Annotated in this window: 49 protein-coding genes (1 of these 49 only partly in view); 23 read left to right on the forward strand and 26 right to left on the reverse strand. The window is 60.1% G+C overall.

Annotated elements, in window-relative coordinates:
• Positions 1–182 precede the first annotated feature (182 nt).
• Positions 183–1196, forward strand: coding sequence for an ABC transporter substrate-binding protein (locus UB23_RS21395; RefSeq protein WP_045061279.1), 1014 nt, complete (start codon positions 183–185; stop codon positions 1194–1196).
• A 115-nt stretch (positions 1197–1311) separates the two neighbouring features.
• Here the strand turns inward: UB23_RS21395 and UB23_RS21400 are convergent, their stop codons facing one another.
• Entirely contained in the window at positions 1312–2232 is a 921-nt protein-coding gene (locus UB23_RS21400) for a LysR family transcriptional regulator (RefSeq protein ID WP_045061280.1), read from the reverse strand.
• A gap of 182 nt (positions 2233–2414) precedes the next feature.
• Here UB23_RS21400 and UB23_RS21405 point away from each other — a divergent pair, with 182 nt between their 5' ends.
• Positions 2415–3335, forward strand: coding sequence for a TauD/TfdA dioxygenase family protein (locus tag UB23_RS21405; protein ID WP_045061281.1), 921 nt, complete (start codon positions 2415–2417; stop codon positions 3333–3335).
• Between the two features lie 88 nt (positions 3336–3423).
• On the opposite strand, the gene UB23_RS21410 is transcribed toward UB23_RS21405, so the two are convergent.
• Positions 3424–5040 carry an alkaline phosphatase family protein gene (locus tag UB23_RS21410; RefSeq protein ID WP_045061282.1) on the reverse strand — a complete coding sequence of 539 codons (1617 nt, stop codon included), beginning with the start codon at positions 5038–5040 and terminating at the stop codon, positions 3424–3426.
• 118 nt (positions 5041–5158) lie between these two features.
• On the reverse strand, positions 5159–6103 hold the full coding sequence (locus tag UB23_RS21415; protein WP_045061283.1) for a LysR family transcriptional regulator: 945 nt from the start codon (positions 6101–6103) through the stop codon (positions 5159–5161).
• Positions 6104–6269: 166 nt separating this feature from the next.
• On the opposite strand from UB23_RS21415, the gene UB23_RS21420 reads away from it, so the two are divergent.
• The 10 genes from UB23_RS21420 to UB23_RS21465 all read left to right on the forward strand — a co-directional run bounded on the left by UB23_RS21420 (position 6270) and on the right by UB23_RS21465 (position 19256).
• The gene (locus UB23_RS21420) at positions 6270–8630 is read left to right on the forward strand and encodes a TonB-dependent receptor (protein WP_045061284.1); all 2361 of its coding nucleotides are present in this window, start codon (positions 6270–6272) and stop codon (positions 8628–8630) included.
• Between the two features lie 304 nt (positions 8631–8934).
• On the forward strand, positions 8935–9747 hold the full coding sequence (locus UB23_RS21425; protein WP_045061285.1) for an energy transducer TonB: 813 nt from the start codon (positions 8935–8937) through the stop codon (positions 9745–9747).
• 44 nt (positions 9748–9791) lie between these two features.
• Positions 9792–10517: a MotA/TolQ/ExbB proton channel family protein gene (locus UB23_RS21430; protein WP_045061286.1), complete on the forward strand. Its 726-nt coding sequence runs from the start codon at positions 9792–9794 to the stop codon at positions 10515–10517.
• A gap of 1 nt (position 10518) precedes the next feature.
• Positions 10519–10920, forward strand: coding sequence for an ExbD/TolR family protein (locus UB23_RS21435; protein WP_045061287.1), 402 nt, complete (start codon positions 10519–10521; stop codon positions 10918–10920).
• Between the two features lie 255 nt (positions 10921–11175).
• Positions 11176–11757, forward strand: coding sequence for an alpha/beta hydrolase (locus UB23_RS21440; protein ID WP_045061288.1), 582 nt, complete (start codon positions 11176–11178; stop codon positions 11755–11757).
• 54 nt (positions 11758–11811) lie between these two features.
• On the forward strand, positions 11812–12741 hold the full coding sequence (locus UB23_RS21445; protein WP_045061289.1) for a sigma 54-interacting transcriptional regulator: 930 nt from the start codon (positions 11812–11814) through the stop codon (positions 12739–12741).
• Positions 12742–12975: 234 nt separating this feature from the next.
• On the forward strand, positions 12976–13758 hold the full coding sequence (locus UB23_RS21450) for a MetQ/NlpA family ABC transporter substrate-binding protein (protein WP_045061290.1): 783 nt from the start codon (positions 12976–12978) through the stop codon (positions 13756–13758).
• 280 nt (positions 13759–14038) lie between these two features.
• On the forward strand, positions 14039–15142 hold the full coding sequence (locus UB23_RS21455) for an efflux RND transporter periplasmic adaptor subunit (RefSeq protein ID WP_045061291.1): 1104 nt from the start codon (positions 14039–14041) through the stop codon (positions 15140–15142).
• Complete coding sequence (locus UB23_RS21460) at positions 15139–16206, forward strand: efflux RND transporter periplasmic adaptor subunit (protein ID WP_045061292.1); 1068 nt, start codon at positions 15139–15141, stop codon at positions 16204–16206. Before UB23_RS21455 ends, UB23_RS21460 begins: the two co-directional genes overlap by 4 nt.
• Positions 16203–19256, forward strand: coding sequence for an efflux RND transporter permease subunit (locus UB23_RS21465; protein ID WP_045061293.1), 3054 nt, complete (start codon positions 16203–16205; stop codon positions 19254–19256). Before UB23_RS21460 ends, UB23_RS21465 begins: the two co-directional genes overlap by 4 nt.
• Positions 19257–19378: 122 nt before the next feature.
• Here the strand turns inward: UB23_RS21465 and UB23_RS21470 are convergent, their stop codons facing one another.
• From UB23_RS21470 to UB23_RS21525, 12 genes are all read right to left on the reverse strand, one after another.
• Positions 19379–20008 carry a class I SAM-dependent methyltransferase gene (locus UB23_RS21470; RefSeq protein ID WP_045061353.1) on the reverse strand — a complete coding sequence of 210 codons (630 nt, stop codon included), beginning with the start codon at positions 20006–20008 and terminating at the stop codon, positions 19379–19381.
• A 265-nt stretch (positions 20009–20273) separates the two neighbouring features.
• Positions 20274–20624 carry a DUF6124 family protein gene (locus UB23_RS21475; protein ID WP_045061294.1) on the reverse strand — a complete coding sequence of 117 codons (351 nt, stop codon included), beginning with the start codon at positions 20622–20624 and terminating at the stop codon, positions 20274–20276.
• A 495-nt stretch (positions 20625–21119) separates the two neighbouring features.
• On the reverse strand, positions 21120–21764 hold the full coding sequence (locus UB23_RS21480) for a methionine ABC transporter permease (protein WP_045061295.1): 645 nt from the start codon (positions 21762–21764) through the stop codon (positions 21120–21122).
• A complete protein-coding gene (locus tag UB23_RS21485) occupies positions 21754–22875 on the reverse strand; it encodes a methionine ABC transporter ATP-binding protein (protein WP_045061296.1) in 1122 nt (373 codons plus the stop codon). The genes UB23_RS21480 and UB23_RS21485 overlap by 11 nt, the downstream gene beginning before the upstream one ends.
• A 2-nt stretch (positions 22876–22877) precedes the next feature.
• Positions 22878–23687, reverse strand: coding sequence for a MetQ/NlpA family ABC transporter substrate-binding protein (locus UB23_RS21490; RefSeq protein ID WP_045061297.1), 810 nt, complete (start codon positions 23685–23687; stop codon positions 22878–22880).
• Positions 23688–23815: 128 nt separating this feature from the next.
• On the reverse strand, positions 23816–25174 hold the full coding sequence (locus UB23_RS21495) for an LLM class flavin-dependent oxidoreductase (protein WP_045061298.1): 1359 nt from the start codon (positions 25172–25174) through the stop codon (positions 23816–23818).
• Positions 25174–26367: an SfnB family sulfur acquisition oxidoreductase gene (locus UB23_RS21500; protein ID WP_045061299.1), complete on the reverse strand. Its 1194-nt coding sequence runs from the start codon at positions 26365–26367 to the stop codon at positions 25174–25176. The genes UB23_RS21495 and UB23_RS21500 overlap by 1 nt, the downstream gene beginning before the upstream one ends.
• A gap of 38 nt (positions 26368–26405) precedes the next feature.
• Positions 26406–27647, reverse strand: coding sequence for an SfnB family sulfur acquisition oxidoreductase (locus UB23_RS21505; protein WP_045061300.1), 1242 nt, complete (start codon positions 27645–27647; stop codon positions 26406–26408).
• 316 nt (positions 27648–27963) lie between these two features.
• Positions 27964–28719, reverse strand: a complete 756-nt coding sequence (gene tcyN, locus UB23_RS21510) for an L-cystine ABC transporter ATP-binding protein TcyN (RefSeq protein ID WP_045061301.1) — start codon at positions 28717–28719, stop codon at positions 27964–27966.
• Positions 28720–28723: 4 nt separating this feature from the next.
• Positions 28724–29389 carry a cystine ABC transporter permease gene (gene tcyL / locus UB23_RS21515; protein WP_045061302.1) on the reverse strand — a complete coding sequence of 222 codons (666 nt, stop codon included), beginning with the start codon at positions 29387–29389 and terminating at the stop codon, positions 28724–28726.
• Positions 29389–30183 (reverse strand): cystine ABC transporter substrate-binding protein, encoded by a 795-nt coding sequence (gene tcyJ / locus UB23_RS21520; protein ID WP_045061303.1) that lies wholly within the window; start codon positions 30181–30183, stop codon positions 29389–29391. Before tcyJ ends, tcyL begins: the two co-directional genes overlap by 1 nt.
• 249 nt (positions 30184–30432) lie before the next feature.
• Positions 30433–31425 carry a D-cysteine desulfhydrase gene (locus UB23_RS21525; RefSeq protein ID WP_045061304.1) on the reverse strand — a complete coding sequence of 331 codons (993 nt, stop codon included), beginning with the start codon at positions 31423–31425 and terminating at the stop codon, positions 30433–30435.
• Between the two features lie 190 nt (positions 31426–31615).
• Here UB23_RS21525 and epsC point away from each other — a divergent pair, with 190 nt between their 5' ends.
• From epsC to mgrA, 3 genes are all read left to right on the forward strand, one after another.
• On the forward strand, positions 31616–32542 hold the full coding sequence (gene epsC, locus UB23_RS21530) for a serine O-acetyltransferase EpsC (protein WP_045061305.1): 927 nt from the start codon (positions 31616–31618) through the stop codon (positions 32540–32542).
• Between the two features lie 427 nt (positions 32543–32969).
• Positions 32970–34925, forward strand: coding sequence for a choline transporter BetT (betT, locus tag UB23_RS21540; RefSeq protein ID WP_177328583.1), 1956 nt, complete (start codon positions 32970–32972; stop codon positions 34923–34925).
• A gap of 67 nt (positions 34926–34992) precedes the next feature.
• Positions 34993–36030 (forward strand): L-glyceraldehyde 3-phosphate reductase, encoded by a 1038-nt coding sequence (mgrA, locus tag UB23_RS21545; RefSeq protein ID WP_045061308.1) that lies wholly within the window; start codon positions 34993–34995, stop codon positions 36028–36030.
• A gap of 147 nt (positions 36031–36177) precedes the next feature.
• Here mgrA and tauD read toward each other — a convergent pair whose 3' ends face one another.
• The 7 genes from tauD to UB23_RS21580 form a co-directional block, all read right to left on the reverse strand.
• Positions 36178–37020: a taurine dioxygenase gene (gene tauD / locus UB23_RS21550; protein ID WP_045061309.1), complete on the reverse strand. Its 843-nt coding sequence runs from the start codon at positions 37018–37020 to the stop codon at positions 36178–36180.
• A gap of 179 nt (positions 37021–37199) precedes the next feature.
• Positions 37200–38033: a taurine ABC transporter permease TauC gene (gene tauC / locus UB23_RS21555; RefSeq protein ID WP_045061310.1), complete on the reverse strand. Its 834-nt coding sequence runs from the start codon at positions 38031–38033 to the stop codon at positions 37200–37202.
• Entirely contained in the window at positions 38030–38824 is a 795-nt protein-coding gene (gene tauB / locus UB23_RS21560; protein ID WP_045061311.1) for a taurine ABC transporter ATP-binding subunit, read from the reverse strand. Before tauB ends, tauC begins: the two co-directional genes overlap by 4 nt.
• A gap of 16 nt (positions 38825–38840) precedes the next feature.
• A complete protein-coding gene (gene tauA, locus UB23_RS21565; protein ID WP_045061312.1) occupies positions 38841–39818 on the reverse strand; it encodes a taurine ABC transporter substrate-binding protein in 978 nt (325 codons plus the stop codon).
• A 256-nt stretch (positions 39819–40074) separates the two neighbouring features.
• The gene (gene gshA / locus UB23_RS21570; RefSeq protein ID WP_045061313.1) at positions 40075–41658 is read right to left on the reverse strand and encodes a glutamate--cysteine ligase; all 1584 of its coding nucleotides are present in this window, start codon (positions 41656–41658) and stop codon (positions 40075–40077) included.
• A 292-nt stretch (positions 41659–41950) separates the two neighbouring features.
• Positions 41951–42334: a PaaI family thioesterase gene (locus UB23_RS21575; RefSeq protein WP_045061314.1), complete on the reverse strand. Its 384-nt coding sequence runs from the start codon at positions 42332–42334 to the stop codon at positions 41951–41953.
• On the reverse strand, positions 42334–44658 hold the full coding sequence (locus UB23_RS21580; protein ID WP_045061315.1) for a Tex family protein: 2325 nt from the start codon (positions 44656–44658) through the stop codon (positions 42334–42336). Before UB23_RS21580 ends, UB23_RS21575 begins: the two co-directional genes overlap by 1 nt.
• 358 nt (positions 44659–45016) lie before the next feature.
• Between UB23_RS21580 and ompR the strand changes: the two genes are divergently transcribed.
• Both ompR and UB23_RS21590 read left to right on the forward strand, forming a co-directional pair.
• A complete protein-coding gene (gene ompR, locus UB23_RS21585; protein WP_045061316.1) occupies positions 45017–45757 on the forward strand; it encodes an osmolarity response regulator transcription factor OmpR in 741 nt (246 codons plus the stop codon).
• Between the two features lie 103 nt (positions 45758–45860).
• A complete protein-coding gene (locus UB23_RS21590; protein WP_045061317.1) occupies positions 45861–47174 on the forward strand; it encodes an ATP-binding protein in 1314 nt (437 codons plus the stop codon).
• A gap of 64 nt (positions 47175–47238) precedes the next feature.
• Here the strand turns inward: UB23_RS21590 and rimK are convergent, their stop codons facing one another.
• From rimK to rimA, 3 genes are read right to left on the reverse strand one after another with little or no spacing between them, the layout of a single operon-like run.
• Positions 47239–48144, reverse strand: a complete 906-nt coding sequence (gene rimK / locus UB23_RS21595) for a 30S ribosomal protein S6--L-glutamate ligase (protein WP_045061318.1) — start codon at positions 48142–48144, stop codon at positions 47239–47241.
• Positions 48141–48620, reverse strand: coding sequence for a retropepsin-like aspartic endopeptidase RimB (rimB, locus tag UB23_RS21600; protein ID WP_045061319.1), 480 nt, complete (start codon positions 48618–48620; stop codon positions 48141–48143). The genes rimK and rimB overlap by 4 nt, the downstream gene beginning before the upstream one ends.
• Positions 48621–48636: 16 nt before the next feature.
• On the reverse strand, positions 48637–49416 hold the full coding sequence (rimA, locus tag UB23_RS21605) for a S6 modification regulatory phosphodiesterase RimA (protein ID WP_045061320.1): 780 nt from the start codon (positions 49414–49416) through the stop codon (positions 48637–48639).
• 116 nt (positions 49417–49532) lie between these two features.
• Between rimA and UB23_RS21610 the strand changes: the two genes are divergently transcribed.
• From UB23_RS21610 to UB23_RS21635, 6 genes are all read left to right on the forward strand, one after another.
• Positions 49533–49940, forward strand: a complete 408-nt coding sequence (locus UB23_RS21610) for an RNA-binding S4 domain-containing protein (RefSeq protein ID WP_045061321.1) — start codon at positions 49533–49535, stop codon at positions 49938–49940.
• A 146-nt stretch (positions 49941–50086) separates the two neighbouring features.
• Positions 50087–50989, forward strand: a complete 903-nt coding sequence (gene hslO, locus UB23_RS21615; protein ID WP_045061322.1) for an Hsp33 family molecular chaperone HslO — start codon at positions 50087–50089, stop codon at positions 50987–50989.
• Between the two features lie 182 nt (positions 50990–51171).
• Positions 51172–52713, forward strand: a complete 1542-nt coding sequence (locus UB23_RS21620; protein ID WP_045061323.1) for a phosphoenolpyruvate carboxykinase — start codon at positions 51172–51174, stop codon at positions 52711–52713.
• 225 nt (positions 52714–52938) lie between these two features.
• Positions 52939–54873 (forward strand): RecQ family ATP-dependent DNA helicase, encoded by a 1935-nt coding sequence (locus tag UB23_RS21625; RefSeq protein ID WP_045061324.1) that lies wholly within the window; start codon positions 52939–52941, stop codon positions 54871–54873.
• Between the two features lie 240 nt (positions 54874–55113).
• A complete protein-coding gene (locus UB23_RS21630) occupies positions 55114–56340 on the forward strand; it encodes a 3-hydroxyacyl-CoA dehydrogenase (RefSeq protein ID WP_045061325.1) in 1227 nt (408 codons plus the stop codon).
• A gap of 175 nt (positions 56341–56515) precedes the next feature.
• Entirely contained in the window at positions 56516–56935 is a 420-nt protein-coding gene (locus tag UB23_RS21635) for an acyl-CoA thioesterase (RefSeq protein ID WP_045061326.1), read from the forward strand.
• 69 nt (positions 56936–57004) lie between these two features.
• On the opposite strand, the gene UB23_RS21640 is transcribed toward UB23_RS21635, so the two are convergent.
• Positions 57005–57384, reverse strand: partial view of a glycine zipper domain-containing protein gene (locus UB23_RS21640; protein ID WP_045061327.1) — the 3' portion only. The gene runs 106 nt beyond the window's last position; only the last 380 of its 486 coding nucleotides appear in the window; its start codon lies beyond the right edge, outside the window — the gene reads right to left on this strand; it ends in the stop codon at positions 57005–57007.

Below are 57384 nucleotides of genomic sequence, written 5' to 3' on the forward strand. Positions count from 1 at the left end.
AGATGTGTATAAGAGACAGGAAGAATATTTTTGATGCTCTCTATGCATATCGATCCAGGGCGCCCGTAATTGCTCGCTTAGGTCTAAATGATCTAAAAATGTGAATTTATAGTATTTAAGTGCTGGTCTGGATTCAGCCTACTTTCAGCGCCTCAATGCTGTCGTCATCAGGAGCCGCACCCATGACCATTCCTTTCAAACGAGTCATCAGCCTGTTCGCCGCACCGGCTTTGGCGGGGCTGATGGCCTTCACCGTCAACGCCGCCGAGCTCAAGGAAATCCGCATTGCAGTGCCGGACCTTAGTGCGGGTACGCAACACAGTGCTGGCGGGGTGGTGGACGTGCTGCGCGACCAGCAGATCTTCGAAAAAGCCTTCGCCGACCAGGGCATCAGGATTCAGTGGAATTTCTTCAAGGGCGCTGGGCCCGTGATCAACGAAGCGGTTGCAAATGGTCAGGTGGACCTTGCTTACCTCGGGGACTTGGCGGCAATCATCGGCAAGTCAAATGGCCTGGACACACGCCTGCTCAGCGCTTCTGCTCGCGGCGTGAAACAGTACCTGGGCGTAGTCCCCGGCTCGGGGATCAAGTCGCTGCAAGACCTCAAGGGCAAGCGCGTGGCGATCTTCCGCGGCACCGCCACCCAATTGTCTTTCGACGCGGCGCTGGCCAGCCAGGGTTTGAGCGAGAAGGACCTGAAAGTCATCAACCTGGATTTCAACGGCGCCGTGGCAGCGTTGGCGGCCAAACAGATCGATGCCTCTTGGGGCAGTTCCGGATTGACCTCGTTGCAAGCGAAAGGCTTGGCCGAGTTGCCGCTCAATACCAAGGACCTGGGTGGCGCAGGCAGCATTCAGAGTGTCTTGGTTGGCACTGGTAAATTTGTCGACGAGAACCCCGAGGTGGTCGCCAAACTGTTGAAAGCCCAGCAGCAAGCGGTGGAGTGGCTGACTCAGGACAGCAACAAGGATGCGTACATTCAGTTGGTGTCTGGGCTGGCGAGTTACCCCTCGATTATTCTCACGCAGGATTTGCAAGATCAGAAGTTGAGCGAGGTGTTCCCCTCGACGCTGGACCCGGTGTTCCTGGGCAAACTGCAGGACTCAGTGGATCTGGCTTCGCAGCAGAGGTTGATTCGTAAGCCGTTCAAGGTGAGTGACTGGGTGGCGCCGCAACTGGCCGCTGCCCAGCTCTAAATCCACGGTGTTCATGCTGGCCTAATCGCGGGCAAGCCCGGCTCCCACAGTTGACCGTATTCATTATGATGGAACTCGGACAACTGTGGGAGCCGGGCCCGCCCGCGATGAGGCCCTAAACCGCGACACTCATCTCTTGCTTGTCCACCGCCACCAACGTCTCGATCATTGCCCGCGCCGCTGGCGACAACCGAAACCCCGTACGACTCACAATCCCGCACCTTGCATTGAGGGTCTCGATGTTCTGCGGCAGATTTCGCCAATGCAGTAGCACCAGAGAACCCTTGGCAACGTCCTCGATAAAAGCCTCCTGCGTACCCACTCCAATGGCGTTCGATTGCAGCACGATCTTTACCAGTGCCGGGAAATGCTCGGTTTCGATGCTTGGGGAAAAATCCGTCCTTCCACTGAGGTTTGCCAGCAGTTTACGAATGCCCGGCGGTATCAGCGTGGTCGCCAGCGGGTAGTCGAACATGTCGTTGGTCGACAGGCTTTCCTTGGCCAGTAATGGATGCCCCGGACGGCAGAAAAACACCCCGCGCTTGGGCGTCAGCGCCTGGGTCTGGAAGTTCGGATCGGCCTCGAAATGGCGAATATCGGCGATGAAGAATTCGATTTCTTCGCGGCTCAGGGCGCGGCTGAGTTTTTCCCAGTTATCCACCTGAAAACAGGTGCGCACTTTCGGGTGGGCATTGATGAATTGCGCCACTGCGTCCGGCACCAGTTTCACCGCCGGGGCCGGGCCGCAGCCGAAGCGCAGTTCGCCGGCGTCGAGCTTGGTCATCTGCGTCACTTCAGCGCTCAATAGCGCGGCGCCCTGCACCAGTGTCAGCGCGTGTTGCAGCACCACCTGGCCCTCGGGCGTCGGGCGCAAGTCCTTGTTGCCGCGGTCTACCAGGACACAACCGAATTCCTGCTCCAACCCTTGAATACTGCGGCTGAACGCCGGTTGAGTGATGCCCATGGCGTCGGCCGCGCGGACGAAACTGCGGTGTTCGTTGAGGGCGATGAAGTAGCGTAGCTGGCGTAGATCCATATGCTTTTGCGGCATCCTAAAAATAGCTCGAAGGCATTTGCGACGAGGGTTGGTTGAGGTTTTAAATGCAAGCTCTTATTCCGTCAACGAAGCATTTGCATATCTATTAGATCTAAATTGAATATAGATAGAGCGTTGCTTCGCTGCCGCTCAACCGTAAGCAGTCCGATGAGGGTCTACCCATGAGCAATGCCGCTTTAGCTGTGAAACCCGATGTTCACGCGCTTGAAATTCATCCGGTGGCCGGCCGGATCGGTGCCGAGATCCGTGGCGTGCAACTCTCCGGCGCACTTGACGCCAGCACCGTCGACGCCATCCAACAGGCGTTGGTGCAATACAAGGTGATCTTCTTTCGCGAGCAGTCGCATCTGGACGACCAGACTCAGGAAGCCTTTGCACACCTGCTCGGCGAGCCGGTGGCGCACCCGACCGTTCCAGTGCGCGACGGCACCCGTTTCTTGCTGGAACTGGACGGCGCGCAAGGCCAGCGCGCCAACTCGTGGCACACCGACGTGACCTTTGTCGAGGCCTACCCGAAAGCGTCGATCCTGCGTTCTGTGGTTGCCCCGGCATTCGGTGGCGATACGGTGTGGGCCAACACAGCAACGGCCTACAACGAACTCACGCCGCAGCTGCAAGAACTGGCCGACAAGCTTGTGGCTGTGCACAGCAACGAATATGACTACGCCGGCGCCAAGCCCGACGTGTCGGAGGAGAAGCTGGAGCGCTACCGCAAGATCTTCACCTCGACCGTCTATGAGACCGAACACCCGGTGGTTCGTGTGCACCCGATCAGCGGCGAGAAGAGCCTGCTGTTGGGGCATTTCGTCAAGCGCATCAAAGGCTATTCGCAAGCGGACTCGGCGCACCTATTCGGGTTGTTGCAAAGCCACGTGATCCGACAGGAAAACACTGTGCGCTGGCGCTGGACGGCCGGTGACGTGGCCATTTGGGACAACCGCTCCACCCAGCATTACGCGTTGGATGACTACGGCACACAGGAGCGTGTGGTACGTCGCGTGACATTGAAAGGAGAGGTGCCGGTTGGCGTGCAGGGCCAGCGCAGCCAAACGACCAAGGGGCCGGAGATCGGCGGGGGCTGATCTGACGCCATCGTGGGCAAGCCCACTCCCACAGGGGATCTCTAGCGTCCGCAAGACCCTGTGGTAGTGAGCCTGCCCGCGATGCTTTTTACCAAACCCCGATCTGCACCATTTTCTCGGTCTCCGGCTCGCCGTAGCGAAACCGCTGCCCGCGCAGATCAATCTCCTGATGACTGATGGTTGTCCTGCGTTTCAACCCTCGCACCCATTCGAACAAATACCCCGCATGCTCCTCGCGAACCGAGGCAAGCGCCGGGTCTGCGCCCAGGTCCCGCAACTCCTGCGGGTCATTGAGCAGGTCAAACAACTGCGGCCGAAAGCCGTCATACGCCAGGTATTTCCAGCGCTCGCTGCGGACCATGGTCATGCGGCAACGGTCGATCGGTTGCTCAAGTCGTTCTCGCGCCGGGGCCTGGAATGCATAGTCGTATTCGCTGATCGCAAAGCGGCGCCATTCAATCTCAATGCCCTGCAACAAGGGAATCAAAGAGCGGCCTTCAAGCCGATGCTCTGCGCTCGGCAAGCCCAGTGCATCGAGAAACGTCGGCAACGCATCAATGGTTTCCACCAAGCGATCATCGACCGAACCTCGCGTTGCATCGGCCGCGGCTCGTGGGTCGCGAACGATCAGTGGAATGCCCACGGCAGGCTCCAGTAAAAACTCTTTTTCGCCCAGGTAATGGTCACCGAGAAAGTCACCATGGTCACTGGTGAATACAATCAACGTGTCATCCCAGCGCCCGTTGCTTTGTAGAAAATCGAACAGTCTGCCGAGCTGGTCATCGACCTGCTTAATCAGCCCCATGTACGTCGGAATGACATTCAGGCGCACCTCGTCACGAGAGAAATTCTGGCTCTCTTCGTGCTGGCGAAACGCGTTGTAAACCGGATGATCGCTCGCCTCCCCAGTGGCTGCGCGCACGGGCTCGATCACCTCGTCAGCGCCATACAGCGCGTGGTACGGCGCCGGTGCGATGTACGGCCAGTGCGGTTTGATATACGACAGGTGCAGGCACCACGGCTGCGCGCCCTGCTCGGCGATGAAGTCGATGGCGCGGTCGGTGGTGTAGACGGTTTCCGAATGCAGTTCGGGGACACGTGCTGGCAGGTGGGCGTTGCGCATTTTCCAGCCACTGAGGATTTCGCCGTGTGCACCTTCGCCAGCGTTGGCCCAGTCGTGCCAGGGGTTACGGCCTTCGTAGCCAAGGCCGCGCAAGTAATGGGTGTAAGGCGCCGAGTCGCGCTTGTCGTCAAATAACGGATCATCAGGGAAGATCCCGTCGTGACGAAAGTACGGCTCGAAGCCGACTTCATTCAGCGTTGCAGCTTGCTCGCCGGACTGGTCGATGGCCAGCCGTTGCAAGGCGTCGACGTTAGGCGTGGCGTGGGTTTTGCCGACCAGCGCGGTGCGAATGCCGTGGGGGCGCAGGTAGTCGCCGATAGTCAGCTCTTCCAGCGGTAGTGGCACGGCGTTCCAGGCCACTTGATGGCTGCTGACGTAACGCCCGGTGTAGGCCGACATTCGCGATGGCCCGCAGATCGTCCCTTGGGTGTAAGCCCGGCTGAACCGCACGCCCGCAGCAGCCAGGCGGTCGATGTTGGGGGTGTGCAAATGCGGATGGCCGTAGCATGAGAGGTAATCACGGCGCAGTTGGTCGCACATGATGTACAGCACGTTGTTTACGGTAGTTTGGGGGTTGGACATGGGTTCACCGATCAGAAGACAGGTGGGGTTTTTCGCTGCTCGAGTGGGGTCGAGGCAAGTGCATTTGGGGAATGGGGTGTATGCAGTGGGTGCATCGCTGGCCGTGCCGTTCGATGTTTCAAACGGCAAGATTCTCCAGCGAATAAACATCTTCATCCTGCTCATCAACCTCTTTGATCTGCGCAATCATCGCCTCTGCCAGCGGCGATAACCGATACCCTGCGCGGCTGACAATCCCATAGCGCGTGTACATCTCCTCCAGGTCATCAGCAAGCCCTTCGACCTTCAAACACACCAGCTCACGCTTGGCGTGATGCAGCGCATCGGCGTAGGCGCCGACAATGCCGATGGCGTCCGAACGCATCACCACACTCAGGAGGCTGTAGCTGTTTTCGCACTCCACATTCGGCGTGAAATCAGGGCGGCCGCTGAGGCCGACGATCACCTTGCGCAGGTTCGGCGGGCGGATAGTCACTGCCATCGGATAACTCATCAACTCGGTTGCACTGACGCTGTCGCGGCCCGCCAGTGGATGTCCAACGCGGCAGCAGAAATGCCATTTACGCGGGCGCAGGCGATGGGTCAGGTAAACCGGGTCGGCCTCGAATTGCCGGGTGTCAGCCACAAAAAATTCGAATTCCTCGCTCAACAGAAGTTTGCTCAGGCTCTGCCAGTCATCCACCTGAAACTGCACGCGCGCTTTCGGATAGCGGCCAATAAAGCTGCCGATCGCCCTCGGTATCAGCCCCGCCGCCGGCGCCGGGCCGCAACCGAAACGCAGTTCGCCCGCTTCCAGCCCATTGAACTGGTTGATCTCGTTAGCCATCTGCTGCGCCCCGCTGACTAGGCGCCGTGCGTGCTCAAGCAGCACCTGCCCCTGCTTGGTCGGCGCCAGGTCCTTGCGTCCGCGATCTACCAGCTGACACCCGACGCTGTGTTCCAGGGCCTGGATGCTGCGGCTGAACGCAGATTGCGAGAGGTTCACGGCCAGCGCGCCGGCGACAAAACTGCGCTGATCCGCCAAGGCGATGAAGTGACGTAGTTGACGCAAATCGATATGCATTTTTCACATAAAAAATATCGGGTAAATGCATTGGATATGCATTAGGTCGACTCCTTATAAAGGCTATCTCTTATGCAGTAAAAGTTTGTAAAAACATAAATAAATAACTTTAAAGAATATGCGTCGTTGAAATGTCATTGCGCATTTTTTGACCAGGAGCCGCTTCATGAGTCCGTTGAACCTCGCTTTACCCCTTGCCCCCCGACGGCTCAAACGCCTGCCCCTGGCCTTGTTGCTGGCCGGGAGCGCCAGTTGGACCCAGGGTTACGCCGCCGAAACAGCGGAACCTGCATCGGCACCTGCCAGCAAAGTCGCGGCTGACGGTTCACAGCTGGAAACCGTGACCGTCACTACCCGGCGTCGCGAGGAAAGTTCGCAGGACGTGCCGACTCCAATGAGTGTGGTCAGCGGCCAGGCGCTGGAGACGCAAAGGGTTTACCGGATCCAGGATTTGCAGCAATTGGTACCCAGCGTCAACGTCGCCTACATGCATGCGCGCCAGTCCAGCGTGTCGATTCGTGGCCTGGGCAACAACCCGGCCAGCGATGGCCTGGAAGGCAGCGTCGGCCTGTACATCGACAACGTTTACCTGGGGCGGCCGGGCATGGCGGTCTTCGACCTGATGGACATCGAGCAGCTCGAAGTGCTGCGCGGTCCCCAGGGCACGCTGTTCGGCAAGAACACCACGGCCGGCGTCATCAACATCAGCACCCGCGCACCGACGTTCACGCCGGAGCGCAGCATCGAAACGTCGGTGGGCGAGGACGGATATTTCCAGACCAAGGGCACGTTTTCCGGCCCATTGAACGACCAGCTCGCCGGGCGCTTTTCCGCTTATCGCACCCGCAGCGATGGCGACATCAAAAACGAATTCGATGGTCATGACCTGAATGGCGGTTCGCGCGAAGGCTTCCGTGGCCAGCTACTGTTCAAGCCCAACGAATCGTTCAACCTGCGCTGGATCGGTGACTACAACGAAGAAGATTCCAGCGCCGGCACGCGCGTGCTCTACAACACCGGCCCGACCATCAACGGCGTCAACGTCTACCAGGCGCGGGCCAACGCGGCCGGTGCCACACTGGTCAACGGCTCCCACCGCAAGGTCAGCCTCGACAACGATCAGCACGTCACAGTGCATCAGGGCGGCACGTCAGTGGAGGCCAACTGGACCCTGCCGAGTGACTTCACGTTGACGTCCATCAGCTCCTACCGTTGGTGGAATTTCACCCCGCGCAACGACGACGGCCTGAACGTCGCGGCGACTTATAACGCCGGGGTTTCCGTGGAAGACAAACAGTACTCCCAGGAATTTCGCCTGGCCTCGCCCAAAGGCGAATTCTTCGATTACGTACTCGGTGCGTATTACTTCGGCAACGACCTGGACAATAAATCCTTCGCCAATTACGGACCGCAAGCTGACATCTGGAACGGCACGCCAGCCGGTGCACTGGCCAACGTCAACAGCGTCGGTAATGGCCACATCAAGACCGACAGTTTCGCGCTGTTCGCCCAAGGTACCTGGCACCTGAGCGAACGCCTGGACTTCACCGCCGGCGTGCGTGGTACCTATGAGCAGAAAAATGCCTGGGTGACCCGCGATGCGCCAGAGGGCGGTGCGGCAGTGACGGGAGCCGCGGCAACGGCAAGGCGCGGCCGCACCGGGGCCTATGACTCGGGCGATTTGAATCAGTACAGCTCCAGCCCCTCGGGATTGTTGAACCTCAGCTATCGCTTCAACGACGACCTGCTGGGTTACGCCACGTTGTCCCACGGCGAGAAATCCGGGGGTGTGAACCTGGCAGTAGGCTCCGCGCCAACGGCGGGTGCCGACTCGTTGCTGATCGGTACCGAGCGCGCCAACAACGCCGAACTCGGTTTCAAAAGCACGCTGTGGGACCGACGCCTGCAACTCAATGCCAACGTGTTCTGGACCCAGGTCAACGCCTATCAGACCAACGCCTACGACGCTGATAACCGCGTTCAGTACCTGACCAACGCCGGTTCCGTGCGCTCGCGCGGCGTGGAAGTCGAAAGCACGCTGATCCCCTTGCGCGGCCTGACCCTGAACATCAACGGCTCGTACAACGATGTCAGTTACCTCTCCTACAAAGATGCGCCGTGCCCGCCTGAAGTCAGCCTGGCACCCGGCGCCCCTGCGTCTTGCGACCTCACGGGACACCAGGTTGTCGGCGCTTCGAAATGGATCGGCAACGCCAACGGCGAATACAAATGGAACCTGAGTAACGGCTTTGAAGAGTATGTCACCGCCAGCTATGCCTTCCGCTCCAAAGCGGTGGGCACGGTGGAAGACTCTGACTACGGCCAGATCCCAAGCTACGCGGTGGTCAACCTGTCTACCGGCCTGCGCGGCGACTTCAAGCAAGGCCAGTGGGATGTCTCGCTGTGGCTGAAAAACGCCTTTGATAAAACCTATTACTCGACCCTCTGGACCGGCGGCAACGGCGGTTATGAAGGCCTGCTCGGCACGCCTCGAACCTTGGGTGTGACCGGCCGTTATGACTTCTGATAACCCGGCAGACCAGCGCCAGTCGCTGATCAATGCTGGGAAAAGGCGCCAAAAACCATGCTTGCAGGGAATGTTTTTAATGCCTGAAAAGCATGGCGAGCCTGCCTGTCGACGGGAATCCTTGCAGAACAAGGCCTGCAGGCCATCGAAGATTTCGCATATTCATTTTCGGTCTATCCATAACTTTAAAGATTACTTTCAGAGATAAGCGTCTAACTGAATGATCTGTCCGTCGATACGTCGTACGGGGGATGTCAGGTCCGGCCTATCGGGTTATTCGCAAAGAGACCGCAGGAGTAAAGCAATGGGTAATGTCCAGACCGCCGCCAGTGCACAAGAGGTGCTGTGGCGCCAGGGGCCAGGTGGCGAGTTGGTCGACCTCGGCCGGGTACATCGCGTGCCTTTGGGGCAGCAGCGTTTGCAGCGCGCCCCAAGGGGCATCCTCAGCCGCCGGGAAACGATTTTGCTGGGTGTGCTGGCGCTGCTCGTGCACGGTGCGGTGATCTATTGGGTCAACCAGCAGCCGACCGCCGTGTTGCCGGTAGTGCCGCCGGAAATTCCACCGATGACCATCGAGTTTTCGCAACCGGCACCGCCCGTGGTCGAGCCGCCACCACCGCCGCCGCCTGTTCAAGAGGTGGTCGAGCCACCACCGCCGGTTGAAGACGAACTGGCAGTGAAACCGCCGCCACCGAAACCGATTCCCAAGCCGAAACCGATCGCCAAACCGATTCCGAAACCGGTGCCCAAAGCGGTTCAACAACCACCAGCGCCGCCACAGCCGGCCGCGCCTGTGGCGGCCCCGGCGCCACCCGCTCCCCCTGCGCCAGCACCCGTGACGCCGGCATCGGCCAACGCCGGGTACCTGAAAAACCCGGCGCCGGAATACCCCTCGCTGGCTCAGCGGCGCGGTTGGGAAGGCACGGTGTTGTTACGGGTCCATGTGCTCGCCAGCGGCAAGCCGGGTGAGATCCAGATCCAGAAAAGCAGCGGTCGCGAGGCCCTCGATGAGGCGGCCCTGAGCGCCGTGAAACGCTGGAGTTTCGTGCCCGCCAAGCAGGGTGATGTCGCCCAGGATGGCTGGGTCAGCGTGCCCATCGATTTCAAGATTCATTAAACAGAAACCTATTTCACGCGAAACGTTTACACGAGGAATTCATCATGACGTTATTGGCATCTCCACTTGAGTCCATCGAAAGCGCGGTGATCTGGCTGCTGGTGGTTTTTTCCGTGGCCACCTGGGGTCTGGCCTTGCTCAAGGGCGTGCAGTTCGGCCGCCTGAAAGCTCAGGATCGCAAGTTTCACAAGCAGTTCTGGGCCGCGTCGAGCCTTGATTCAGCGGCGGAGTTGGCCGAGACCCAGCCAGGCGCTGCGGCGCGGGTGGCTCAGGCCGGCTACGCGGCGATCCAGGTCGGTGAAGCGCCATACGCGGCGGATCTGAGCCAGGCGATCAACCATCAGGATCGCCTCGAGCGGGCCCTCCGTCAGCAGATCGTGCGTGAGCGCCGCTCGCTGGAAACCGGGCTGGCAGTGGTGGCAAGTATTGGCAGTACGTCGCCGTTCATTGGTTTGTTCGGCACGGTGTGGGGGATCATGGAAGCGTTGAAAGGCATCAGCGCGGCAGGCTCGGCCAGCCTCGAAACCGTGGCTGGGCCGATTGGCGCGGCACTGGTTGCGACCGGTGTGGGGATCGCCGTCGCGGTGCCGGCAGTACTGGTTTACAACTACTTTTTGCGGCGCCTGAAACTGACGGCGGCGGACCTGGACGACTTCGCCCATGACTTCTACAGCCTGGCACAGAAGAGTTCGTTCCGTGTGCTGGTCCACCCGACGGCGCACAAGGCTGCTGCGCCGGGCAACGCGCAAAAAGTGAAGGAGGCGTCCTGATATGGCCTTCTCTACGCAAGACAGCGATGAGGTGCTGAGCGAGATCAACGTCACACCGCTGGTAGACGTCATGCTGGTGTTGCTGGTGGTGTTTATTGTCACCGCCCCGCTGCTCACCAACGCCATTCCGATCAACCTGACAAAGACCGAAGCCGTGGCGCCGGTAGAGCAGAAGGACCCGCTGGTGGTGAGCATTGACGGTGCCGGGAAACTGTTTATCAACAAGGATGAAATCCAGCCGGACCTGCTGGAATTCAACCTCAAGTCGGCCAAGGCCAAGGACCCCGAGGTGCGCGTGCAATTGCAGGCGGATGACGGCGTGAACTACGGCGAAGTGGCACGCGCCATGGCGTCGATTGAACGGGCAGGTATTACCAAGCTGTCGGTGATCACCGCTCGCTAACAGTTTCAAGTTTTCCGGGGCCGTCTCCTTGGCAGGGTGCGGCCCCTTTTTTTGCCTGAAAAAACACCTCGTAGGAGCTGCCGCAGGCTGCGATCTTTTGATCTTGCTTTTAAAAGATCAAAAGATCGCAGCCTGCGGCAGCTCCTACGGGGTTATTCGATAGTGATCTTAATAAATAGCTTCTTATTCCTTAACGGATATAACTCCACTCCCTATACTCGCTCAGGAACAGACACGCAGCAGGAGAGTTCCCCCATGCGCAACGAATCAATTCGCTACCTGATTGTGCCGGGCTGGCAAGGATCGCCAGATGATCATTGGCAGAGCCACTGGCAGAACAGTTTGCCGAACAGCGCACGGGTGGAGCAGGCCGACTGGCTGACGCCCCGCCGTGAAGATTGGGTCGCGGCGCTGGCCGAGGCGATTGCTGCGGACAGTACGCCGGTGATCCTGATTGCTCACAGCCTGGGCTGCATCACGGTCGCCCACTGGGCGGCTGCCGCGCCCGTGCAGTTTTTGCGACAGGTGCGCGGCGCGTTGCTCGTCGCTCCGGCAGACGTGGAGCGCCCGGCCTGCGTGCCCGCCCTGCGCAACTTCGCACCGATTCCGACCGACCTGCTGCCGTTTCCGAGTCAGGTCGTCAGCTCCGACAATGATAGTGCCGTCAGTGCCCCGCGAGCGCTGGAACTGGCGCGCACCTGGGGCGCCGAGGCGGGGATCCTGGCGGGGGCAGGGCACATCAATGTGAAGTCCGGCCACCAGCGCTGGGAGCAGGGTTTTGCCTACCTGTATCGCCTGCAAAACCGTATGGAACATCACGCCCTGCGTCGCGCCTGATTTTTCCTTTTTTAAACGCCCCCGCCCTCCGGCGGTTTTGGGCGGGAGCCTGCCATGAGTTTTGAAGCCTTTGGTCAGCCGCTGCTGACCTTCCCCGACGCAGAAAAAAGCCCGCTAAGTATCCGCGCCAAGGCGCTGGTGTTTGTTGATCCACGCTCGCGGCAGTTGCGCCAAGAGCTCGAGCAATTGGCGCCGCGTGCGATTTGCGTGCTGATTCGTGGCGAGACCGGTAGCGGCAAGGAGCTGCTGGCGCGGCACATCCATCGCGCCAGCGATCGCAGCGGGCTTTTCGTGTCGGTCAATTGCGGTGCAATCAGCCCGACCTATGCGGATGCCGAATTGTTCGGTTACGCAGCCGGCAGCTACACCGGGGCAGCGAGCAGCCGCGCGGGCTGGTTTGGGTCGGCCAACGGCGGCACCTTGTACCTGGATGAGATCGGCGACCTGCCGCTGCCGATTCAGATCAAACTGCTGGCGGCCCTGGAAAATCACGAAGTCACCCGCGTGGGCGCTCAACAGCCAAGCCCGGTGGACGTGCGATTGGTGGCCGCCACCAGCATTGACCTGGCGCAAGCCGTAGCTGCCGGGAAATTCCACGAACGTTTGTATCACTACCTCAGCGAAGGCCAGTTGGAGCTACCGGCGCTGCGCGAGCGGGTGGGCGATATTCTGTCGTTGTCCGAATACTTCCTCGGCATCTATAGCCAGCGCCTGGACTTGCCGGTGCCGTTGATCAGCGAGGCGGCGCAGCAAGTGCTGGAGCAGCACAGTTGGCCGGGTAATACCCGGGAGCTGGAGAACGTCATTCATTTTGCGTTGCTGGTCAGTACGGGCGACGAGATTCTGCCGGAGCATTTGAATTTGCCAACAGTGCCGAGTGCGCTTGAGCAAATCGAACGGCAGCTCAGGCATGTTCTCGCGAAGGGTTCCAATGCCGACAAGGCTGCCTTGAAACTGCTGCTCCATAACCACTCCGTCCTGTAGGAGTAAAGCTTGCTCGCGATTGGCCTCATTGGTGCAGACCGAGCCGCCCGGATCGCGAGCAAGCTTTGCTCACACATGTGTATGAACAAAATGGAATATCAAAGTAAATAAAAGATATTGTTAAGGAATAAAAAATCCCGGTATTGTCCGCGTCACGCCAGCGATAGCACTTCACTGGCACTCGTACTCTTAGCCGTCGTCGATGACGATCGCGATTTTCGATAAGGACACTGCATGAAAAAGGTTCTGTTGTTCACCGCATTGGCGGCTGCCCTGACCGCGGGCCTGGCCCAGGCCGGCGAAAAACTGGTAGTGGCGGCGACTCCGGTTCCACACGCCGAGATTCTGGAACTGATCAAGCCAACCCTCGCCAAAGAAGGCGTGGACCTGGAAATCAAGGTCTTCACCGACTACGTCCAACCCAACGTACAGGTCGATCAGAAGCGTCTGGACGCCAACTACTTCCAGACCCTGCCGTACCTGAACAGCTTCAACGAAGGCAAAGGCACTAACCTGGTGACCGTGATCGGCGTGCACGTCGAACCGTTCGGTGGCTACTCCAAGAAGGTCAAAAGCCTGGCTGAACTGAAAGACGGCGCGACCATCGCTATCCCGAACGAAGGCAGCAACAGCGGCCGTGCCCTGATCCTGCTGCAGAAGGCTGGCCTGATCGAGTTGAAAGACCCGAAAAACGCTCTGGCCACTCCGAAGGACATTGCCAAGAACCCGCATAACTTCAAGTTCAAGGAACTCGAATCGGCCATGCTGCCGCGGGTTCTGGATCAGGTCGATCTGGACATGATCAACACCAACTACGCGCTGGAAGCCGGCCTGAACCCGGCTAAAGACGCCCTGGTCATCGAAGGTGCCGATTCGCCTTACGTGAACTTCCTGGTGGCCCGTCCGGACAACAAGGACAGCGTTGCCATTCAGAAGCTGGCCAAGGCGTTGACCAGTCCTGAAGTGAAGGCTTTCATCGCGAAGAAATACAGCGGCGCGGTACTGCCTGCGTTCTGATTTGTTCGCTAACCGCATCACGGTTGCAAACGCCGACGGCTGATAGAGCGTCGGCGTTTTTTTATGCCCCCGAAAAGCATCTCTGACAGGTGTCAGCCACTGGATTTGAGTGCGGGCAATGGTCATCGGACCTCCAACCCGGTAATGATACGGTTCAAAAGCCCGGGGGGTAGTAGCGTAAGGGGTTTATTTGACGCCCATCAGAGGCACCCTTGGAACCCTGTTCTAAGCTCACAGTCGTATCGACAATCGCACGCCCGTACTACGCAAAGGAGTCTGCATGGCTGGTCCTAGAATAAAACTGGTGGTTGGGCTGGGCCTGTTGGCTTTGTTGACCGCCTGCGGTGACGAAAAACCGGTCGAGAAGGACCGCCCGCGGGTGTTCGTGCAGGAGGTCAAACCGGCGGATTACGCGGCCTCGGTGACCCTGACGGGGGATGTCCAGGCACGGGTCCAGACCGAACTTTCGTTTCGGGTCGGCGGCAAGATCATCCAGCGCATGGTCGATGTCGGGGACCGCGTGACGGCCAGGCAAGTGTTGGCCAAGCTGGACCCCAAGGACCTGCAGACCAATGTCGACTCGGCGCAGGCCCAGGTCACCGCCGAACAGGCGCGGGTCAAACAGACTGCTGCGGCGTTCGTGCGCCAGCAAAAACTCCTGCCCAAGGGTTACACCAGCCAAAGCGAATACGATTCCGCCCAGGCCGCCTTACGCAGCAGCCAGAGCGCGTTGACGGCGGCCCAGGCCCAGTTGGCCAATGCCCGTGAACAACTGAGCTACACCTCGTTGATCGCTGACGCACCGGGCGTGATTACTGCGCGCCAGGCCGAAGTCGGCCAGGTGGTGCAGGCCACGGTGCCGATTTTCAGCCTGGCCCGGGATGGCGAGCGCGATGCGGTGTTCAACGTCTATGAGTCGCTGCTGACCGAAGCCCCGGAAGACAAGACGGTGGTCGTCAGCCTGCTGGACAACCCGGCAATCAAGACCACCGGCACCGTTCGCGAAGTCACGCCTGCGGTCTCTGCACAAACCGGCACCGTACAGGTCAAGGTCACCCTTCATGGTTTGCCTGATGGCATGCAACTGGGTTCTGTGGTGAGCGCCACGGCCAAGACCCCGGGCAAGTCTGCCGTGGTGCTGCCGTGGTCGGCGCTGACCAAAAACATCAGCGAGCCTGCGGTGTGGCGAGTGGACGGTGAAGGCAAGGCGCAACTGCACACGGTCACTGTCGGCCGATACCTGACCGGTAAAGTCATCATCAGCGACGGCTTGAATGCGGGCGACAAAGTCATCATCGCCGGCGGGCAATTGCTGCACCCTGGGGTAAAAGTGGAAATCGCCGAGAACACCTACAAGGATCTGGAAGTGGGGAACCAGCCATGAAGCGCCTGTTGCTGGTATTGGCCGGGGTCATGTTGGCAGCCTGCTCGAAGAAAGAACCACCGCCGGAGCCGGTGCGCCCGGTGCTGTCGATCAAGGTCCAGGTGCTCAACGAGGAAACCCTTGGTCGCTTCGCCGGCAGTATCCAGGCGCGCTACGAGAGTAACGTCGGGTTCCGCGTGCCCGGGCGCATCGCCAGCCGTAATGTCGATGTGGGCGCCGAAGTCGAGAAAGGCGCTTTGCTCGCCACGCTCGACCCCACGGATCAGCAGAACCAGTTGCGCGCTGCCCAGGGTGATCTGGCGAAGATCCAGGCCCAGCTCATCAACGCCCAGGCCAATGCCCGGCGCCAGCAGGAGCTGTTCAATCGCGGAGTCGGCGCGCAGGCTCAGCTGGACATTGCCCTGACCGACCTGAAAACCACTCAGGCGTCCCTTGATCAAGCCAAGGCCGCCGTCAATCAGGCCAAGGACCAACTCGGCTACGTCGAGCTGCGCACCGACCACAAGGCCATCGTCACCGCGTGGAATGCCGAAGCCGGCCAGGTCGTCACCGCAGGTCAGCAAGTGGTCACACTGGCCCAACCGGATATCAAGGAGGCGGTGATTGACCTGCCGGACACCTTGGTCGACCAGTTGCCCCCGGACGTGGTATTCCAGGTGGCCGCGCAGCTGGACCCGAGCATCACCAGCACCGCCATCGTTCGCGAAATCGAACCGCAGGCGCAGAGCGCAACCCGCACCCGGCGCGCGCGCCTGACCCTGGCCGATTCACCCCCTGGCTTTCGCCTGGGTACGGCCATCAGCGTGACGCTCAGTTCGGCGATCAAGCCGCGTATCGAATTGCCGGTCACCGCCTTGCAGGAAGTCGATGGCAAGACGCGAATCTGGGTGATCGATGCACAAAGCCAAACCGTTTCCCCGCGAGACGTCAATGTGATCAGCCGTACGGACGACTCGGTGGTGCTGGCCGATGGCGTGAAATCTGGTGAGCGCGTGGTCAGTGCCGGCGTGAACAGCCTGAAGCCCGGGCAAAAAGTGAAAATCGACGAGGAAAGCCCACAATGAAAGGGAGTTTCAATTTATCCGAATGGGCCCTCAAGCATCAGTCGTTTGTCTGGTATCTGATGTTCGTCGCGCTGCTGATGGGCGTGTTCTCCTACATGAACCTGGGTCGCGAGGAAGACCCCTCGTTCACCATCAAGACCATGGTCATCCAGACCAACTGGCCGGGGGCGACCCAGGAGGAAACCCTCAAGCAGGTCACTGACCGCATCGAGAAAAAACTCGAAGAGCTTGATTCCCTCGACTACGTCAAAAGCTACACCCGGCCCGGCGAATCCACGGTGTTCGTCTACCTGCGCGACACCACCAGTGCCAAAGACATCCCGGAAATCTGGTACCAGGTGCGCAAGAAGATCAACGACATCCGCGGTGATTTTCCGCAGGGTATTCAAGGGCCGGGATTCAACGACGAGTTCGGTGATGTGTACGGTTCGGTGTACGCCTTCACCTCTGATGGTTTGTCGCTGCGCCAGCTGCGCGATTACGTCGAGCAGGTTCGCGCGCAGATCCGCGACGTGCCAGGGTTGGGCAAGGTCGAAATGGTTGGCGAGCAGGACGAAGTGATTTACCTGAACTTCTCCACGCGCAAACTCGCGGCCCTGGGCATCGATCAGAGCCAGGTGGTGCGGAGCCTGCAATCGCAGAACGCGGTGACCCCTGCCGGTGTGATCGAGGCAGGCCCTGAGCGGATTTCGGTGCGCACGTCCGGCCAGTTCGATTCGGAAAAAGACCTGGCGGACGTCAATCTCAAGCTCAATGATCGTTTCTATCGCCTGGCTGACATCGCTGACATAAGCCGCGGTTACGTCGACCCGGCGACGCCCGAATTCCGTTTCAACGGCCAGACCGCCATCGGCCTGGCCATCGCCATGAAGAAGGGTGGCAACATCCAGGAGTTCGGCAAGGCCCTGCATCAACGCATGGAAGAACTGACCGCTGACCTGCCGGTCGGTGTGGGCGTGCACAGCGTCTCCGACCAGGCTGAAGTGGTGGAAAAAGCCGTCGGCGGCTTCACCAGCGCATTGTTCGAAGCGGTGGTGATCGTACTGATCGTCAGCTTCATCAGCCTCGGCGTGCGTGCCGGGCTGGTGGTGGCGTGTTCGATTCCGCTGGTGCTGGCGATGGTCTTCGTCTTCATGGAGTACAGCGGCATCACCATGCAGCGGATCTCTCTCGGCGCCTTGATCATCGCCCTTGGCCTGCTGGTGGACGACGCCATGATCACGGTGGAGATGATGGTCACGCGCCTGGAGATGGGCGAAACCAAGGAGCAGGCGGCGACCTTCGCCTATACCTCCACGGCCTTCCCGATGCTCACCGGTACGCTGGTAACCGTAGCCGGCTTCGTGCCGATCGGCCTCAACGCCAGCTCGGCGGGCGAGTACACCTTCACGCTGTTCGCGGTGATCGCGGTGGCGATGCTGGTGTCATGGGTGGTGGCGGTGCTGTTTGCCCCGGTGATCGGCGTGCATATTCTCAGTGCCAATGTGAAGCCGCACAACGCCGAACCCGGCCGTATCGGGTGGGCGTTCAATGGCGGGATGTTGTGGGCCATGCGCAATCGCTGGTGGGCGATCGGCATCACCATTGCGCTGTTCGCGGCGTCGGTGTTCTGCATGCAATTCGTGCAGAACCAGTTCTTCCCGTCCTCGGACCGTCCGGAAATTCTCGTCGACCTGAACCTGCCGCAAAACGCTTCCATCGCCGAAACCCGCAAGGCGGTGAACAAGCTCGAAGAAACGCTCAAGGGCGACCCGGATATCGTGCGCTGGAGCACCTATATCGGCGAAGGTGCGATCCGTTTCTACCTGCCCCTCGACCAGCAATTGCAGAACCCGTACTACGCGCAACTGGTCATCGTCAGCAAGGGCCTGGAGTCGCGCGAGGCCCTGAGCCAGCGCTTGCGTGAACGCCTGCGCAAGGATTTCGTCGGCATCGGCAGCTACGCCCAGGCCCTGAAAAGGGGCCCGCCGGTCGGGCGGCCCATCCAGTACCGGGTCAGCGGCAAGGACATCGATCAAGTGCGCAAGCATGCGATCGAGCTGGCCACCGAGCTGGACAAGAATTCGCACATTGGCGAGATCATTTACGACTGGAACGAGCCGGGTAAAGTCCTGCGCATCGACATCGCCCAGGACAAGGCACGGCAGCTGGGGCTGTCCTCGGAAGACGTGGCCAACCTGATGAACAGCATCGTAGTGGGCGCCCCCGTCACCCAGGTGGATGACGATATCTATCTGATCAACGTGGTGGGACGCGCAGTGGACGCCGAACGCGGCACGCCGGAGACCCTGCAGAACCTGCAGATCGTGACTTCCAGTGGTACGTCGATTCCGCTGCTGTCGTTCGCCACCGTGCGCTACGAACTTGAGCAGCCGCTGGTGTGGCGTCGCGATCGCAAGCCGACCATCACCATCAAGGCGGCGGTGCGGGACGAGATTCAGCCCACCGACCTGGTCAAGCAACTCAAGCCGGCCATCGAGCAGTTCGCCTCGACATTGCCGGTCGGCTACAAGGTGGCCACCGGTGGTACGGTCGAGGAAAGCGGCAAGGCCCAGGGCCCGATCGCCAAGGTCGTGCCGCTGATGCTGTTCCTGATGGCGACATTCCTGATGATCCAGTTGCACAGCGTGCAGAAGCTGTTCCTGGTGGCCAGCGTCGCGCCGCTCGGATTGATCGGCGTGGTACTGGCGCTGATCCCCACCGGCACGCCGATGGGTTTCGTGGCGATCCTGGGGATTCTTGCGCTGATCGGTATCATCATCCGTAACTCGGTGATCCTGGTGACGCAGATCGAGGCTTTTGAGAAAGACGGCTACTCGCCGTGGGACTCGGTAGTGCAAGCCACGGAGCATCGGCGCCGGCCGATTCTGCTCACGGCAGCGGCAGCGAGCCTTGGGATGATCCCGATTGCCCGGGAAGTATTCTGGGGGCCCATGGCCTACGCGATGATCGGCGGGATCATCATTGCGACCTTGCTGACGCTGCTGTTTTTGCCGGCACTGTATGTGGCCTGGTACAAGATTCGCGAGCCGGAACCAGAAGCGCAGTAAAGCGAGCGCTCCGCGCTCATCGCGGGCAAGCCCGCTCCCACAGGTATCAGGGAGGATCACATTTTGTGATCCGACCTTAATCACTGTGGGAGCGGGCTTGCCCGCGATGGCGTCCTGCCAGATTACCCGGGCTTACGCCACACACTCGCCAACCACGGCTGCTGCTCCTGCGGCAGCCCTGCCGGGCGATAGTAATGCTCCAACTCCACAAACCCCGCCTCGGCCAGCAATTGCTGCCACGTCTTCCAGTCATGATAGGCCCCATACCGCGGCCCGTTCCAACCTTCCTCGTTCTGCCCGCGAGGATTTGAGCTGAACAACACGCCTCCTGGCTTCAACGCCCCGCGCAACGCCTTCAGCACCCTCGGCAGCTCTTGGCGCGGGATGTGAAACAGCACGGCATTGGCAAAAATCCCGTCAAAGCGTTCACCGGGCAAATCCAGCTTCAGAAAGTCCTGCTGCCAGACCTCACAGCCACTGTCTGCACGCGCCATCTGCGCGAACTGCTCCGAGCCGTCCAGGCCCACAGCCGTGTGGCCCATGCGGGAAAACGTCTGCAGATCGCGCCCCGGGCCACAGCCGAAATCGAGAATGTCGAAAGGCGCGCTACCCTGGATATGCCGCAGCAGAGCGTCGATATTCTGGCTGACATCATGATCGCGAGTACCTTCGCGAAACTCCTCGGCCACCGAGTTGTAATGGCCCAGTGTGGTGGAGGTGATTTTTTCCAGGTCGTCTGGGGTCTGCTTCATGGTGGGCTGCGCGGCAATGGGGATGCGCCGAATATACGCCATCAGGCTGGTGGCTGCCGCGCAGCCATTCGCGAGCAAGCCGCATTCCCTGTAGGAGCGAGCCTGCTCGCGAAAAATTCAAGAACGACGCGTGCATTCTGTAAGCCCGCGTAATCGTTGACGTCCATCGCGAGCAAGCTCGCTCCTACAGTGATTCTGTGTGCGCCGCAGAACCCTGTGGGAGCGAGCTTGCTCGCGAAGGCGGCCTCAAGGAACACCCGTCAAGTCAGTCCTGTGCCTGCTTCATCCCCAGGCAATCAATCGACCGGTCAACCATGGCCTTGGCGATCTCCAGCAAATGCCAAATCGAATACACCATGGCTCGGTCGGCCCCCTTGAGGTGGTCGCCACACTGATAGGCCGTGACCGATGCACAGCGCAACAAATCGGCGATGTAGAGTTGGGTGTCTTCGAAGCTTACATCGTTGCTGACGTTGTAGAACCTGAGCTCATCGGGAGCCGACGGTTGTTCGCCGGTCAGGTAGAAATCGATGGCACGGTAGAGTGCGGAGCGGTCTCTTTGGAGGTCATCGTTCCTGGTTGCATTGGAGGGTGGATCGGGGACAGGCTTTTTCATCCGTGTTGCTCCTATTGATACGTGGGAGCCGACACTTCTCGCCTACTAAAACGAGGGTGGCAGCTGTGCGCAGGTTAGTAGACCGGTCAATAGGAAACCCGGCGCACCCGGAGGTGCCCCACGCACAGCCGCCATATTCATTACCCGGCAAAAACTGCCGGGCATGAGTATGGGACGCTATGCACCTATTGTTCGGGCTACTAAACCCGGTCACTGATGAGCAGTGACGGGCCGAGATTAGACGCGGAAATCTGTAGGCGCAAGCGGGCGAAATAATCTAGGAAATTTCCTGCAAAGGGAAGGGAACATGCGTGTAGGAACGCTGATTTTTCTGTCAGAAAACTTCCCGGTTTGTACCGTTTTTCCGATCGCCAAGATCGCAGCCTTCGGCAGCTCCTACAGGAGCGTGGTGATCCGCACATCCTCGGTGAACATTTATCACTGTAGGAGCTGCCGCAGGCTCGGGCCGCGATCGGACGATCTTTTGATCTTGATTCAACGCTTGTTCAAGCCCCGCGCCAGGCGATCCCCGCCCAGCTGGATAATCGCCACCAAGACCACCAGCAACACAATCACCGTCAACATGATCTGGCTGTCAAAGCGCTGATAGCCGTACCGATACGCGATGTCACCCAGCCCACCGGCACCAATCGCGCCGGCCATGGCCGATGAGTTGATCATGGTGACCAGGGTGATGGTGAACCCGCCAACAATCCCCGGCAGCGCTTCAGGCAACAGCACGTGCCAGACAATGTGCCAGCGCCGGCAGCCCATCGCTTGCGCCGCTTCGATCAGCCCATGATCCACCTCGCGCAGGCTGACCTCGGCAATGCGCGCAAAGAATGGTGTGGCGGCAATCGTCAGGGGCACCACGGCCGCCCAGACGCCGTAGGTAGTGCCGACGATCAGTCGGGTGAATGGAATCAGGGCCACCATCAGAATCAGGAACGGGATCGAGCGAAACAGGTTCACGAACGCGCCCAATGCTCGGTTGAGCGCCGGCGCTTCGTAGATGCCGCCCTTGGCGCTGGTGACCAGAATGACCGCCAGCGGAATGCCCGCCAGCAGCGCGATCAATGACGAGACACCCACCATCAGGAAGGTGTCGATAAAGCCTTGCAGCAAGCGATCAAACCACATAGCCAAGCACCTCTACCTGTTGCGCCCATTGCCCGGCGCGTTGGCGCAGTTGCTCAGTGCCCAGAGACGAGCCTGACACCGCCAGCAGCAGTTGCCCCAGGGCATGTCCCTGAATCCGTTCAACACCACCTTGCAGCAGGCGCACGCGACCGCCGAGTGCGCTGAACAGCGCAGCCAGGTCGGGCTCGCCGGTGGCGCTGCCGGTGAACTGCAGGCGCAGCACCACCGCTGCATCTGGCGACGGTGGTTGTGGCTGCAAACGGCTTTGCAATTCCTGCGGCAAGGCGTGTTGCAGCGGCGCAAGCAGGGTCTTGCTGACTTCGTGCTGCGGGTTGCCAAACACCTCCCAGACCGGGCCCTGCTCGACGATGTGTCCATGTTCCAGCACCACGACGCGGTCGCAGATGTCGCGGATCACCGCCATCTCGTGGGTGATCAGCACGATGGTCAGGCCCAGGCGCTGATTGATCTCGCGCAGCAGGCCGAGGATCGATTGGGTGGTCTCCGGGTCCAGTGCCGAGGTGGCTTCGTCGCACAGCAGAATCTGCGGGTCGTGCACCAGGGCCCGGGCGATGCCGACTCGCTGTTTCTGCCCGCCGGACAACTGTGCCGGGTAGGCCTTGTGCTTGCCTTCCAGGCCGACCAGCTCCAGCAGTTCGCGCACTTTGCGCTCGCGTTTTTCCTTCGGTACACCCGCCACTTTCAGCGGCAACTCGACGTTCTGCCACACCGTCTTGGCGGACATCAGGTTGAAGTGCTGGAAGATCATGCCGATGCGTCGCCGCAGCGCCACCAGGCGTTCTTCATCGAACTCGCCGATGTCGACCTGATCGATCAGCACCCGTCCGCTACTCGGTTGCTCGAGGCGGTTGATGGTGCGGATCAGCGACGATTTGCCGGCGCCGCTGCGGCCGATGATGCCGAACACTTCGCCGCGCTGGATCGCCAGGTCGATGCCGTGCAGGGCCGCCACCGGACCCTGCTGGCCATTGTAGGTTTTGCCCAGGCCAACGAAGCGCACGTGGGCGCGGTTCAGTTCCGGGTGCAGTTGGGCTTGTTGCGCATTACGTTGCTCTGGAATATCCAGTCGCAGCTGGGTGGCAGCGCTCATTCTCAGCTTTCCCAGCCAGCTTGATAGAGCTTGCCGTGGGCCTGGTCCAGGGCGGCGCGAACGGCTGGCGAATGCTGGTAGATGTCGACGAACTTGATCAGGCGCGGGTCGGTTTTGCTCTTGGGCTGGATCACGAATTGGATCACGTATTCCTTGTGATCAAGGCCGTCGAACAGCAGGGCAGAGCCAGCATCAAAAGTCTTGGACAGGCGGATGTAGGCCGGGTAGCCCTGTACCAGGTCGGCGTCATCGTATGCGCGTACCAGTTGCACAGCTTCGACCTGGAGAATCTTGATTTTCTTCGGATTGGCGACGATGTCTTCTTCGGTGGCCTTGTAGCCGACACCCTGCTTGAGGGTGATCAGGCCGGCCTTGGCCAACAGTTGCAGGCCGCGGCCGCTGTTGATCGGGTCGTTGGCGATCGCGACGGTGGCGCCTTCTGGTAATTCATCGAAGCTTTTGTATTTTTTCGAGTAGAGGCCGACGTTATTGATGATTCCTGGCGCGAACGGCACCAGGTCAAACCCTGCGGCGGCCTTGGCATTTTCCAGGAACGGGATGTGCTGGAAATAGTTCACGTCAATGTCGCCGGCGGCGAGGCTGACGTTGGGGGCGATCCAGTCGCTGAACTCGACGAGTTCGACTTTCAGGCCCTGCTTGTTGGCCTCTTCGACAGCGGCTTCCAGGGGAATGGCAAAGGCGGCGGTGGTACCGATTTTCAGTGGGGCGTCAGCGGCGAAGGTCACCGAGCTGAAGAGGCCGAGGGCCAGGGCCAGTGCTTTGACTGGGTGAGAGATGAGTTTTTTGGTCATGATGGTTTTTCCAGTCAGTGCATGAAATTGGGGTGTTTGGTCGAATGTCATCGCGAGCAAGCTCTGCTCCCACAGGGTTCTCAGGTGCTCACTCCACCCTGTGGGAGCAAGGCTTGCCCGCGATGCTCTTAGCGGCGGAACTCGGCGCCGATGTGTTGCGCTGGCAAATGCGCCTGCGCGTGGAACAGCTTCTCCCGCAGGCTGCCGTCGTCGTAAGCGGTCTTGTACGACCCTCGCCGCTGCAACTCCGGAATCACCAGCTCGATGAAGTCCACATAGCTTTCCGGTGTGACGATGCGCGTCAGGTTGAAGCCGTCGAGACCGGTCTCAGCGATCCACGATTCCAGTTCATCGGCCACTTGCTCCGGCGAACCGACCACGGTGATGTAACGGCCACCGAGGGCGTGTTGTTCGAGCAATTTGCGCCGGGTCCAGTCGTTGTTCTGCAGGTTTTTGGTCGCTGACTGGATGGCGTTGCTCTTTACGTACTGGATCGGCTCATCGATTTCGTATTCGGCGAAATCGATCCCGGTAGACGCCGAGAAGTGCGCCACGCCGGCTTCCGCGCTGGCGTAGCTCAGGTACTCGGCATGCTTGTTCCAGGCCAGTTCTTCGGTGGCGCCGACGATCACGTTCAACCCCATGAACACCTTGATGTCCTCGGGGTTGCGCCCGGCCTCGACGGCACTGGCGCGCACCTTGTCCACTTGGGCCCTGGTCGACGGTTTGTTCTGGCCGCTGATGAACACGCACTCGGCGTGACGCCCGGCAAACAGCAATCCGCGATCCGAGCTGCCAGCCTGGAACAGCACCGGCGTGCGTTGCGGTGAGGGTTCGCAGAGGTGATAACCCTCGACCTGATAGAACTCACCCTCGTGCTCGACCTTGTGCACTTTGTCTGGTTGCGCATAGACGCGTTGCACGGGGTCGTTCACCACTGCGCCGTCTTCCCAGCTGCCTTCCCAGAGCTTGTAGAGCACTTGCAGGTACTCATCAGCCTGGTCGTAGCGACGGTCGTGTTCGACCTGTTCGCGCAAGCCCATGGCCTTGGCCGCGCTGTCGAGATAACCGGTGACGATGTTCCAGCCAACCCTGCCGCGGCTCAGGTGGTCGAGCGTGGACATGCGCCGGGCGAACAGGTACGGCGGCTCATAAGTAAGGTTTGCCGTCAGGCCGAAACCCAGGTGGCGGGTGACGGCGGCCATGGCTGAAACCAGCAGTAGGGGATCGTTGACGGGCAGCTGGATCGATTCTTTGAGCGGCACGTCCACCGAATTCTGGTAGACGTCATACACCCCGACGATGTCGGCGATGAACAAGCCATCGAACAGGCCGCGCTCGAGCAGTTGCGCCAGTTCGGTCCAGTATTCGATGGTTTTATATTGGGTGGAGTTGTCCCGTGGATGGGTCCACAGCCCGTGATTGATGTGCCCGATGCAGTTCATGTTGAACGCATTGAGCAGGATCTTCTTCTTGGCAACGGTCATCAGATGGTCCCCCGTAGTGGCGGGTTTTCATCGTTGAGGTAGTAGTTGCCCACGGCGTGGTATTTCCAGCGCACCGGGTCATGCAGGGTATGTACCCGGGCGTTGCGCCAGTGGCGATCCAGGCCATGTTCGATCAGCGTCGCCTGGCTGCCTGCCAATTCGAACAGTGTGCTGCCCGCCGCGAGAGAGATTTCGGTGCTGATCGCGCGGGCTTCGGCGACGGCAATCGAGGCTGCCGCGACGGTTGCGGCCTGGGTGTCGGCCTGGGCCTTGTCGAGGTATTCACCGGCGCGTTCCAGGAGCGCTTCGGCTGCGTGGAGGCGAATGCTCAAGTGGCCGAAGCTTTTGATGGTCAGAGGGTCTTCAGTGGCCTTTTCGTGGGTGGCGTCAATCCATGGCCGGGTCTTGGTGCGCACGAAGTGCAGCGCATCTTCGTAGGCGGCGCGGGCGATACCGGTGTCGATGGCCGCGTGGAGAATCTGCGCCAGGGGGCCGACTGGCGTTGGCCGCTCGAAAGCGCTTTGAAACGGGATCACGTCCTCGGCCGCGACGAACACATCTTCGAATACTACTGAGCCGCTGCCGGTGGTGCGCTGGCCGAACCCGCTCCAGTCGTCGATCACCGTCAGGCCTTTGCTGTCGCGCGGCACGAACGCCAGTTGCTGTACCCCATGCTCGTCCACCACCGAGGTTGGGATGCGCTGGGCATAGATCGCGCCGGTGGCGTAGAACTTGCGCCCGTTAATGCGATAGCCGTCGCCCTCCCTGGTCAGGCGAGTGACGCGGTCGTGGGCGGTTTTGGTGCCCAGTTCGGCGAGCGCATTGCCCAAGCGCTGGCCGGCCAATACTTCGGTGTACAGGCGTTTTTTCTGGTCTTCACTGCCGTTTACCCGCAGCACTTCGAGGGCGTAGAAATGGTTTTGCGGAATTTGTCCCAGGGAACCATCTGCCTGGGCGATCAGGGCGATGACCTTGGCCAATGTGACGTTGGACACGCCGGCGCCGCCATATTCTTCAGGCACGCTGATGCCCCAGAGGCCCGAGCGCGAAAACACTTCAAGTTCCGGGTGTGGCAAACGGCGTTCGCGGTCGCGCAGGGCGCTGTCGCGTTTGAAATCATCGGCCAGGTCACTGGCGACGACCAAGGCTTGCTCATCGCTGGTTATGACCGCGACGTGGTGAGAAAGAGGCATGTGCTTCTCCAGAGATCTGGTCAAAAGTGTTCCGGGGGTCAAATCCAGGAATGACGAGCCGGCAGGGTGCCGTTCAAGTGGTAAGTGCCGACCGCGTGATATTTCCAGCGCACCGGATCGTGCAGCGTGTGCACCCGGGCGTTACGCCAGTGGCGGTCGAGATTGAATTCAGCGAGGGTGGCGCGACTGCCAGCCAGTTCGAAGAGTTTTTCACTGGCCTGTAGCGAGATCTCGGTGGTCAGCACTTTGGCTTCGGCCACGGCTATCGAGGCTCGGGCCGCAGACTCGGCAGTCAGCGGCGTGGCGCTGACCTGATCGAGGACTTTGCCGGCTTTGCGCAACAGCGCTTCGGCTGCGTGCAGTTCGATTTTCAGCTTGCCGATGTCGGCGATCACATAGAGGTCGTCACTGGCTCGTTCGACCTGGGCATCGATCCATGGCCGGGCACGGGTTTTCACGAACTCGATGGCGTCGTCGATGGCGCCCCGGGCGATACCGGCGTCAATCGCGGCCTGAATCAACTGCGAGACGGCGCCCTGGATATTGGGCGTGTCATTGATCTTCCAGTTGTCCACCACCAGTTCGGCTTCGACCTGCACATTGTTCAGCAGGAGGGTGCCGCTGGCGGTAGTGCGCTGGCCAAAACCCGACCAGTCATCAACGATGCGCAAACCCGGCGTGCCGCGACGAACGAAGGCCAGGACTTGCTTGCCATCGTCGTTGAGCGCCTTGACCGCTACCCAATGGGCGAACAGCGCGCCGGTTGAATAGAATTTCTGCCCGTTGATCACAAAATCGTCGCCGCTCGGGGTGATTCGCGCCTTGAGTTCCAGAGTGTTTTTGGTGCCGCGCTCTGGACCGGCATTACCGATCCGCCAGCCTTGAAGCACGCTGGTGAACAGCTGCTTTTTTTGCGCATCGGTGGCGCTGCCGAGCAGCAGGTGAAGGATGCCGAACTGGTTCTGCGGGATTTGACCCAATGCCGGGTCGGCCGCGGAAATAATCGCGAATACCTCGGCCAGGGTCACGAAGGAGACCTGCGAGCCGCCGTATTCGCGGGGAATGGAAATACTGCCCAGGCCGCTACGGGTGAACTGTTCGATTTCCGACCAAGGCAGCTTGCGCTGCTGGTCGCGCCTGGCTGCTTGCAGGCGCGCGACCTGCGCGAGTTCACGAGCGGCCTTGATGGCTTGCGCATCGTTGCGCAGCACCTGTGCTGGCAATACCAACGGGGCGATGTCCAGATCACTCTGGACGAGTGCATCTGCCAGACTGGACATCAGTGCCACTCCTTGGCTGCACGCAATGCCCTGGCGTTCTGCACTGGGGTGATTGTGTTCCGGACCATACCTACCTCACATCTTCATGGAAACGCCGCGCGAAATGGCGGCGAACGAAATCAAGAATGTCCGGTGGTCCGGTGCATATACCGTAAACGTGTATAAATAATAAATAAACTAACTTTTAGGAATATGCATAGAAGGTATGGCTGACGCTTACTCCCACGCAGACGCCTCGGTGTGAGCCGCACACGGTTTTTGAATTTGTACGCAAGGGAGACTTCCATCCTTGGAAGTTAAAAGTAGTGCGGGGAGGTTATGCGTGGGTGTTGTTCAGAAACTTGCTAAGGAATTGTTTAGTCCGTTCTTCTTTAGGGTTGGCAAACAATGCTTTCGCCTCGCCTTGTTCCACGATCACGCCCTTGTCGAAAAACACCACGCGGTTGGCGACATCCCGGGCGAACCCCATTTCATGAGTCACGATAACCATGGTGCGCTTCTCCTCGGCCAGTCCGCGGATGGTCGCCAGCACTTCACCCACCAGCTCCGGATCCAGCGCTGAAGTCGGTTCATCGAACAGAATCACTTCCGGCTCCATCGCCAGCGCCCGGGCAATTGCCACGCGCTGTTGCTGGCCACCGGAGAGGCGCCTTGGATAGGCGTCTTCCTTGCCGGCCAGGCCGACCTTGGCCAAGAGCTTCTTACCCAAGGCAACAGCCTCGGCCTGGGGGATTTTTTTCACCACGATCGGCCCTTCGATGACATTTTCCAGGGCGGTGCGATGGGGGAACAGGTTGAAGTTCTGAAACACGAAACCCACGTGCTGGCGCAGGCGGCGCACCAGGCTTTGCTGCTGGTTCAGTGGACGGCTGCCATCGATTTCGATGTCGCCGACCTTGATCCGGCCGCTGGTGGGTTCTTCTAGAAAGTTCAGGCAGCGCAGGAAGGTGGTTTTGCCCGAGCCGCTAGGCCCGATGATCGCCACTACCTCGCCGGCCTTCACCTGCAGGTCGATGCCGTTAAGCACCACCTGACCCTTGAACTGCTTTGTCAGTTTTTCCACGACAATCATTGGGTCAGGACTCCTGGTCGTGCCGATTGACCCGCTCTTCCAACTTGTTCTGCAGGTGCGACAGCACCGTGGCCAGAATCCAGTAGATCAGTGCGGCGGCAAGATACATGGTGAAGATTTCGAAGGTGCGAGCTGTGATCAGCTGCGCCTGGCGGAACAGTTCCGGCACCTGGATGGTGGCTGCCAGGGCGGTGTCCTTGACCAGCGAAATGAAGCTGTTGCCCAGTGGCGGCAGGGCCGTGCGCATCGCTTGCGGCAGAATGGCCCGGCGCAAGGTCTGCGCACGGGTCATGCCGATACTCGCGGCGGCTTCCCATTGGCCGCGTTCGATGGAGCTGATCGCAGCCCGCAGGATTTCGCAGGCGTAGGCGGCCATGTTCAGCGAGAAGCCAATCAGGGCCGCTGGCAACGGATCAAGTTCGACACCCAGTTGCGGCAGGCCGTAATAGATCACGAACAGTTGCACCAGCAACGGTGTGCCGCGAAAGAACGACACGTAGATGCGGGCGATCCAGCTCACCAGCTTGAAGCGCGACAAGCGCATCAAGGCCAGGCCAAAGCCCATCAGCAGGCCGAAAAACATGCCGCCCAGGCTCAAGATCACCGTGTAGTACGCGCCCTTCAGCAGGAAAGGCGCGGAATCCAGCGCGAGTTTGAAAGCCTCTTCCATTATTTAGTGACGTCAGCGTTGAAGTATTTTTCCGAAAGCTTGGTCAGTGTGCCGTCGGCACGCAGCTTGTCGATCGCCTTGTTCACGGCCGCCAGCAGTTCAGGTTCGCCTTTACGCAGGGCGATACCGGCTTCCTGACGGGAGAACGGTTCGCCGGCGGCGGTGGTGTCCTTGGCCTTTTTGGCGTATTCCAGCGCTGCAAGGCGGTCGATCAGGATGGCGTCGATACGACCCACTCGCAGGTCCTGGAACTTGGTCGGATCATCTTCGTAAGTGCGCACGTCGGCGCCCGGTACGTTGGCTTTTACCCACTGTTCGTAGTTGGTGCCCAGGCCCACGCCGACTTTCTTGCCAGCCAGGTCGTTGGCGGTTTTGATGGTGTCCTTGTTCTTGGTCAGAACCAGCGCCTGAATCCCGGAAACGGTGTACGGTTCGGAGAAGTCGTACTTCTTCTTGCGCTCTTCGGAAATGGTGACCTGGTTGACCACGGCGTCGAGGCGCTTGGATTCCAGCGCCGCGAGGATCCCGTCCCATTTGGTCGGTTGCAGCTTCACTTTCACGCCCAGCTCTTTGGCCAGGGCTTCGGAGAATTCAACTTCGAAGCCGGCCAGTTTGCCGTCGGCGTCGACGAAACTGAACGGTGGGTAGGTGCCTTCCAGGCCGACGTTGATCACGCCTGCGTCCTTGATTTTTTGCAGTTGCTCACCGGCAACGGCCTGGCCGATCAGGCCGGCGCTCAGCGCCAGGCCCAGCGAACCTACCAGCAGATTTCGACGGAGTACGGAAAAATTCATGACAAGCCCCTGTGGTTTCTTATGGGAAGACGCTTTAGGAAAGTTGGCAAATTCGGGATTGAAGCGACTGCACGATGCTGCCCTGAAGCAGCATATGTGTTTTGCCACAAATTCGCCTGCGGCGCGACTATATGATGATGTTGATAGATAATAAAATAATAAATATCGATTCTATTATTCGCTCAAAGAATAAGCGGCATACCACTGTAGGAGCTGCCGAAGGCTGCGATCTTTTGATTTTACAACCCGTTAAAGGAAATCCTTGTAAGCAAACAACGCCGGCGCCCCACCCGTGTGCAGGAATATGATCGGTCCCTCATCAAAACGCTGGCGGCCAATGCCGTCGAGCAATCCAGCCATGGCTTTGCCGGTGTAAACAGGGTCCAGCAACAAGCCTTCCTGACTCGCCACAAGCTTCACCGCCGATAACGTCCCTGCATTCGGTTCGCCATAACGCGGGCCGAAATACTCGTCCCACAATTGCACTTTGAAGGCTGGCGGCAGGCTCATACCCATCAGCTCTGCCGTGCGCTCGGCCAGCCCCTGCACCTTGGGTCGCTGCTCTTCATCGTTGCGCGATACGGTCACCCCGATCACTGGCAAATCCGGCAGTACTTCGCTCAAAGCCAAGGCCAGACCGCTGTGGGTCCCAGCGCTCCCGGAAGCGAGGACCACTGCGGCAAAGGTCAGGCCGGTGTCCTTGATCTGCTCGGCCAACTCGAGGCCGGCGCGCACGTAGCCCAGTGCACCCAGGGCATTCGAACCGCCAATCGGCACAACATAAGGATTCTTGCCATTGTTACGCAGGCGATCTGCCAGGGCCTGCAGTTGGCCGTCGGCGTCGTCGAGGTTTTCCACCCATTCAACCTTGGCGTCGAACAGGTCCAGTAGCAGGCGATTGCCATTGCCCAGGTAATTTTTGTCATCCGTGCCCAGGGGATTTTCCAACAGGGCGACGCAACCCAGTCCCAGCTTGGCGGCCAGGGCTGCCGTTTGCCGCACGTGATTGGATTGCAGCGCCCCGGCGGTGATCAAGGTATCGGCACCCTGGGACAACGCGTCGGCTGCCAGGTACTCGAGTTTGCGCAGCTTGTTGCCGCCCATCGCCAGTGGCGTCAGGTCGTCGCGCTTGACGTAGACATCGCGGCCCAGCCAGGTCGAGAGGCGTTCGAGCTTTTCCAGGGGCGTGGGATGGCCGAGCAGGTCGAGGCGGTCAAAACGGGCGAGCTGTTGTTTGATCATGGTTCCGTACTGGCGGAGGAAGGTGTCAGGACTATAGGCAGCCCCAAATCCGTGGGCAACCGTGAATCGCTTATAGCTGAAAGTACTGAGTACAGCACTATTGGTTCTTAATTCGATTTTGAGACCTTGCCGTAAAGTAATTGCCGTCAAGGCGGCCAGACAGTCCGGCCGCCCGAGAGGAGTTTTTACCGTGAGCGAGCGTTCCAGCCATTGGCAGTTGCAGACCATCGTCAGCCAACTGCGTACAGCGCGTGATCAGTGGCGCACCCAGAATGGCCGTGTCAGCGGAGAGCAGGGCGGTAGGGAATTACCTTCCCGGGCGGCCATGGCGGAAATTCTTGAAGCGCTGTGTGGCGCATTGTTCCCGATGCGCCTTGGCCCTGTGGACCTGCGCGAGGAGAGCGAAGACTTCTACGTCGGCCACACCCTAGATGTCGCCCTCAACGCGTTGCTTGCCCAGGCACGCCTCGAACTGCGTTACGCCGCGCGCCACAGTGCGCAGGCCGATACCGAGGTCGAGGCGCGGACGATTCAGATCATCCAGGATTTCGCACTCGCCTTGCCGGGCCTGCGCAGTTTGCTGGACACCGACGTACTGGCGGCTTATCACGGCGACCCGGCGGCACGCAGTGTCGATGAAGTGCTGCTGTGCTACCCCGGCATCCTGGCGGTGATTCACCATCGCCTGGCGCACCATTTGTATCGCGCCGGCTTGCCCTTGCTGGCGCGGATCAGCGCGGAAATCGCGCACTCGGCCACCGGCATCGATATTCACCCCGGGGCGCAGATTGGCCGCAGCTTCTTTATTGATCACGGGACGGGCGTGGTGATTGGCGAGACGGCCATCATTGGCGAGCGCGTGCGGATTTATCAGGCGGTGACGCTGGGCGCCAAAAGGTTTCCGGCGGATGAGGACGGGCAGTTGCAGAAGGGCCATGCTCGGCATCCGATTGTCGAGGATGACGTGGTGATCTATGCCGGTGCGACGATCCTGGGTCGGATTACCATTGGCAAGGGCTCGACCATTGGCGGCAATGTCTGGCTGACACGCAGTGTGCCGGCGGGGTGCAACCTGACGCAGGCGAATCTGCAGCACGACGACGGGACGCAGAAGTAAGGGCTGAAATCCTCAGTGATCTTGCTAACGCCTTCGCGGGCAAGCCACGCTCCCACAGGATTGATGTCGTTCGCGTAATTACCGTACGACACAACTCCTGTGGGAGCGTGGCTTGCCCGCGAAGGATTTCAAGCCGACCGAGATAATGGCATTTATCGCTAATTTCTTGCTGAACGAATGCCCCCAGCCCCGCGTCATACCCTTCCTTGAGCTAGCGTACAAACAGTACCGCCGAGCCTTGCGATTAGTCCTTAGCGCCCTATCCATGTTTAACTTGAACGTTCATTCAAGTTAAAACCTTGGTTCGCTGCCCGCTCACAACAGGAGGCTTGCCTTTGCTGAGTCCGATTTTTACAGCCACATCCGCAACCGTTGAGGTGCACACTTCATGAGTGCATCGTCTCTCCCTCCAAGCGGCCAGGTCCGCATGAATCCGCCGGTGTTCTACTTCTCGGCGACGTTTATCCTGCTGTTTGGCATTGTCGTCATCGCCATGCCTGAACAGGCCGGTGCCTGGCTTCTGGAAGCGCAAAACTGGGCGGCCAACACGGTCGGCTGGTATTACATGCTCGCGATGACCCTGTATCTGGTCTTCGTGGTGGTCACCGCCTTGTCCGGCTACGGCAAGATCAAGCTCGGTGCCGACCACGACGAACCCGAATTCAGTTACCTGTCCTGGGCCGGCATGCTGTTCGCCGCCGGGATCAGCATCACACTGTTCTTCTTTTGCGTGTCCGAACCGCTGACCCACCTGGCGCAACCGCCTCAAGGGGAAGCGGGCACGGCGGATGCCGCACGCCAGGCAATGCAGATTCTGTTCCTGCACTGGGGCCTGCACGGTTGGGGCGTATTCGCGTTCGTGGGCATGGCGCTGGCTTACTTCGCCTACCGGCATAACCTGCCGCTGGCCTTGCGTTCGGCGCTGTACCCGCTGATTGGCAAACGCATCAACGGCCCGATCGGCTACGCGGTGGATGGCTTTGGCATCATCGCCACGGTGTTCGGCCTGGGTGCCGACATGGGTTTTGGGGTGTTGCACCTCAACTCCGGCCTCGACTACCTGTTCGGTATCGCCCATACCCAGTGGATTCAGGTCGGCTTGATCACCCTGATGATGGGCGCGGCAATCATCGTTGCGGTGTCCGGCGTCGACAAAGGCGTGCGGGTGATGTCCGATATCAACATGTTGCTGGCCTGCGCGCTGCTGCTGTTTGTGTTGTTCGCCGGTCCTACCCAGCACTTGCTCAATACCTTGATCCAGAACATCGGCGATTATCTCGGCGCCTTGCCGATGAAGAGCTTCGACCTCTACGCCTACGACAAACCGAGCGACTGGCTGGGTGGCTGGACGGTGTTCTACTGGGCCTGGTGGATCGCATGGTCGCCGTTCGTGGGGCTGTTCATCGCACGGATTTCCCGTGGCCGGACCATCCGCGAGTTCGTCTTTGGCGTATTGCTGATCCCGCTTGGCTTCACCCTGGCGTGGATGTCGATCTTCGGTAACAGCGCGATCGATCAGGTACTCAATCACGGCATGAGTGCACTGGGCATGTCCGCCATCGACAACCCGTCGATGACGTTGTACCTGCTCCTGGAAACCTATCCGTGGAGCAAGACGGTGATCGCGGTCACCGTGTTCATCAGCTTCGTGTTCTTCGTCACCTCTGCCGACTCGGGCACGGTGGTGCTGTCGACGCTGTCGGCCAAGGGTGGCAATCCCGATGAGGATGGTCCGAAATGGCTGCGGGTGTTCTGGGGCGCTATGACTGCGCTGGTCACCAGTGCGCTGCTGTTTTCGGGCAGCATCGATGCGTTGAAATCAGCGGTGGTGCTGACCTCGCTGCCGTTCTCGATGATCTTGCTGCTGATGATGTGGGGCCTGCACAAGGCGTTTTACCTGGAGTCGCAGAAGCAGATTGCGCAGCTGCATTCCCTGGCGCCGGTATCCGGCTCGCGGCGTGGCGGATGGCGTCAACGCTTGACTCAGGCCGTGCATTTCCCGTCGCGTGACGAAGTCTATCGCTTCCTTGATACGACGGTGCGCCCGGCGATTGAAGAAGTGACGGCCGTGTTCGTCGAAAAGGGCTTGAGCGTGGTCACTCAACCCGACCCGGCCAACGACAACGTCAGCCTGGAAATCGGACATGGCGAGGAGCATCCGTTCATCTATCAAGTGCAGATGCGCGGGTACTTCACGCCGTCGTTTGCCCGCGGAGGCATGGGCTCCAAGCAGCTCAACAATCGCCGTTATTACCGGGCTGAAGTGCATTTGGCCGAGGGCAGTCAGGACTATGATCTGGTCGGCTACACCAAGGAGCAGATCATCAACGACATCCTCGATCAGTACGAGCGGCACATGCAGTTCCTGCATTTGGTACGTTGATCAGGAAAGGTGAGGGCGTCATCGGGAGCAAGCTTTGCTCCCACAGAAATCAACGAGAGAGGATTCGATGATCTATACCGCTGCTGAAAATCGCTACGACTCTATCCCATACCGCCGCGTAGGCCGCAGCGGGCTGGTGCTGCCGGCGTTGTCGCTGGGCCTGTGGCACAACTTCGGCGACAGCACGCCGATCGACACCCAGCGCTCGTTGCTGCGCACCGCGTTCGACCTGGGCATCAACCACTTCGACCTGGCCAACAACTATGGCCCGCCCTACGGCAGTGCCGAGATCAACTTCGGTCGTTTGCTGCGTGAAGATTTCAAGCAGTACCGCGACGAACTGATCATCTCGAGCAAGGCCGGCTGGGACATGTGGCCCGGCCCCTATGGCCAGGGCGGCGGGTCGCGCAAGTATGTGCTGGCCAGTCTTGATCAGAGCTTGCAGCGCCTGGGCCTGGACTACGTTGATATCTTCTACTCGCACCGTTTCGACCCGGACACGCCACTGGAAGAAACTGCCAGCGCACTGGCAACAGCGGTGCAGCAAGGCAAGGCCCTGTACATCGGGATCTCCTCGTATTCCGGGGTTAAAACCCGCGAAATGGCCGAACTGTTGAAAGAGTGGAAAGTGCCGCTGCTGATCCATCAACCGGCTTATAACTTGCTCAATCGCTGGGTTGAAAAGGACCTGCTGGATGTCACCGATGAGCTCGGCGCTGGCGTTATCGCCTTCACGCCGCTGGCCCAGGGTCTGCTGACTGACAAGTACCTCAACGGCGTGCCGACGGATGCGCGGGTGAATCGTCCGGGGGGTGGTTCGTTGCAGGCCTCGCATTTGTCTGAAGCCAACATCGCTCATGTGCGCGCGCTGAACGAGATTGCCAAGCGTCGCGGCCAGAGCCTCGCGCAGTTGGCACTGGCCTGGACACTGCGTGACCCGCGGGTGACCTCGGCGCTGATCGGTGCAAGCCGGCCTGAGCAGATTATCGAAAACGTCGGGGCGTTGAAGAATCTGAGCTTCAGTGCTGAAGAGTTGGCGGAGATCGACCGCTTTGCCCAGGAAGGCGGGATCAATCTCTGGGAGAAGCCTTCGACGGCTGAGTAAGCGTCAGGCGCCGGATTATCTGGTGCCTCTCAGGTCGCCTTCGCGAGCAAGCCCGCTCCCACAGTGAGTTTTGTGCATGGCACGGATTCCTGTGGGAGCGGGCTTGCCCGCGAAGGGGCCATCAAATTCGCGACAAAAACTGGGCAACTACCGAAAGAACGGAACATCACCCAACACCGTAGCCCGCTGCATCACCCGCCGCGCAGGCCGGTAATCGTCTACCGCGTAATGCTGCGTCACGCGGTTATCCCAGAACGCCACGTCGTCCTTCCGCCACCGCCAGCGAATGGTGAACTCCGGGCGAGTGGCATGGGCGAACAGCAGTTTCAGCACCGCCTCGCTCTCGGTGTCGGACAGCTCGTTGATCTTCGAGGTGAAGCCGTCGTTGACGAACAGCGACCGACGCCCGCTCGCCGGGTGCGTGCGAACCACCGGGTGCGATAACGGCGGGTTCTTGCGTCGGGCCTCTTCCCATTGGGCCAGCGCTTCAGGGGTGTTGCCGTAGCGCTCTACCGGGAATGACCGGGTGAAGTCGTGAGTGGCTGTCAGCCCTTCGAGCATGGATTTCATGGGGGCGGACAGCGCCTCGTAGGCTGCAATACCACTGGCCCACAAGGTGTCGCCGCCAAATTCGGGCAGCAGCTTGGCACTGAGCACCGCGCCCATTGCCGGGGTGGGCAGGAAGGTCACGTCGGTATGCCAGATAGCGTTGTCGCGCACGTCGGTGACGGCGGTGTCGAGGATCAGTACTTCGGGTTGTTCCGGCACATTGGGGTAGATCGGATGAATGTGCAGGTCGCCGAAATACGCGGCGAATCGTGCCTGTTGTTGTGGCGTGATCGGTTGGTCGCGGAAGAACAGCACCTGGTGCTTGAGCAATGCCTGCTCGATAGCGTCGCGTTGTTCCGGAGTCAGTGGCTGGCTCACGTCGACACCGCTGATCTGCGCGCCGAGGGCCGAGCTTAAAGGGACTATCGTCAGGTTACTCATCGTGATTCTCTTCAATTCTGAGTGTCGTCTATGTTTGGTGAACGACACGGCACCTGTAGGCGCTGTCGGAGGCTGCGATTTTTTGATGTTGTTTTTTAGACGCAAGATCAAAAGATCGCAGCCTCGGTTCCCTCGACAGCTCCTACAGGGCTGGGTCCAAAAAGGGGTATTCAAATTTTTCAGTGGGCCTGGCCGTGCCACGGCACCAGCTTGCGTTGCAGGGCGCGCAGGCCCATTTCCATGGCGAAGGCGATGAGCGCGATGACCAGGATCCCGAGTACCACCACGTCAGTGACCAGGAACTGCGCGGCCGACTGCACCATGAAGCCCAAACCACTGGTGGCGGCGATCAGTTCGGCGGCGACCAGCGTCGACCAGCCAACCCCCAGGCCAATGCGCACGCCGGTCAGGATGTCCGGCAACGCGCTCGGCAGGATCACATGGCGAATCAGCTGCGCGCGGGTAGCGCCCAGGGACTGTGCAGCACGCAATTTGGCCGGATCGACGGTGCGCACGCCGGTGGCGGTGGCAATGGCAATCGGGGCGAAGATCGCCAGGTAGATCAGCAGGACTTTGGACAGCTCACCGATGCCGCACCAGATCACGATCAGTGGCAGATACGCCAGCGGTGGGATAGGGCGGTAAAACTCGATCAGCGGATCGAGAATGCCACGGGCGATGCGGTTGTGACCGATGGCGATACCCACCGGAACGGCGGTCAGCACGGCAAAGCCCAGGCCCAGGCCTATACGGCTGAGGCTCGCGCCCAAATGCTGCCACAACGTCGAGTCCATGTAGCCGGTGGTTACCAGCAACCAGCCCTTCTGCAGGACGGCCGACGGTGGTGGCAAGAACAGCGGCTCGATCATGCCGGTTGCCGTCACAGCCCACCAAAGCGCTACCAGTGCGACCAGTGTCAGGACGCTGATCCAGCGCGTGCTCAAGCTGCGGCGTACGGGAATCACCGTCGAAGCGGTTTTTACCCTAACGGCAGGAATTTCGTAGCTGCTCATGCGCGCTCCTGCCGTTGTGCGGCGCTGCGTTGGGAGAACACCTTGGCGAGCACGTGTTCGCGGGTTTCGATAAAACGTGGGTCGGATTTGATCGCCCGTGCCGACTCGCCGGCGGCGTAACGCTGACCGAAGTCCAGGCTCAGACGTTCGACGATCTGCCCCGGATTTGGCGCCAGCAGAATCAGGTCTGTGGCAAGAAACACCGCCTCTTCGATGTCGTGGGTAATCAGAAATACCGGTTTTGCGGTGCGCTGCCAGACTTGCAGCAGCAGCTCTTGCATCTGTTCACGAGTGAACGCATCGAGCGCGCCGAACGGTTCGTCCATCAACAGTACGCGAGGGTCGGCCGCCAGCGCACGGGCCAGGCCGACACGCTGTTTCTGGCCGCCCGAAAGCTGCCAGATGCGCCGGTGTTCGAAACCGGACAGGTCCACCAGCGTGAGCATTTCCCGCGCACGGATTTCGCGCTTGTCTTTCGAGACGCCTGCCAGTTCCAGGCCGAAGCCGACGTTAGCCAGCACGTCCTGCCAAGGCAGCAGGGCGTCGTCCTGAAACACTACGCCGCGTTCGGCGCTCGGTCCCTTGACGGGCACGCCGTCGAGGGTGATGCGCCCGGCGCTGGGCTCGACGAAACCGGCAATCAGGTTCAGCAGTGAGGTCTTGCCACTGCCCGACGGGCCGAGCGCCACCAGCAATTGCTGAGGCCCCAGGCTCAGGGAAATATCCGCCAGTACCGGTTCGGGGCTGCCGGGGTACTGTGCGCTGATACGCTCCAGCTGTAGCAAGGCCATCGCAATAAACTCCCGATCAGTTGGTGATGAACTTGGCGCTGACGTACGGCGCGTAGTCCGGCAGAACCGCTTCCACCTTGCCTTGTTCCTTGAGGAACACGGCGGTGTCGGTGATGGCTTTGGTGGTCGGCGCGCCGAGGGTAATCACCTGATCAGCCGCCAGCGGGTAGACGTTGCCTTGCAACAACAGTGGAATGTCGCTGGCCTTGGCGCCGGAGAGTTTCACCAGCTTGTCGACGTTGCCCTGATTAGCCAGCCAGGCTGTTGGGTCCTTGCGGTAGTCGGCGTAGGCGTCGAGGGTGACTTTGGCGAAGGCGGTGACGATTTCCGGGTGTTTTTCAGCGAAATCTTTACGCACGATCCAGGCATCGAAGGTCGGTGCGCCGAACTTGGCCAGTTCGCCAGAGGTAATCAGCACTTTGCCGTTTTCCTTGGCAACGCCCAGGGCTGGGTCCCACACGTAGGTAGCGTCGATGTCACCCCGTTTCCACGCGGCGATAATGGCTGGCGGGGCGAGGTTCAGTACGGTGACTTTCGACGGGTGGATATTCCAGTGCTTCAGCGCGGCCAGCAGGCTGTAGTGGCCGGTGGACACGAATGGCACGGCGATCTTCTTGCCGATCAGGTCTTGCGGGGTCTTGATCCCCGATCCGTCGCGAGCCACCAGGGCTTCGGCGGCACCGATCTGGGTGGCGATCAGGAAGGTTTCCACTGGCACTTTGCGAGTGATCGCGGCGGTCAGGGGGCTGGAGCCGAGGTAGCCGATCTGTACGTCGCCGGAGGCAATGGCGGCAATGATGTCGGCGCCATTATCGAATTTGCGCCAGTCGATCTTGGCGTTGGTGGCTTTTTCATAGGCGCCGTCGGCCTGGGCAACTTTCGCCGGGTCTACGGTGGTCTGGTAGGCAACGGTGACTTCGGCGGCCTGGGCGAAGAAGCTCGCCGCAGCCAGCGAAGCGGCCGCCAGGAGGCGAAGGGGGAAATGCAGTTTCATCGGAGAAGCTCCTCAACAGGCGGCCGGGAGTTGGCGTTTGAGGAGACTAAATGATCTAAGAATGCGGAAATAAATAACTTTTTCGCATTAGCTTATGAGTGGAAAAAGCGGAGGATCAAAAGATCGCAGCCTGCGGCAGCTCTTACACAGGTCGCGTGCAGGCTCGGGGACTGGGTGGCGCGGCGAAAAAAAATCGCAGACTCCAGCCGATCCTTGTAGGAGCTGCCGCAGGCTGCGATCTTTTTAAAGCTGCCGATTAATTACTGATCGCCAGAATGCTCGCTTGATACGACCCGACGAACACATCAAAATCGCCGACTTCGTTCTTCTCCAGCTCCACCTGTTCCGCCAGCGACGAGCGTGCACGGTCTTCGAATTTCGCCTGGTCTTCGGCAGAAAGCGGTTCGCTGCGGAAATATTCCGCATGCGCCTGGCTCTGACGCAACGAGAACTGACTGAAGCTCTCCTTGTGCTCTGCCATCGCGGCCAACACCTGGGCCGATGGGGTCAGGGCCGGGTCCTTGACCTTAGCCAGCTGGGCATCCAGCGCCTTGCTGTGAGCATCGCCGCCGTGGCTCTGGTCCAGTATCGCCGCGAGGGGAGCAATGTGCTCCAGCAACTCGCTGGCCCACTCCTTGAGGTCCACCGGCTGGCCGTCGCGCTGCAGTTGCAGGCCCGGGCGGCGACCTTCCTTGACCACGCTAAGGAAGTTCGAGGTCGCGTTGCCGCACGAGGTGTTGGTCAGCAGCGGGCTGTCGTTGAGCGCGCAGTACAGCAGGAACGCGTCGAGGAAGCGCGACTCGGTGAGGTCGATGCCCATCGGCAGGAGCGGGTTGATGTCCAGGCAGCGCACTTCGACGTACTGGATACCACGTGCCACCAGCGCCTGGATCGGGCGCTCGCCGGTGTAGGTCACGCGCTTGGGGCGAATGTTGGAGTAGTACTCGTTTTCGATCTGCAGGATGTTGGTGTTGAGCTGAACCCACTCTCCATCCTGATGGGTGCCGATCTCCACGTACGGTGCGTAGGGAGTGGCTACCGCTTTGCGCAGGCTGTCGGTGTAGCTGACCAGGTCGTTATAGCAAGGCGTCAGGCCGGCCTGGGCGTTACTCTGGTAACCCAGGTCACTCATGCGCAGGCTGGTGGCGTAAGGCAGGTAGAGCGTGTCCGGGTCCAGCTGCTCCAGCTGATGGGAGCGCCCTCGCAGGAAGCCCGCATCAAGGGCTGGTGAAGCGCCAAACAGGTACATCAGCAGCCAGCTGTAGCGACGGAAGTTGCGGATCAGCGCGATGTAGGCCGAGGACTGATAGTCGCGATCGGTGCCGACAAAGCCTTCAGCTTCCTTGAGCAGCGGCCAGAGCTGTTCCGGCAGGGAAAAATTGTAGTGAATCCCGGCGATGCATTGCATCGTCTTGCCGTAGCGCAGGGCCAGGCCCTTGCGGTAGACGTACTTGAGCTGACCGATGTTCGAGGTGCCGTAGTAGGCAATCGGGATGTCTTCCTCAGCCGGCAACGGGCACGGCATGGAAGGACTCCACAGGTACTCGCTGCCCAGCTTGCTGTAGGCAAAGCGGTGAATGCTGTCCAGGCTCGCCAGCGTATCGGCCGGGTCCGGCAGGGCGGGCGTGATGAACTCCAGCAGCGACTCGGAATAGTCGGTGGTGATTTGTTCATTGGTCAGCGCGGAACCCAATTCTTCGGGGTGGGGCGTTTGCGCCAGGCGACCTTCGCTGGTCACGCGCAGGCATTCACGTTCGATGCCGTGAAGGCACTGTTCGAGCAGAGAGAGGTTAGCGCGCTCGCCAAGCAGAGCCAGGCGGCGGTTGAGAATTTCGCTCAAGTTGGATTCCTTCACGCGTCAGTCGCCCCAATATGGGGGTGGGCAAGACGGTCTACAAGGGTGAAGTTGAAACTGGCGTTTTCGCCTGGTTTTTTAGCAGCACGGACTTCATGCCAGTCGGTCAAGTACCCGTCGCCGCGAACCCTGTGGGAGCGGGCTTGCCCGCGATGAGGGAGTGTAAGTCACCATTTATGTTGCCTGACACACCGCCATCGCGGGCAAGCGCGCTCCCACAGAAAATCCCGGCGCCGCTTTCATAGCGCCGAAATTACCTCAAAATGATGATCGGTAGCTACAGGACAGCGAACGTGCCTTGCGCTTTTGCGACCAATTTTTCGCCTTGCATCACCTCGGCCTCGACCACCAGCGTGCGACGGCCCGGGTGGATCACCCGTGCCGTGCACATCACCTCGCCCTCAGAAACCGCGCGAATGTAGTTGATCTTGCATTCGATGGTCGCGCTCTGCTGGTCGAAGCCATGGGTACTGGAACAGGCCAGGCCCATGGCAATGTCCACCAGGCTGAACAACGCGCCGCCGTGCAGCTTGCCGCCGCGGTTGCGCAGTTCGGGCTGCAGTGCCAGGGCGACTTGCGCCACCCCGGTGTCCAGGCTGTGCAAACGACAACCCAGCAGCTTGAAGAACGCGCTTTCGGTCAACCCTGGCGGGATCTCCATCAACGCTTCTTCAGTTGCTTGGCGTTGGCGAACAGCGAAGCCATGGCATTGTTGGCAGGGGCGGGCGCCGTGGTTTCCTTGCGCGGTGCAGTGTTCTGGGACTGACGCGGTGCCGAACCAGGACGCGCACCACGAGCGCCATCGATTTTCTCGCCAGGGGTGTCGCTCATGCGCATCGACAGGCCCACGCGCTTACGCGGTATATCGACTTCCATGACCTTCACTTTCACCACGTCGCCCGCCTTCACCGCTTCACGGGGATCCTTGATGAACTTCTCCGAAAGTGCAGAGATATGCACCAAACCGTCCTGATGCACGCCGATGTCAACGAATGCGCCGAAGTTGGTCACGTTGGTCACCACGCCTTCGAGGATCATGCCCAGGTGCAGGTCCTTGAGGTCTTCGACACCTTCCTGGAACTCGGCAGTCTTGAACTCGGGACGCGGGTCGCGACCGGGTTTTTCCAGCTCTTGCAGAATGTCGGTGACCGTTGGCAGACCGAACGTCTCGTCGGTGTACTTCTTCGGATCCAGGCGCTTGAGAAAGCTGGCGTCGCCAATCAGCGAACGGATGTCGCGGTCGGTTTCAGCGGCAATGCGCTGCACCAGTGGATAGGCTTCCGGGTGAACGGCGGACGAATCCAGCGGGTTGTCACCGTTCATGACCCGCAGGAAGCCGGCGGCCTGTTCGAACGTTTTTTCACCCAGGCGTGCGACTTTTTTCAACGCGGCGCGGGTCTTGAACGCACCGTGTTCGTCGCGGTGGCTGACGATATTCTGCGCCAAGGTCGCATTGAGGCCGGAGATGCGGGCCAGCAGTGCCACGGAAGCAGTGTTGACGTCCACGCCGACGGCGTTCACGCAGTCTTCGACCACGGCGTCCAGGCCGCGCGCCAGTTTCAGCTGCGATACGTCGTGCTGATACTGGCCGACGCCAATGGATTTCGGATCGATCTTCACCAGTTCGGCCAGCGGGTCCTGCAGGCGACGAGCGATGGATACCGCGCCACGAATCGACACGTCGAGGTCCGGGAATTCCTTGGAGGCCAATTCCGACGCCGAGTAAACCGATGCGCCGGCCTCGGAGACCATGACCTTGGTCATTTTCATCGCCGGGTATTTCTTGATCAGCTCAGCGGCGAGCTTGTCGGTTTCACGGCTGGCGGTGCCGTTGCCGATGGCGATCAGGTCGACCGAATGCTTGGCGCAAAGGGCTGCCAGGATCGCAATAGTCTGGTCCCACTTGTTGTGCGGCACGTGGGGGTAAACGGTGGCGTGATCCAGCAGCTTACCGGTGGAGTCGACCACGGCGACCTTGCAACCGGTGCGCAGGCCCGGGTCCAGGCCCAGTGTGGCGCGCGGGCCGGACGGGGCCGACAGCAGCAGATCGTGCAGGTTGTGGGCGAACACGTTGATCGCCTCGGTTTCCGCGCCATCGCGCAACTCGCCGAGCAGGTCGGTTTCGAGATGGGTATAGAGCTTGACCTTCCAGGTCCAGCGCACCACTTCGCCCAGCCATTTGTCGGCGGCGCGGTTCTGGTTCTGAATGCCGAACTGCTGGCCGATCATGCCTTCGCAGGGGTGCATGGTGCCCGGCAGCTCGTCGCCGACTTTCAGCGCGGAACTGAGAATGCCTTCGTTGCGGCCACGGAAAATCGCCAGGGCGCGGTGCGATGGCATGCTTTTGAGCGGTTCGTCGTGTTCGAAGTAGTCGCGGAACTTGGCGCCTTCCTCTTCTTTACCGGCGATCACGCGGGCACTGAGGATGGCCTCCTGCTTGAGGTAGCTGCGCAGTTTGTCCAGCAGGCCGGCGTCTTCGGCGAAGCGCTCCATCAGGATGTACTTGGCGCCTTCAAGGGCTGCCTTCACATCGGCTACGCCTTTTTCCGCGTCGATGAAGCGTGCAGCTTCGGCGTCCGGGGCCAGGGTCGGGTCGTTGAACAGGCCATCGGCCAGCTCGCCGAGGCCGGCTTCCAGGGCGATCTGGCCCTTGGTGCGGCGCTTCTGCTTGTACGGCAGGTACAAGTCTTCGAGGCGGGGCTTGGTGTCGGCGAGCTTGATGTCGCGCTCCAGCTGCGGGGTCAGCTTGCCTTGTTCCTGAATACTGGCCAGGATGCTGATGCGCCGTTCGTCGAGTTCTCGCAGGTAGCGCAGACGCTCTTCCAGATGACGCAACTGGATGTCATCGAGGCTGCCGGTCACTTCTTTCCGGTAGCGGGCGATGAAGGGCACGGTAGAACCTTCATCGAGTAGCGCGACGGCCGCTTCGACCTGTTGTGGGCGTACACCGAGTTCCTCGGCGATGCGGCTGTTGATGCTGTCCATAAAACCACCTGACAAATTGTGAAAGCAGGCTCGCAGGCACAGGATTAAAGGCTCGGCGAGTCTGGTTGAGCGGCCTGGCCTGCGCCGCTACCTGGATCAACAGGCATCCCGTTGACCCGTGAAATCGAACAATTACTGCCAGCGCCATGAAAATAAAAAGTGGCTGCTGCTGTAAACGATCAGACGTTGCCTGACACAAAAGGCCGCGCATTATAACCAGCATCGGTCATTCGGGGCATCGCAGGCTCCCGCTACCCACCCGGTTTACTGGCGGTGGAGGAAAAATCTGCTAACAATGCACACGGTGCGTATAACGGCAGCTACGCCATAATGCGCGCCGAGCTAAAAGGAGCATCTAATGAGCAGCACTGCAAACATTGCTGAAGGCGAAAAAATTCTTATTGTTGATGACGACCCGGGGCTGAGCAGCCTGCTGGAGCGCTTTTTCGTCAGCAAGGGCTACCGTGCCCGCACGGTACCGAACACGGAACAAATGGACCGCCTGCTGGCGCGTGAAGTGTTCAACCTGGTCGTTCTCGACCTGATGCTGCCAGGCGAAGACGGCCTGACCGCCTGCCGCCGCCTGCGTACCGCGAACAACCAGATTCCAATCATCATGCTGACCGCCAAGGGCGATGAGCTGAGCCGGATCAAGGGTCTGGAGCTGGGTGCCGACGACTACCTGGCCAAGCCGTTCAACCCGGACGAGCTGATGGCGCGGGTCAAGGCGGTGCTGCGTCGCCAGTCGACGCCTGTGCCAGGCGCACCGGGCAGCGAAGACGAGAGCGTGACGTTTGGTGACTACGAACTGTCGCTGGCCACCCGTGAGCTCAAGCGTGGCGAAGAAGTGCACATGCTCACCACTGGCGAGTTCGCCGTGCTCAAGGCGTTGGTGATGAACGCGCGTCAGCCATTGACTCGCGACAAGCTGATGAACCTGGCTCGTGGTCGTGAATGGGATGCGCTCGAACGCTCCATCGATGTGCAAATCTCGCGTCTACGCCGGATGATCGAACCTGATCCATCCAAACCGCGTTACATCCAGACGGTTTGGGGCGTGGGTTACGTATTCGTGCCGGACGGCGCAGCCACCAAGTGATTGGCGATTTGTAGGAGCGGGTCATGCGGATGATTTTGTCCGCAGACTCGCGAACCGCAATATGCGAGCATCGCTCGCTCTTGCATGTGTTTAGCGGTTATCCATGAAAACGCCCGTGTGGTTCCCCCAAAGTTTCTTCTCTCGCACCCTTTGGCTGGTGCTGATCGTTGTGCTGTTTTCCAAGGCACTGACCCTCGTTTATCTGCTGATGAACGAAGACGTGCTTGTGGATCGCCAGTACAGCCACGGCGTCGCCTTGACGCTGCGCGCCTATTGGGCGGCTGATGAAAACAATCGAGACAAAATCGCCGAAGCGGCAACGCTGATTCGTGTGGTTGGCACCGGTGTGCCGGAGGGTGAGCAGCACTGGCCCTACAGCGAAATCTACCAGCGACAGATGCAGGCAGAACTCGGTGCCGATACCGAAGTCCGGTTACGTATGCACTCGCCCCCAGCCCTCTGGGTGCGGGCGCCGAGCCTGGGTGACGGCTGGCTGAAAGTACCGCTTTACCCGCATCCGCTGCGCGGGCAGAAAATCTGGAACGTACTCGGCTGGTTCCTCGCCATCGGATTGCTGTCCACGGCTTCGGCGTGGATTTTTGTCAGTCAGCTCAATCAACCTTTGAAACGCCTGGTCTACGCGGCCAGACAGCTCGGCCAGGGGCGCAGCGTGCGCCTGCCGATCAGCGATACGCCCAGCGAAATGACCGAGGTGTACCGCGCCTTCAACCAGATGGCCGAGGACGTCGAGCAGGCGGGCCGTGAGCGTGAGCTGATGCTGGCCGGGGTATCCCACGACCTGCGAACCCCGCTCACCCGTTTGCGCCTGTCCCTGGAGCTGATGGGCGACCACAGCGACCTCACCGACGATATGGTGCGTGACATCGAGGACATGGACGCGATTCTTGACCAGTTCCTGGCATTTATCCGTGATGGACGCGATGAGTCGGTGGAAGAAGTCGACCTGATCGATCTCGTGCGCGAAGTCGCTGCTCCTTACAACCAGAACGAAGAAAAAGTGCGTTTGCGCCTGGAGCCGATTCAGCCGTTCCCGCTACGGCGGGTGTCGATGAAACGACTGTTGAACAACCTGATCGGCAATGCGCTGCATCACGCCGGCAGCGGTGTGGAGGTGGCGGCGTACGTATCCGGAGATACCAGCGCGCCTTACGTGGTGCTGAGCGTGATGGACCGTGGCGCCGGGATCGATCCGTCGGAGCTGGAAGCCATTTTCAACCCGTTCACCCGTGGTGATCGTGCCCGGGGCGGCAAGGGAACCGGATTGGGCCTGGCGATCGTCAAGCGGATTGCTTCGATGCATGGCGGCAATGTCGAGCTGCGCAACCGTGATGGTGGCGGGCTGGAGGCGCGGGTGCGCTTGCCGTTGGGGTTGATGTTGCCGCGCGATGCGGTTTAACGGCTGAAAAAAAGATCGTCCGAACGCGGCCCGAGCCTTCGGACGATCTTTTGATCTTCCCGCTTTAGCCTTTTCCTTTGGTGCGCGTCATATTCGGCCCACCATTCTTTTCAAGATGCTCGATGATGATCCCCGCCACGTTCTTGCCGGTGGTGGTCTCGATGCCTTCCAGCCCCGGCGACGAGTTGACTTCCATCACCAGCGGCCCGTGATTGGAACGCAGGATATCCACGCCTGCGACGGCCAGCCCCATTACCTTGGCCGCACGCAAGGCCGTCATGCGTTCTTCCGGGGTGATCTTTATCAGGCTCGCGCTGCCGCCCCGGTGCAGGTTGGAACGGAACTCCCCGGGTTTGGCCTGGCGTTTCATCGCAGCAATCACTTTGTCGCCCACCACGAAGCAGCGAATGTCTGCCCCACCGGCTTCCTTGATGTATTCCTGGACCATGATGTTCTGCTTGAGACCCATGAAGGCCTCGATCACCGACTCCGCCGCAGTCGCGGTCTCACACAGCACCACGCCGATGCCCTGGGTGCCTTCCAGTACCTTGATCACCAGAGGGGCGCCGTTGACCATTTCGATCAGGTCGGGAATGTCATCCGGCGAGTGCGCAAACCCGGTGACCGGCAAGCCGATCCCTCGGCGCGAGAGCAGTTGCAGTGAACGTAGTTTGTCCCGCGAACGCGCGATGGCCACCGATTCGTTGAGCGGAAATACCCCCATCATCTCGAACTGGCGCAAAACCGCGCAGCCATAAAACGTCACCGATGCCCCGATACGCGGGATGACCGCATCGAAACCTTCCAGCGGCCGGCCCCTGTAGTGGATCTGCGGCTTGTGGCTGGCGATGTTCATGTAGGCGCGCAAGGTGTCGACCACGACCATTTCGTGGCCACGCTCGGTTCCGGCTTCGACCAGACGACGAGTGGAATACAGACGCGGGTTCCGCGACAGCACAGCGATCTTCATGCAACACCTGTGGAAAGGGTAGAGACCGGGAACACCGGCTTGTCTTGTACGTATTTGATGCCCGGATTGACGACCAGTTGGCCGTCGATAAGGGCTTTGGAGCCGAGTAGCAGGCGATATCGCATGGATTTACGGCAGGCGAGGGTGAACTCGACCCGCCAGACCCGATCACCGAGGGCCAGGGTGGTGCTGACCACATAGCGCTTCTGCGCATGGCCATTGGAGCTCTTGATGGTTTTCATGGTCACCAGCGGGGCTTCGCAACGTCGATGACGCAGTTGCACTACCGTGCCCAGATGCGCGGTAAAACGCACCCATTTTTCGCCATCGCGCTCAAACGGCTCAATGTCGGTGGCATGCAAGCTGGAGGTGCTGGCACCGGTGTCGATTTTTGCCCGCAGGCCTGCCACTCCCAAATCCGGAAGCGCCACCCACTCGCGCAGACCGACAACGGTCAAATGGTCAAATGTCTTCAAAAGAATAAACCGGCGATTAACGCGTCCAGGTACCCGCTGGTACCTGGGCCAACGCTTTGAATGCAGGCTTGGCGAACCAGTAGCCTTGCATCAGAAAAATTCCACAGTCCGCCAGGAAATCCCGTTCTCCAGCGCTTTCGATGCCTTCGGCAATGACTGTAACGTCCAGATCCGCACAGATTGTGACAATCCCCCGCACGATAGCCTGACGAACACGATCGCGATCGACATCACGGATCAGTGCCATGTCGAGTTTGATCAGGTCGGGTTGGAAGTCAGCGAGCAGATTGAGCCCCGAGTACCCCGCACCGAAGTCATCGATGGCGGTCTTGAAGCCGAATTCGCGGTATTCACGCAGAATATTGGTCAAATGGCGATAGTTATCTACGTGCTCGCTTTCCAGGGTTTCGAAAATCAGCCTGTCTATAGGGAAATTATGTTTTTTGGCGGCCTTCAGCGTGCTGCGAATACACAGCTCCGGGCGGTACACGGCGTTGGGCATGAAGTTGATCGACAGGTTGGTTTGCATGCCCAGTTGCGCAGCACCTTCGATCGCCTTGGTGCGGCAGAGCTGGTCAAATCGGTAGCGATTGGCCTCGGTGACCTGGTCAAGTACCGATAACGCGCCTTCACCGTCGGTGCCGCGCACCAGTGCCTCGTGAGCAAAGATCGATCGGTCCCGCAGGTCCACGATGGGTTGGTAAGCAAAGGCAAAATCAAAGCCCAACGGTTCGCTTTGCTGACATCCCTGGCAATCGCCACTGGATGAAGTCAATGAAGACGGAAATATTGTCACTCGAACACTCCACTGCGATGAACCGACCAGGATGACATTCTATCTGGAGGGGCGGGTTCTTGCGCCCGACAGAAACGGTAGTACAGTTCCGACTATGGGCTAAAAGAGGAATTCCGGTGACACAAAAAAAGGATGAGGACGACAAGGTCCGTCTCGATAAGTGGCTGTGGGCTGCGCGTTTCTATAAAACACGTGCCTTGGCCAAGACGGCGATCGAAAGTGGCAAGGTGCATTGTCGCGGCGAACGCTGCAAACCCGGCAAGGAACCGCGCATCGGTGACGAATTTCAGATTCGCCAGGGGTTCGAAGAGCGTACGGTGGTAGTTCAGGCACTGTCGATCGTGCGCCGGGGTGCTCCCGAGGCGCAGGCCTTGTACGCCGAGACCGAAGCCAGCGTCGCCAAGCGCGAGGCTGCTGCCGAGATGCGCAAGGCGGGTTCGCTGGGCATGACCACCGACGGCAAACCGAGCAAAAAACAGCGGCGGGATCTGTTTAAGTTTCGTGGGAACAGCAACGACGAGTGAAGCAGGTGTTTGTGCGCTGGCCGGTATGAGCTTGGAACCCGACCGGATTGTTCCTAAAATGCCTGCCATGGCCAGACTTTGCGTGCGCAAACCCCGCGCAGCTTACTCTTTGAAATCTTTTGACATTAATTCAGATACCCAAACCTATGACCGATCTAACGGATACCGACTACACCCAACGCTTCATTTTCGATGACAGCGATACCCGCGGCGAACTGGTTTCGTTGGAACTCAGCTACGCCGAAGTCCTGGCTAAACATGCGTATCCGGAACCGGTTGCGCAGTTGCTCGGCGAACTGATGGCCGCGGCGTCGTTGCTGGTCGGCACCCTGAAATTCGATGGCCTGCTGATTCTACAGGCCCGCTCCGAAGGGCCCATCCCGCTGCTGATGATCGAGTGCTCCAGCGAGCGTGAAATCCGTGGCCTGGCCCGTTACGAGGCTGACCGCATCGCGCCTGATGCGACGCTTGCCGACCTGATGCCCAACGGTGTCCTCGCGCTGACGGTCGATCCGACCCAAGGCCAGCGCTACCAGGGCATCGTTGACCTGGACGGCGAAACCCTGTCGGAGTGCTTCACCAACTATTTCGTCATGTCCCAGCAGGTCGGCACGCGCTTCTGGCTGTACGCCGACGGCCGTCGTGCCCGAGGTCTGCTGCTGCAGCAACTGCCCGCTGATCGCCTCAAGGATGAAGAAGAGCGCGCCGCCAGCTGGCAGCACATCACCGCCCTGGGCAGTACGCTGACTGCCGATGAGCTGCTCAGCCTGGACAACGAAACCGTGCTGCACCGCTTGTACCACGAAGAGCAGGTGCGCCTGTTCGATGTCCAGCGATTGCGCTTCCGTTGCAGTTGCTCGCGCGAGCGCTCGGCGAATGCGCTGGTCAGCCTGGGTCTGGAAGACGCTCAGGACCTGGTCGTGGAACACGGTGGCAACATCGAGATCGACTGCCAGTTTTGCAATCAGCGCTACCTGTTCGATGCGGCCGATATCACTCAATTGTTCGCTGGAGCCGGTGTCGATACCCCGTCAGATACCCGGCACTAAAACGGTTCAGCGCAGGTAAATTCACTGCTTAGCGGCGCATTAGCGCCGTTACGACGGGAGGGCCCTACTATTTTTGGGCGTTTCTGGCATAATCCGGCCCACTTTTTGTCGCGGTAGTAGTGCACGACTTTCTACTACAAAACGTTTGGAGCACACTCGGCCACTGGCCGACGGGGAATCTCATGACGCAAGCCAATAACGCCGTGTACACCGATCTGAGTGTTGATGATCTGGTAAAAGAAGCTCTGAATCGTGGTGAAGGCGAGCTTGCCGATACCGGCGCGCTGGTTGTTCGTACCGGTCACCGTACCGGCCGCTCGCCAGTCGATCGTTTCATCGTGGAAGAGCCAACCACCCAGGCAGCCATCGCCTGGGGCCCGATCAACCGCAAGTTCCCGGCCGACAAGTTCGATGCCCTGTGGGACCGCGTCGAGGCGTTCAACAACGCGCAAGAGCATTTCGTTTCCCATGTGCATGTAGGTGCGTCCGAAGACCACTACCTGGCTGTGAAAATGACCACCCAGACTGCCTGGCAGAACCTGTTCGGTCGTTGCCTGTTCATCAATCCTGCCCAGTACAACCCGGCAGGTCGCGAAGAGTGGCAAGTACTGAACGTGGCCAACTTCGAGTGCGTGCCTGAGAGTGATGGCACCAACTCCGACGGCTGCGTGATCCTCAACTTCGCCCAGAAGAAGGTACTGATCGCCGGCATGCGTTACGCCGGTGAAATGAAGAAAGCCATGTTCTCGGTGCAGAACTTCCTGCTGCCGGCCGCCGACGTGCTGCCAATGCACTGCGCTGCCAACATCGGTGAAGCGGGCGACGTGACCCTGTTCTTCGGTTTGTCCGGCACCGGTAAAACCACCCTGTCCGCCGACGAAAGCCGTTACCTGATCGGTGACGACGAGCACGGCTGGGGCGAAGGCGTTGTGTTCAACATCGAAGGCGGCTGCTACGCCAAGTGCATCGACTTGTCCGAGAAGAACGAGCCGGTCATCTGGAAAGCCATCAAGCACGGCGCAGTCCTGGAAAACGTCGTTATCGATGACGCCAAGCACGCCGACTACGCCGATGTGAGCCTGACCCAGAACAGCCGCGCAGCTTACCCGCTGGAGCACGTTGCCAAGCGTTCCGAGAAGAACCTTGGCGGTGAGCCTAACGCGGTGATCTTCCTGACCTGCGACCTGACCGGCGTACTGCCGCCAGTGTCGATCCTCAGCGAAGAACAAGCGGCCTACCACTTCCTGTCCGGCTACACCGCTTTGGTGGGCTCGACCGAAATGGGCTCGGGCAGCGGCATCAAGTCGACGTTCTCCACCTGCTTCGGCGCACCGTTCTTCCCGCGTCCGGCTGGCGAATACGCAGAACTGCTGATCAAGCGCATCCGCGGCTTCGGCTCCAAGGTGTACCTGGTCAACACCGGCTGGACCGGCGGTGGCTACGGCGTTGGCAAGCGCTTCAACATTCCGACCACTCGCGGCGTCATCGCAGCGATCCAGAGCGGCGCGTTGATCGGTGCTGAAACCGAACACCTCGACACCATCAACCTCGACGTGCCATTGGCCGTACCGGGCGTTGAGACTGGCCTGTTGAACCCACGTAATACCTGGGCTGACAAGGCTGCCTACGATGAATCGGCTAAAGCACTGGCCGGCCTGTTCGTCGAGAACTTCAAGAAGTTCGACGTGAGCGACGCCATCAAGGCTGCTGGTCCGAAGCTGTAAGGATTGGCTTGATGTAACGACAAAGCCGCCTTCAGGGCGGCTTTTTCGTGGGCGTGAGCATCAGGTCTTGAGGTGCCTGCGAACCTGTCGCTGCCTTGATTCAACACGCCCTGCCAGCCCCTGCGCGGTATCATCCGGTATCTTTTTACCCCCGACCTTTTCTCGACTCGCGGCGATCGCCAGCTAGGCTTTGGGCTTCGCCAGCGGTCAACGGAGTGACAGCTTATGCACAACACCCTGGAACAGGTTTTCGGTTATCCACAATTTCGTCCCGGCCAGGAGGCTGCGATCAGCGCGGTACTGGCCGGGCGCTCGGCAGCGGCGATCTTTCCCACGGGTTCAGGCAAGTCCCTGTGCTACCAGATCCCGGCGATGCTGTTGCCACACCTGACGCTGGTGGTCTCGCCACTGCTGGCGCTGATGCAGGACCAGCTGGCATTCCTGCAGCGTCACGGTATCTCGGCAGGCAGTATCGATTCGGCGCAGAGCCGCGACGACGCCGCCGATGTGATGGCTCGGGCGAAATCGGGTGAGCTTAAGATCTTGATGGTGTCCGTGGAGCGGCTGAAGAATGAGCGCTTTCGCAACTTCCTCCAGCAGGTGCCAATCTCGTTACTGGTCGTGGACGAGGCGCACTGCATTTCCGAGTGGGGTCATAACTTCCGGCCTGATTACCTCAAGCTTCCGGACTACCAGCGCCAGTTCAACATCCCGCAGGCGCTGCTGCTGACCGCCACGGCGACGCCGAAGGTGATCGCGGACATGCAGGCCAAGTTCGCCATCGCGCCAGAAGACGTCGTGACTACTGGTTTCTACCGGCCTAATCTCAGTTTGCTGGTGGAGCCGGTGCGTGGGCAGGACAAGCGCCGGCGACTGGTTGAGTGGATGAGCGAGCGGCCGGGTCAGCCCAGCATCGTCTACGTCACCCTGCAGAAAACCGCCGAGCACATCGCCGAGCACCTGGGTCGCAATGGCATACAGGCCGAGGCCTATCACGCCGGGTTGCCCCACGAAAAACGTGAGGCGATCCAGAAGCGCTTCATGGGCGGGCAATCCAATTGCATCGTCGCCACCATCGCATTTGGCATGGGCATCGACAAAAGCGACATACGCAACGTGGTGCATTTCGACCTGCCCAAGTCCATCGAAAACTACAGTCAGGAAATCGGTCGTGCCGGGCGCGACGGGCAGCCGTCGGACTGCCTGGTCCTGGCCAACCGCGACAGCCTCAATGTGCTGGAAAACTTCGTCTACGGTGACACGCCGGAGCTGGATGGCATCCGGCACGTGCTGGATGAGTTGAAGGCGTGCGCGGCCGATGGGCAATGGGAGTTTCTGCTGGGGCCGCTGGCAGACCAGAGCAACATCCGGCAGCTGCCGCTCAAGACCTTGCTGGTTCAGCTGGAGCTGCGCCGGATCATCGCCCCGCGTTACGCCTACTACGCCGAGTACCGATTCAAATACCTGCAGGAGCCTGCCGACTTGCTGGCCCGGTTCGAGGGTGAGCGCAAGGATTTCGTGGCGGCGATCATTCATACATCAACCCTCGCGCGAGCCTGGGCCACGGTGAGTTTTGACGCGCTGTACGAACGCTACCAGGCCGAGCGTAATCGGGTGGTCAAAGCCCTGGATTATTTCCAGGAGAAGGGCTGGATCGAGCTCGAAAGCAAGCAGATGACCGAGGTCTACAGCGTGCTGCAAGCAGGCTTTGACAGTCAGGCACTGGCCACGGAACTGCACGCTTACTTCACCCGCCACGAGCAAACCGAGGTCGCCCGAATTCACGCGATGCTGGATCTGTTTGCCACCGAACGCTGCCTGGGTTATCGGCTGGCCGAGTACTTCGGGGACGAACAGGCTCCCCGGCAGTGCGGGCATTGTTCAGTGTGTCACGGCGATATCGCACGACTGCCGGCGCCGCCGGAGCTGCCAGCGCTTGTGGATAAGAATTTCGAGGCGTTGTGCGCTGAATTTATCCACAGGCACGAGCAGCACACCGGCAGCATTCCTTCGACCGAACGGGTGACCCGTTTCCTGTGCGGCATCAGTGTGCCGTTGTTTACCAAGCTCAAGGCGCGGTCAATTGCGGGGTATGCGGTGCTGGAGGAATACCCTTATGGCGAAGTGCGGGGGTGGGTCGAAACTCACCTCCCAGCTTGAGCGGGATATATGTAGGCGCGAGCTTGCTCGCGATGGTCGTCAACGATGACGCGGGGCAACAGCTTAATTTGCGCGACCTCAAGATCATCGCGAGCAAGCTCGCTCCTACAGGGGTTTTGGCGTCTGGGCAAACAGCGTATCCATCTGCTGAATGTCCCCCATCACAGGAATAAATTTCAAAAATGAACGGTGGCTGACTATGGTGAGGGCTGTCTTTGGATCGCCAACAAGAGAACAACCATGAGCCAGACACCGTTCAACATTCAGCGCGCCGCCGTGATTGGCGCGGGCACCATGGGCCGGGGCATTGTGATGTGCCTGGTGAATGCCGGGGTGCCAGTGCAGTGGGTCGATAATAATCCGCAGATGCTCGAGCAAGCCCTGGCAAGCGTGGCAGACACCTGCGCTCACAATGTTCGCCAGGGCCGTATCGATCAGGCCGAAGCGGATGCGCGTGTCGCGCGGGTCACTGCCGTTGCAGACTATGCGGCCATTGCTGATGTAGACCTGGTGATCGAAGCGGTGTACGAGAACCTTGAGCTCAAGCAAAAGATCTTCCGCGAGCTGGACGCTCTGCTCAAGCCCGAAGCGATTCTGGCGAGTAATACCTCGGCGCTGGATATCGACGCCATCGCTGCAGTCACCGGCCGTCCCGGGCAGGTATTGGGGCTGCATTTCTTCAGCCCGGCGCACATCATGAAACTGCTGGAAATCGTCCGCGGTGCGAAGACTGCGCCGGCGGTACTGGAGGCGGCGCTGGCGCTGGGTAAGCGCATGGGCAAGGTCAGCGTGGTGGCCGGCAACTGCGACGGTTTCATCGGCAACCGCATGCTCAATACCTACGTGCACGAAGCACGCAAGATGCTGCTGGAGGGCGCCTATCCCCATCAGGTCGATGCGGCGCTGCAAGGTTTTGGTTTTGCCATGGGCCCTTTCCGCATGTACGACGTGGTTGGCGTCGATCTGGGGTGGCGCGCCAGGCAACTGGCGGGTGTTGGCCAGGATGCGCCCGAGGTGCAGGTCGATAACCGCTTGTGCGAACTGGGTCGCTTCGGTCAGAAGAGCGGCAATGGTTATTATCACTATGAAGCCGGCAGCCGCCAGGCAGAGCACGACGTAGAGGTCGATGCGCTGGTGCTGGAGGTCAGCGAGGGATTGGGCTATCAACGCCGTGAGATCTCGCCTGAGGAGGTGCTGGAGCGCTCCTTGCTGGCATTGGTCAATGAAGGCGCGAAGATTCTTGAGGAAGGCATCGCCGGATCGGCCCACGATATCGATCTGGTCTACCTCAACGGCTATGGCTTCCCGGCCGACAAGGGCGGCCCGATGGCCTGGGCCGATCAGCAGGGGCTGGCGGATATTCATCAGCGGTTGCTGGCGTTGGAAACTCGCCAGGGCGATCACTGGAATCCGGCCCGGTTGATTGGTGAGTTGGCGGCGACCGGCAAGGGGTTTGCCGACAGGTGATCACTACAGTGCTCTTGCGGGCGCCATCGCCAGCAGGCTGGCTCCCACATGGAATTGTGGGTGTTCTTAAACCTTGAGTTGAAACCCGATTGACTGTGGGAGCCAGCCTGCTGGCGAAGAATGCTGAAGCCGTATTAGCTTTAGAATTGGAATTCAATCCAAGGAAACGACGCCAATGCCTCAACGCTGCGAATACCCGCATTTCCAGCCCATCACCACGCGCTGGCATGACAACGATGCCTACGGCCACGTCAACAACGTGACCTACTACAGCTTCTTTGATACCGCGGTGAACACCTACCTGATTGAAGTCGGCGGCCTGGATATCCATGACGGAGAAGTCGTCGGTTTTGTCGTGAGCTCGGCCTGCGATTATTTCGCCTCGATTGCGTTCCCGGACCGGATTGAAATCGGCCTGCGCGTAGGCAAGCTGGGCAACAGTTCGGTGCAATACGAACTGGCGGTGTTCAAGGCAGGTGAAGACGAGGCCTGTGCAGCAGGGCGCTTTGTGCATGTGTTCGTCGATCGCGGGTCGAATCAGCCGGTGGCGATTCCTGGCGGGTTACGCGGGGCGCTGGAGCGATTGGTGGTTTGACTGGCAAAAAAAATCGCAGCCCTTGGGCTGCGATTTTTCGATCTACCGATAACCGAGGCGATTGATGCCTCAGTCGCGATAGCGGTGTTTGTTCTTGCGGTGGCCGTAGGCATGACCGCGACCCCGATGGTCATCGCGATAGTAGCGACGATCATCACGGCCACCGCGATAAGAGCGACGATTATCGTCCTCATCGCTCTTGTTGCCCATGTAGTTGCCGAGTGCGCCACCGGCGCCACCGCCCGCTGCGGAGCCGATCAGGCTGCCTGTGGTGCCGCCCATGCTGCGGCCGACCACGTTACCGCCGGCTGCGCCCAGCGCACCACCGATGGCGGCTTCGCCACGGCTGCGTTTGTCTGCGCCGACGGCACTACCACCCGCGCCGCCCAGGGCCGCGCCAATGGTTGAACCAGTATTGCCGCCTAACGATTGACCGACGACTGAGCCCA

The sequence above is a fragment of the Pseudomonas sp. ES3-33 genome (assembly GCF_000952175.1).
Taxonomy (GTDB): Bacteria; Pseudomonadota; Gammaproteobacteria; order Pseudomonadales; family Pseudomonadaceae; genus Aquipseudomonas; species Aquipseudomonas gregormendelii.

What these genes read in the sequence shown, in the direction of transcription:
- tauA (WP_045061312.1), bottom strand. Translation starts at nt 39,818, where the DNA reads ATGAAACTGCATTTCCCCCTTCGCCTCCTGGCGGCCGCTTCGCTGGCT.
- UB23_RS21435 (WP_045061287.1), top strand. Translation starts at nt 10,519, where the DNA reads ATGGCCTTCTCTACGCAAGACAGCGATGAGGTGCTGAGCGAGATCAAC.
- UB23_RS21580 (WP_045061315.1), bottom strand. Translation starts at nt 44,658, where the DNA reads ATGGACAGCATCAACAGCCGCATCGCCGAGGAACTCGGTGTACGCCCA.
- UB23_RS21430 (WP_045061286.1), top strand. Translation starts at nt 9,792, where the DNA reads ATGACGTTATTGGCATCTCCACTTGAGTCCATCGAAAGCGCGGTGATC.
- UB23_RS21405 (WP_045061281.1), top strand. Translation starts at nt 2,415, where the DNA reads ATGAGCAATGCCGCTTTAGCTGTGAAACCCGATGTTCACGCGCTTGAA.
- UB23_RS21415 (WP_045061283.1), bottom strand. Translation starts at nt 6,103, where the DNA reads ATGCATATCGATTTGCGTCAACTACGTCACTTCATCGCCTTGGCGGAT.
- UB23_RS21505 (WP_045061300.1), bottom strand. Translation starts at nt 27,647, where the DNA reads ATGTCCAGTCTGGCAGATGCACTCGTCCAGAGTGATCTGGACATCGCC.
- rimK (WP_045061318.1), bottom strand. Translation starts at nt 48,144, where the DNA reads ATGAAGATCGCTGTGCTGTCGCGGAACCCGCGTCTGTATTCCACTCGT.
- UB23_RS21420 (WP_045061284.1), top strand. Translation starts at nt 6,270, where the DNA reads ATGAGTCCGTTGAACCTCGCTTTACCCCTTGCCCCCCGACGGCTCAAA.
- UB23_RS21620 (WP_045061323.1), top strand. Translation starts at nt 51,172, where the DNA reads ATGACGCAAGCCAATAACGCCGTGTACACCGATCTGAGTGTTGATGAT.
- UB23_RS21395 (WP_045061279.1), top strand. Translation starts at nt 183, where the DNA reads ATGACCATTCCTTTCAAACGAGTCATCAGCCTGTTCGCCGCACCGGCT.
- tcyL (WP_045061302.1), bottom strand. Translation starts at nt 29,389, where the DNA reads ATGGAAGAGGCTTTCAAACTCGCGCTGGATTCCGCGCCTTTCCTGCTG.
- UB23_RS21470 (WP_045061353.1), bottom strand. Translation starts at nt 20,008, where the DNA reads ATGAAGCAGACCCCAGACGACCTGGAAAAAATCACCTCCACCACACTG.
- UB23_RS21440 (WP_045061288.1), top strand. Translation starts at nt 11,176, where the DNA reads ATGCGCAACGAATCAATTCGCTACCTGATTGTGCCGGGCTGGCAAGGA.
- ompR (WP_045061316.1), top strand. Translation starts at nt 45,017, where the DNA reads ATGAGCAGCACTGCAAACATTGCTGAAGGCGAAAAAATTCTTATTGTT.
- UB23_RS21460 (WP_045061292.1), top strand. Translation starts at nt 15,139, where the DNA reads ATGAAGCGCCTGTTGCTGGTATTGGCCGGGGTCATGTTGGCAGCCTGC.
- UB23_RS21400 (WP_045061280.1), bottom strand. Translation starts at nt 2,232, where the DNA reads ATGGATCTACGCCAGCTACGCTACTTCATCGCCCTCAACGAACACCGC.
- UB23_RS21590 (WP_045061317.1), top strand. Translation starts at nt 45,861, where the DNA reads ATGAAAACGCCCGTGTGGTTCCCCCAAAGTTTCTTCTCTCGCACCCTT.
- UB23_RS21575 (WP_045061314.1), bottom strand. Translation starts at nt 42,334, where the DNA reads ATGGAGATCCCGCCAGGGTTGACCGAAAGCGCGTTCTTCAAGCTGCTG.
- tcyJ (WP_045061303.1), bottom strand. Translation starts at nt 30,183, where the DNA reads ATGAATTTTTCCGTACTCCGTCGAAATCTGCTGGTAGGTTCGCTGGGC.
- mgrA (WP_045061308.1), top strand. Translation starts at nt 34,993, where the DNA reads ATGATCTATACCGCTGCTGAAAATCGCTACGACTCTATCCCATACCGC.
- UB23_RS21425 (WP_045061285.1), top strand. Translation starts at nt 8,935, where the DNA reads ATGGGTAATGTCCAGACCGCCGCCAGTGCACAAGAGGTGCTGTGGCGC.
- UB23_RS21465 (WP_045061293.1), top strand. Translation starts at nt 16,203, where the DNA reads ATGAAAGGGAGTTTCAATTTATCCGAATGGGCCCTCAAGCATCAGTCG.
- tcyN (WP_045061301.1), bottom strand. Translation starts at nt 28,719, where the DNA reads ATGATTGTCGTGGAAAAACTGACAAAGCAGTTCAAGGGTCAGGTGGTG.
- tauB (WP_045061311.1), bottom strand. Translation starts at nt 38,824, where the DNA reads ATGGCCTTGCTACAGCTGGAGCGTATCAGCGCACAGTACCCCGGCAGC.
- UB23_RS21495 (WP_045061298.1), bottom strand. Translation starts at nt 25,174, where the DNA reads ATGACCGTTGCCAAGAAGAAGATCCTGCTCAATGCGTTCAACATGAAC.
- tauD (WP_045061309.1), bottom strand. Translation starts at nt 37,020, where the DNA reads ATGAGTAACCTGACGATAGTCCCTTTAAGCTCGGCCCTCGGCGCGCAG.
- UB23_RS21625 (WP_045061324.1), top strand. Translation starts at nt 52,939, where the DNA reads ATGCACAACACCCTGGAACAGGTTTTCGGTTATCCACAATTTCGTCCC.
- UB23_RS21490 (WP_045061297.1), bottom strand. Translation starts at nt 23,687, where the DNA reads ATGACCAAAAAACTCATCTCTCACCCAGTCAAAGCACTGGCCCTGGCC.
- UB23_RS21445 (WP_045061289.1), top strand. Translation starts at nt 11,812, where the DNA reads ATGAGTTTTGAAGCCTTTGGTCAGCCGCTGCTGACCTTCCCCGACGCA.
- betT (WP_177328583.1), top strand. Translation starts at nt 32,970, where the DNA reads ATGAATCCGCCGGTGTTCTACTTCTCGGCGACGTTTATCCTGCTGTTT.
- hslO (WP_045061322.1), top strand. Translation starts at nt 50,087, where the DNA reads ATGACCGATCTAACGGATACCGACTACACCCAACGCTTCATTTTCGAT.
- UB23_RS21485 (WP_045061296.1), bottom strand. Translation starts at nt 22,875, where the DNA reads ATGAGCGCTGCCACCCAGCTGCGACTGGATATTCCAGAGCAACGTAAT.
- UB23_RS21480 (WP_045061295.1), bottom strand. Translation starts at nt 21,764, where the DNA reads ATGTGGTTTGATCGCTTGCTGCAAGGCTTTATCGACACCTTCCTGATG.
- UB23_RS21410 (WP_045061282.1), bottom strand. Translation starts at nt 5,040, where the DNA reads ATGTCCAACCCCCAAACTACCGTAAACAACGTGCTGTACATCATGTGC.
- UB23_RS21450 (WP_045061290.1), top strand. Translation starts at nt 12,976, where the DNA reads ATGAAAAAGGTTCTGTTGTTCACCGCATTGGCGGCTGCCCTGACCGCG.
- tauC (WP_045061310.1), bottom strand. Translation starts at nt 38,033, where the DNA reads ATGAGCAGCTACGAAATTCCTGCCGTTAGGGTAAAAACCGCTTCGACG.
- UB23_RS21475 (WP_045061294.1), bottom strand. Translation starts at nt 20,624, where the DNA reads ATGAAAAAGCCTGTCCCCGATCCACCCTCCAATGCAACCAGGAACGAT.
- UB23_RS21500 (WP_045061299.1), bottom strand. Translation starts at nt 26,367, where the DNA reads ATGCCTCTTTCTCACCACGTCGCGGTCATAACCAGCGATGAGCAAGCC.
- UB23_RS21455 (WP_045061291.1), top strand. Translation starts at nt 14,039, where the DNA reads ATGGCTGGTCCTAGAATAAAACTGGTGGTTGGGCTGGGCCTGTTGGCT.
- UB23_RS21635 (WP_045061326.1), top strand. Translation starts at nt 56,516, where the DNA reads ATGCCTCAACGCTGCGAATACCCGCATTTCCAGCCCATCACCACGCGC.
- UB23_RS21525 (WP_045061304.1), bottom strand. Translation starts at nt 31,425, where the DNA reads ATGATCAAACAACAGCTCGCCCGTTTTGACCGCCTCGACCTGCTCGGC.
- UB23_RS21630 (WP_045061325.1), top strand. Translation starts at nt 55,114, where the DNA reads ATGAGCCAGACACCGTTCAACATTCAGCGCGCCGCCGTGATTGGCGCG.